Genomic DNA, 57,671 nt, shown 5'->3' with positions numbered 1-57,671 from the left:
GGCGTATAGCCGCAACTGGCGAGCAATTTCGGTTTCGCGGGCGCGGGCGGTCGCACGGCGGTCGTGCGTTTCGCGCGCCGCTGCTGCGATGCGGGTGCCGCGTGGCGTTGGGCCGCTTGATGCGTCACGCGCGAGCGACGACGCTTGACCGCTTTTTTCTTGCGATGGGGTGTCTTCTTGACGGCCTTCGTATGGGCATGCGGCTGCGCATGGGCGGCGCGATGCGGCTGCACGCGTTGCGCGGACGCATGCGCGGCGAATGCGAGCAGCAGGAACGACAGGGCGAGGATCAGGGTGGTCCGGGCGCGAGGCAGGCGCGCGATGAGGCCGGTCAAGCGAAAGTCTCCTTTTCACGCGCGATGCGGCTGCGCGGAATGCATGGGCGGTCAGCGGGTGCGGCAAATTATACGGTCGATCGCGGGACGATGACGATTGGATGACGCGCAATGACGCGTGATACGGGATGATTTCGGTCTTTTTTGCGCTGCCGGGCAAGCGGTGCGCGTCGCGTGAAAGGCGGGCAGATGCACGGTTCAGCGCGGCCAGTTCCGCCGCGACACGACCGCGAAACTGATCGCGATCGAACCGGTCACCGCGCGCGGCGGCACGTCTTCCAGCGCATCGCCGAAGCGAAAGCGGCGGCTGCGCCCGTCCGTGCGTTCAGCACGACGCTTCGGTGCGCGCGCAGCGGCGGCAGCAGCGCATTCGCTTGCATCTGCGACATCGGATGACGGCTCGGCCACGCAGTCGGCCGCTGGATCGACGGACATGAAAGTAAGTTCCGGGAAGGGCATGTCCGTATTGAACGCCATTGCATTCGATCGGTAAAATGAATCTTTCGATCGTTATGATTCCATTAAAGAATGGAACTGAAACTGCTACGCACGTTCCTGACGGTGACCGAGCTGTGCCATTTCAGCCGTGCGGCCGACGCGCTGCACATGAGCCAGCCCGCGCTCAGCAAGCAGATCGGCGCGCTGGAGGCGAGCCTTGGCGGCAAGCTGTTCGAGCGCGGCCGGCATGGCGCGGAACTGACGCCGTTCGGCGAACGCTTCCTGCCCGACGCGCAGGCGCTCGTGCGAGATGCCGACGAAATCCTGGCGCGTGCGCGGGAAGCGACGAGCGGTCAGCGCGGGCACTTGCGGCTCGGCATCTGCCTGTCCGTGCTCACGCTCGTGCCGAAACTGATCGCCGAATTTCGTCGTCGCAATCCGGGTGTCGCGGTGACGCTGAGCGACCTGTCGTCGTCCGAACAGACGCGCCGGCTGCACGCCGGCAAGCTCGACGCCGGTTTCCTGCGCCTGCCCGCCGACGAAGGCTTGTCGTCGTTCAAGGTGACCAACGAAGCGCTCGCGCTCGCGGTGCCGCCGCATCTCGGCTTCAAGCGCGTGCCGGCCAATCTTGATGTGCTCAACGAGATCGGCTTCATCGCGCTGCAGCGCGCGCGCGGCCCGGGGCTGGCCGCGCAGATCGATCGGTGGTGCGTCGAGCGCCGCTTCGTGCCGCACGTGATGCAGCAGGCGGAGGACGTGCAGTCGGTGCTGACGTCGGTCGCGGCCGGCGTCGGCGTCGCATTCATTCCGTCGAGCGCGCAGTACCTGCTGCGCGACGCGACGGTGCTGCCGCTCGACGGCCGGGACGCGAAGTGGCGCGTGGGGCTCGCGTGGCGGGCCGAGCGCGACGATCCCGTCACCACGCGTTTCGTGTCGTTCATGCGCGCCGCGCTCAAGGGCGCGTGACGCGGCGTATAGTGCTCGCGATGGTTGTCTCCATGCATGCCGGCCCGACGCCGGCCGACCAACCCGAACCGATGACTTCAGAATCCGACGAATCCCCGCTCGATCCCGCACTCGTCGCCACGCTCGCGACGCTGAACGAAGTCGCGAGCGATCCGGCCGGCAAGCCGTGGTCGCTGCCGAAGATCGCAAAGCGTGCGCAACTGCCGATGAGCACGCTGCGCCGTGTGCTGACGCAGCTCGACGCCGCCGGCCTGAGCGCGACGACGCTGAACGAGGACGGTACCGGCAGCGCTGCGCTGACCGACGAAGGGCGCGCGGTGTGCGCGCAATTGTTCGGCGCGAACGATGCGCAATGATTGAAAAACGGGCCGCTGATACGGCCCGAGGCATACGGATGGCTCGACGCGGACGTCGCGCCGGCCCGTTCGTCGCTCGCGAGCACGGGCCGGCACGTCGTCATCGGCGCGACATCAGAACCACTGCTTGTAGCGACGCACGTAGATCGTCTTGACGATTTGCGCGAGCACGATGTAGCCGACCATCGTCGCGGCGAGCCAGAGCCAGTAGGTGCCCGGCAGGTGCATGAAGCCGATCGCGTCCGCGAACGGCGAGAACGGCAGCCAGCAGCCGATCGCGATCGCGGTGACGGTCGACAGCAGCACCGGCAGCGACGCGGTGCTCTGCAGGAACGGGATCTTCTGCGTGCGCAGCAGGTGCACGACGAGCGTCTGCGATACGAGGCTCTCGATGAACCAGCCCGAATTCATCACGATCTGGCCGCTCGCGCCGCCGTTCAGGTGATACAGCGCGCCCGCCCCGAACACGGTCCACATCAGGATGTACGTCGTGATGTCGAATACCGACGACGTCGGCCCGACCCACAGCATGAAGCGGCCGATGTTGCCGGCTTCCCACTTGCGCGGCTTCTTCAGGAACTCGGGATCCATCTTGTCCCACGGCAGCAGCATCTGCGACGTGTCGTAGATCAGGTTCAGCACGAGCAGCTGCGTCGCGAGCATCGGCTCCCACGGCAGGAACGCGCTGGCGACGAGCACCGAGAACACGTTGCCGAAGTTCGAGCTGGCGGTCATGTTCAGGTACTTCAGGATGTTGCCGAACGTCTCGCGGCCCTTGATCACGCCTTCCTCCAGCACCATCAGGCTCTTTTCGAGCAGGATGATGTCGGCGGTTTCCTTTGCGATATCGGCGCCGCTGTCGACCGAGATGCCGACGTCCGCGTCGCGCAGCGCGGGCGCGTCGTTGATGCCGTCGCCGAGGAAGCCGACCGTGTGGCCGTTCGCCTGCAGCGCCTTGACGATGCGCGCCTTCTGCAGCGGCGTGAGCTTCGCGAACACGGTCGTGCGTTCGACCGCCTGCGCAAGTGTTGCATCGTCGAGCGCTTCGATCTCGGTGCCGAGCATCGGCTTGGCCGGCTCGAGGCCGACCTGGCGGCACACCTTCATCGTGACGGTCGGGTTGTCGCCCGTCAGCACCTTCACCGCGACGCCGTTCTCGCGCAGCGCGGCGAGCGCCGGCGCGGCCGATTCCTTCGGCGGATCGAGGAAGGTCAGGAAGCCGCGCACGACGAGGTCGCGCTCGTCGGCGGTGCGGTATTGCGCGCGTTCGTCGCCGCGCGGGATCGTGCGCGTCGCGAGCACGAGCACGCGGAAGCCGTCCTCGTTGTACGCGGTGGCCTGTTCGAGCAGCCGCTTGCGGGCGACGAAGTCGAGCGGGCGCACGCCGTCTTCATCCTGCACGTGCGTGGACACCGCCAGCATTTCCTCGACCGCGCCCTTGCAGATCAGCAGATGCGTGCCGTGCGTATCCTCGACGACGACCGACAGGCGCCGCCGCACGAAATCGAACGGCAGTTCGTCGATTTTCTTGTAACCCCGCGGCTTCACGCGGTCGCCGATCTCGTCGGCGCGCGCGACGACCGCGATGTCGATCAGGTTCTTCTGGCCGCTCTGGTGGAAGCTGTTCAGCCAGCCGAGCCGCAGGATGTCCTCGTTCTTGTGGCCGGACAGGTCGAGGTGGTGTTCGAGGATGATCTTGTCCTGCGTGAGCGTGCCGGTCTTGTCGGTGCACAGCACGTCCATCGCGCCGAAGTTCTGCACCGAGTTCAGCCGCTTGACGACGACCTTGCGGCGCGCCATCGCGACCGCGCCGCGCGCGAGGTTCGCGCTGACGATCATCGGCAGCATCTCGGGCGTGAGGCCGACGGCCACCGCGAGCGCGAACGTGAGGGCGCTCAGCCAGTCGCCCTTGGTCAGGCCGTTGATCATGAATACGATCGGCACCATCACGAACATGAACTTGATCAGCAGCCAGCTCACGCTCGCGACGCCGCGGTCGAAGCTCGTCTCGATGCGCTTGTGGCTCACGACGTTGCGCGCGAGCGAGCCGAAGTACGTATCTTCGCCGGTCGCGACGACGACGGCCGTCGCCGTGCCGCTGACGACGTTGGTGCCCATGAAGCAGACGTTCTCGAGATCGAGCAGCGATGCCGGTGCGTCGTTCGCCGCGCCGGCTGCATGCGTGCTCGCGGATTTGCCGGCCACCGCGCCGAGCGTGTCGTACTTCTCGACGGGCAGCGCCTCGCCGGTCAGCACGGCCTGGCTGATGAACAGGTCGCGCGACGCGAGCAGCCGCACGTCGGCGGGGATCATGTCGCCGGCGGAAAGATGCACGATGTCGCCCGTCACCACTTCGCGCATCGGCACCTCGCGGCGCGCCGGCTCCGACGTGTCGGTCACCGCGCGCTGCACGGTCGCCGTCGTGCGGACCATCGCCTTGAGCTTCTCGGCCGCGCGCAGCGAACGGAATTCCTGCACGAAGCGCAGCAGCGCGCTGATCGTGACCATCGTCAGCAGGATGGTCATGCCGACGTAATCGCGATCGTCGGGCGCCGCAAAGTAGACGTCGGTGCAGAAGCTGATGGCGGCCAGCACCAGCAGCACGTAGACGAACGGGTTGTGGAACGAGAGCAGCAACTGGCGGGTCCAGTGCGGCGGTTTGTCGTGCGCGATTTCGTTCGGGCCGTAGCGTTGCAGGCGGTCGGCGGCCTGGTCGTAGGTCAGGCCGCGTGTGCTGGTGCGCAGCGACTTCAGCGTGTCTTCGAGCGGGCGGGCCGCTTCCTGCGCGGCGCGCATGATGCGCGGGTCGTTCTGCTGGCCTGCGCCGGCCTTGATGAAGCCGCGCTGTTTCTTGTGCGAGGTGTTGTGTCGTGTCGTCATGAGTCGCTCCTTGCGCACGAGGCGGCGGGCGGGGAGCGGCCGTGACGTTATCGACGCACGAGCGCTCCCCGCCGCGTCGCGTCAGGCGCGATCGGCTGTGGGTCGGTAAAGGCGGGAACGCTCGCCGGCGCGCAGCATGCGGACGGCGTGTCGATGCGCAGCGTTGCACCGGCGAGCGGTAATCGACTACTGTCGTCTGAGTTCATCTGCACTCCTGTCGGTTGCGGATAGTCGGCACGGGCGATCGGCAGCGGCGCGCGCAACGAGGCGCGCGGCCGGACGGCACGCGAACGGCGGGCGCACGCGGCTGGCGCCGCGCGCAACGCGAACGCACGCGCACGACGGCGCGTCGCGTGCATTCGACAACATCGAAAATTCGGGCGGGAGATCTGGCCGATAGTCAGGCCGGAAGGGCGCCGCATCCTGCTTCCCGGGATGCGGCAGAAGACGAGGCTCTGCGCGTTTTCCTCAGGCAGCAGTCAAGTTGGTGATGCACCAACTACAACTCGCATCGGTGTTCACAGAACACTCCATGTAACTAGACGGGGGCGATGGTAATGGCTCGCTGTGCGAAGCGTCAACCCTTTTGTCAGGCGTTATTTCGAGATAATCGATCGCGCCAGTGCGCGTTCGCAGGCGTGTGCGACAGCCCGTCACGAAACAGCCGCGCGCATCCCATGTCGGCATGCGCGCGGCCGTGTCGAACGAGGCGCCGGTTACTGGTTCGCAGTCGCGACGGCGGCCCCTGCATCGAGGATGCCCGAGCCTGCGGGCAGCGCGGTGCACGACGTGCCGGCCGCGAGCTTCGCCGCGCGCGTGCCGCCTTGCAGCTTCTGCAGGATCTGCGCGGGCGTGAGGTTGCCGTTCACCGACAGCATCAGCGCGGCGACCCCCGTCACCTGCGGCGCCGCGAGGCTGGTGCCGTTCGCGGGGCCATAGGTGTCCGAGCCCGGCGTCGTCGTGCCGGTGTTCGACGTCGACAGGATGTTGACGCCCGGCGCGCTCAGCGCGACGTCGGCGCCGAAGTTGCTGAACGACGCGCGGCGGCCCGTCGCGTCGGTCGCGGCGACGGTGATCACGCCGCGGCAGTTCGCGGGCTGGTCGAGCCCGGTCGACAGGCCGTCGTTGCCGGCCGCGACGACCACGGTCACGCCCTTCGCGGTCACGTCGTCGATCGCCTGCTGGAACGTCGTGCTGCAGGCGCCGACCCCGCCGAGGCTCAGGTTGATGATCTTCGCCGGCCGCGGGTTCGTCGGTACGCCGACGACGTTGATGCCGGCTGCCCAGCGCATGCCGTCCGCGATGTCGCTCGTCACGCCGCCGCACTTGCCGAGTACGCGCACGGGCAGGATCTGGCCGAGCCACGATACGCCGGCGACGCCGGTGCCGTTGTTGGCGGTCGCGCCGATCACGCCCATCACGCGCGTGCCGTGCCAGCTGCTGTTGCTCGGCTGGCTTGCGCAGTGATAGTACGGGCCGTTGACGTTGTCGATTTCCTGCTGCGTGACCCAGTCGCCCGGATCGGTTGCGTCCGGGCCGCGCGTCAAGCCGTTGTTGCTGGTGTTGACGTTGCTGATGAAGCTGTAGCCGGACAGCAGGTTGCCGACGAGATCGCCGTGCGGCCGATAGCCGGTATCGAGCACGGCCGTGACGACGGTCGGCGAACCCTTGGTCACGTTCCACGCCGGTGGCAGGTCGATGCCGGCGGCCGGGTCGGACAGGTACCACTGCTGGTTGTAGAGCGGATCGCTCGGCGTGTCGCGGATCTGCATCGGGTGATCCGGCTCCGCGTAGTCGACATCGCTGTCGGCCGCGAACGCCTGGGCGAGCGCGGCGGCATCGGCGGCGGCCATGCGCTGACCGAGCGACAGCACGGCCGCGCCGCTCGAGATCGTTCGTTCGACCTGCACGTTCACCGGCGTTTGCCCGACCGTGCTCGCGTACGCGCGTGCGTTGCCGGTCACGGGCGCCGTCCAGCGCGTCATTGCACGCTGGATCACCGCATCGAGTCGCGAGCCGTTGTCGATGGTCGCCATCGCGCGCGTGGCCGTCAGCGTTTTCAGCTTGACGATGAGGTGATCGACCGGCGGCTCGACCGGTGCGGTCTGCGCGGCCATCTGTACGGCGGCCTGCTGCGACGTGCACGCATTGCCGCCGGACGATGTGGGCGGGGCGGTCGGGGTGGGTGCGGGAGCGGGCGTCGGAGCGGGGGCCGGTGTCGGTGCGGGGGACGCGTTGGACGAAGAAGGGTTGCTGCCGTCGCCGCCGCCTCCGCCGCAACCGGCGAGGGGCAGGAGAGCGGCGGCGGACAGCATACCGGCGAGCATGCGCGCATGGGCGGGGCGCGCCAGCGCGAAATTGAAGCGTTTGGCTTTCATGTTGAAAGTCGATCCTCGAAGATAACCGTCGTGCCGGCGGTGGTGCCTGGTCCGGCGCACACCGGACCTTGTTTTTGTTCGGCGCACGCAGCGCTGCTGCGACGCGCCATGCATTGGGTAACGGCTGATGAGGCGGCTTCTTGAATATGTTTTGTGTGAAAAAGGGGCGAGACGCAAACGATTGCGATGCTGTCTTGCAGCATGAACGCGCGTTTGGAACGAGTGATCTGTTCATCGGGTGCAAGATTGCAGGCGGTCGACCCGGCGAAACGTTCGGCACAGGCGCTTTTGCGCGCCGCGGAAACGATTTTCTCGGTGAGGCCGCGACAGCGGCCGCTTGACGCTTTCCCCGATGCGGCGCGAATTTTGTTGGGCGTACGATCGCGATTCGATCAACGTTTCGTCAGGAGAAAAGCATGGATCGCCGCTTTCGTTGGCTGGCCGTTGCGCTCGCGTGCGCGCTGGCGGGCACCGCGCACGCGCAGGCTCTCACCGGTACGCTGAAGAAGATCAAGGACACGGGCGTCGTGTCGCTGGGTATCCGCGAATCGTCGGTGCCGTTCTCGTATTCGGACAACCAGCAGAAGAACATCGGCTATTCGCGCGACATCGCGTCGCGCATCATCGACCGGTTGAAGACCGATCTGAACCTGCCGAACCTCGCGGTGAAGGAAATCCCGATCACGTCGCAGAACCGGATTCCGCTGCTGCAGAACGGGACGATCGACTTCGAATGCGGATCGACGACGAATACGCTCGAACGGCAAAGGCAGGCCGCGTTCTCGAACAGCATCTTTCTGTACGGCATCCGTTTCAGCACGCGCAAGGATTCGGGCGTGAAGGACTTCGCGGACCTGGCCGGCAAGACGGTCGCGACGACGGCCGGCACGTCGGACGAGCGTCTGCTGCGCAAGCTCAACGAAGAGAAGGCGATGAACATGACGATCATCAGCGCGAAGGATCATGCCGAAGCGTTCATGAACGTCACGACCGGGCGCGCGGTCGCGTTCGTGATGGACGAACCGCTGCTGTACGGCGAGATCGCGAAGGACCGCAATCCGGGTGCGTATACGGTCGCGGGCACGCCGCTCGTCCACGAAAATTACGCGTGCATGATGCGCAGGGACGATCCGGCGTTCAAGCAAGTGGTCGACGGCGTGATCGCGAAGATGCAAACCTCGGGCGCGGCCGAGAAGCTGTACGACCAGTGGTTCATGCAGCCGATTCCGCCGAAGGGCGTGAGCCTCAACTATCCGCTGTCGGCGGAGATGAAGCAGCTGTTCAGGAATCCGACGGATCAGGCGCAGTACTGATTCGGCCGTCGCAACGAAAAACCGCCGGCAGGTGCCGGCGGTTCGAGCGCAGAGCGCCGAGCGGCGCGAAGCGCGTCAGGCCTTGATCTCCGGGCCGCGCGCGGCGGGTGCGGCCGGTGCCGCCGACGGCATCGGCGGCCGTGCCGGGGCGATGACGAGCACCGGTTGGGGAGCGGCCCACGCCGGTATCGCGAACCCGACGGGCTGCGGCATCGGCATCGCGAACGCGTTGGCGAGTGCAATGTGCTGCAGCGCCATCATCTGCTGCTGCATCGCGACCATCTGCGCCTGCGCCGCCTGCATCCGGTACTGCGCGGCCTGTATTTGCCGCAACGCCGCCGCGGGCGGCACGCCGCCCGACGACGACGTCTGCATCTCGAAGCTCGCGCCGCCTTGCGGGCTACGCCAGCGCCACGTGCTGACCTTCATCGGGCCGACGGCCGTCTGGACGACGCGCGTTTCGGCTTTCACGGGCACGGCCTGCCCGTCGACATTGACGAGCATCGGTTGGGCGGCCGCCGCCGCGCCGGCCTGCCCGGCCAGCGCGAACGCGGGCACCAGCGCCAGCGCGCCCGCCGCCATATACGAACGGAATCGCATCTTCGTATCTCCATCAAACGAGACTGAATCAACAATGACGTACGGCTCACGGAATGAGCCATCCGAGACAATGCGACCGTCGGCTTAAATCAACATTAAAACTGCCGTCGGTCGGCCCGATCCGCGCATTCCATGATGCGCCGCCATCGGCATTCAACCTCGCCCGCGCCAGGGTAATCCTGTCGCCCGGTGCAACAACGGGCACAATACGGAATTCGCCACCACCGCACGCATGTTCGACATCCGAACACTGCGGTGCGGCACTGCTGCCCGACCTCCTTCCCGGTCCTCATGAACGCCACGCCCACTCCCGCGCGCGAGTCGAATTCGCCGCGCTTCCTGCTGTTCCTGATCTGCCTGTTCGCGTCCGCCGGCCAGCTCGCGATCGATATCTACGTGCCCGCGCTGCCCGACATGGCCCGTTCGTTCGCGACCACGCCGCAGGCGATCCAGTCGAGCGTGTCCGGCTACATGGCGGCCTACGCGCTCGGCCAGTTGATCTTCGGGCCGATCGCGGACGCCTACGGACGCAAGCGCGTGCTTGCGTTCGGGCTCGTGATCTACACGATCGGCTGTCTGCTGTCGCTGGGCGCGTCGAACCTCGAGACGTTCATACTCGCGCGCTGCCTGCAGGGCTTCGGAATCGCGACCACCAACCTGCTGGCGAAGGCGATCATCACCGATTCGTTCTCCGGCCAGGCGTTGATGCACGCGTTCACCTACATGTCGATCGCGTGGGGGCTCGCGCCGATCATCGCGCCGGTGATCGGCGCGCACCTGCAGGAATGGTTCGGCTGGCGCGCATGCCTTGTGTTCCTGCTGGTCTACTCGCTGGCGATGTGGGCGCTGCTGTGGCGCTACCGCGAAACCTTGCCGAGGCCCGTGCATCTCGAGCCGCGCACGTTGATGGCGAACACGGGCAAGGTGCTGACGAGCCCGGTGTTCCAGAGCTGTTTCCTCGCCCAGGGGCTGTGCTACAGCATCCTGCTGGTGTTCAACATCGTCGGGCCGTTCATGGTGCAGACCACGCTGCACAAGCCGCCGACCTTCTTCGGGTATCTCGCGCTCGGCATCGGCCTCATGTATTTCCTCGGCGGCCTGTCGAACCGGATTCACGGCCGCGGGCTGCCGAGCGCCGAGCAACGGCTGCGTATCGGCGCGCGCGTGATGGCGGGCGCGTCGATCGCGATGCTGGTGCTGGCGCTGACCGTCGGCCTGCGCGTGTGGACGCTCGCGACGCCGGTGCTCGTGATGGGCTTCTGCGCGGGCGCGATGTATCCGACGCTGATGGCCAAGGGCAATTCGCTGTTTCCGCATATCGCCGGCCTGACGAGCGCGATTCTCGGCTGTGCGCTGCTGCTCGTGTCGTCCGCGATGATGGGTCTGGCCGGTTTCGTGTCGATTCACGTGCTGACGCCGCTCGCGGTGTTCTTCGTCGCGTTGTCGTTCATCGTCGTGTGGATGGTGACGAAGCTGCTGCGGTATCTGTCGCAGCAGCAGGCGGCGCCGGTGGTGTGCGGGCGCGGGGAGGCGGCGTAAGCGCGGATGGTGATCGACTCATGAACCGGATCCTGCTGAATCGCGTCGCCCGGTCCGACGCCGCCGATCTGATCGCCGGCAACCGCGCGAACCGGAGCCATCATCTGCCGTGGGTCGATTCGTTCATCGACCAGGCCGGGTTCGATCAATGGTTCGCCCGCTGCCTGACGGGGCCGAACGTCGGATTGGTCGCGCGCGAGCGGGCGTCGGGCGCGGTGGTCGGCGTGGTGAATCTCAACGAGATCGTCGGCGGGGTGTTTCAGAGCGCTTATCTTGCGTACTACGGAATGGCGGATTTCAGCCGCAAGGGGCTGATGACGGACGCGTTGCGCGCGGCGATCGACGTCGCGTTCGGCGAACTTGGGCTGCACCGGCTCGAAGCGAACATCCAGCCCGGCAACCATGCGTCGATCGCGCTGGTTCGACGGCTCGGTTTCCGGCAAGAGGGATTTTCGCCGCGCTATCTGCGCATCGGCGGCGAATGGCGCGACCACGAGCGTTGGGCGTTGCTGGCCGACGACGCGCACGAAGCCGGCGCCTGACGGTCGATTCTCGTCCCCCTCGCATCGCTTACAGCGGATGGGCGGCCCCGGCCTGCTGCAACAGCGACACGGCCACCGGATCCGGCAGTCCGTTCGAATCGATCGCCCCGGCTTTGCCCAGCGCGACGAGATCGCTGTCGACGCCCGGTTGCCCGACCACGAACGACGTGGTCAGGAACGCCGGCGCGGCGAGCGTGACCGCATAGCGCTGCTGCAGGTTCGTCACCACGGCCGATTGCGCGGCCTGCACGGTGTCCGGGCTGTTCATCGCCCGCTGGTAGCGCAGGGTGCCCTGGAAATTGCCGATCAGCCCGGCCGTGTTCGTCCCGAGTTGCGCCGCGAGATAGACGAGCATCAGCTCGGTCTCGGGCGCCGTGTTGAAGGTGCCGCCCGCATAGGCGAGCGAATGCAGGCTCGCGCCGCCCGACGCCACGGTGATCACGCATGGCAGCGCCGCGTTGAGCGTCACATGGTAGTTGCCGCCGCCGTCCGTCAGCGTCGTTGCCGAGCCCGCCGCGCAGTTGACCGTGACTTGCGCGCTCGCGAGCGCGTCGCCCGTCGCGGCCGTGCCCGACAGCGAGACGGTTTGCGTGTTGTCGTTGAAGCACGCGTCGACGCCGAAGCAGGCCTCGCCGTTGCAGGCGGGGAGGGCGGCGAGCGTTGCGACGCACAAAACGCCCAGCGCGGGGCGGGTGAAGCGCGTAAGGCGAATGTTCATGGTCGCGGGCAATCCGAGAGAATGAGGCAACCGGTGCGCGTGGGGGAATGCGGCGCTGTTGTCATTCTATGTCGTGATCCGGGGAAAGCGAATACGGCCGGCCGATAAGACCGCCTCACCGCCTCACCGCCTCAGCGCTTGCGCGCACCCGGCTTCGCGAACGCGCCGCGCACCTCGAAGCCGATCGCGTCGGCGACGTTGCCGCGCGCATCGACGAGTTCGAGCCGGTGTCGGCCCGGCCACGGCAGCCACGCGACGCGATCGGCATGGCCGATCACCTTGTCGTCGAGCCGCCACGCGAACTTCGTCGCGTGCCCGGCCGATCGCTCGAACCAGATCCGCTGGTTCTTCGGCGGAATGTCGGGGTCGATCGCGAAGATCGTGCCGTCGGTCGGCGCGCCGATCGTCAGCGGCGCACGCGCACCGTCCTTGCCTGGCGCGACGGGCGCCGCGAGCCGGATCGTGTCGACCGCCGTGCCCGCGATGAACCATTCGTTGCGGGCCGGCTCGATGTCGCGCTCGAACGCGATGCGGCGCGTCTCGACGCCGGCCGGCGCACGCGGCGCACGGCTCGGCAGGTCGCGATGCAGGTAGCCGACGACGGCCGACCACACGGGCGACGCGCCCGTGACGCCCGACACGTCCCACATCGGCGAGCCGTCCGCATTGCCGACCCACACGCCGACCGTATAGCGCGACGTGAAACCGATCGTCCAGTTGTCGCGCATGTCCTTGCTCGTGCCGGTCTTGACCGCCGAGAAGAAGCGCGTCGCGAGCGGGTTGTCGAAGCCGAACGTGCGCACGCGTGCGTTGTTGTCGGACAGGATGTCGGTGACGACGAAGCTGGCCGCGTCGCTGAACACGCGCGTGCCGGCGTCCATCCGCGCGGGCGCCGAGGCGCCGGATGCGCCGGATGCCGGCGTCGGCGCCGTGGCGGGCAGGTCGACGACCTTGCGCGCGACGCCGCCGTTCGCGAGCGCGCGGTATGCATTGGTCAGCGACAGCAGCGTGACGTCCGCACTCCCGAGCGCCAGGCTGAAGCCGTAGTAATCGCCTTCCTGCGCGAGCGGCAGGCCGAGCGCGGTCAGCGTGCGCGCGAAGCGGTGCGGCGTGACGAGCACCAGCGTGCGCACGGCCGGCACGTTCAGCGAGCCGCCGAGCGCGCTGCGCACGCTCACCCAGCCCTTGAAATCCTTGTCGTAGTTCTGCGGAATGTAGAGGCCGCCGCCGGCGGCGAGGTTGATCGGCGCGTCGTCGAGCAGCGACGCGGCAGTCAGCCGCTTCTCGTCGATCGCCTGCGCATAGAGGAACGGCTTGAGCGTCGAGCCGGCCTGGCGCGGCGCGAGCACGGCATCGACGTCGCGCGCGCTCGACAGCGCCCCCGACGAGCCAACCCACGCGCGGATCTCGCCGGTCGCGTTGTCGATCACGACGACCGCGCCGTCCTGCACGTTGCGCCGATGCGCGGGTGCGTTCAGTTCGGTCAGCGCGCGCATCAGCGTGTCGCGCGCGAAGCGCTGCAGCGGCGCATCGAGCGTCGTGCGGATCTGCGCGCCGGCCGCCGGCTTGACCTCGGCCGCGATGCGTCGCGCGAAATGCGGGGCGAGGGCGGCGCCGTCGTCGCGTACGGCGTTGGCCGGGCGCGCGGTGACGAGCTGCACGTAGCCGTCGAGCGATGCGCACGCCTGCGCGGCCTGCATGTCGCGCAGGATCCGGCACGCGCGTTCGGCGATCTTCGCGGGCGCCGCGTTGGGCGCACGCACGAGTGCGGCGGCGATCGCGGCCTCGCGCGCGTCGAGGCCCGACGGCGCCTTGCCGAACAGCACCTGCGACAGCGCGCCGAGCCCGATCGTCTCGCCGCGAAACGGCACCAGGTTCAGGTACGCCTCGAGGATCTGGTCCTTGCGCCAGCTGCGTTCGAGCCACAGCGCGTTCACGGCCTGCGTGGCCTTTTGCGGCAGCGAGCGCTGGCCCGAGCGGCGCGGCGAATCGCTGAGCAGGCCCGCGAGCTGCATCGTCACGGTCGACGCGCCGCGCGTGCGCTCGTTCCACAGGTTGCCCCATGCCGCGCCGGCAATCCCGCGCCAGTCGACGCCGCTGTGTTCGTAGAAGCGCTTGTCCTCGGACACGACGATCGCCTCGCGGAACGCGGGCGATACGTCGGCGAGCGACACCCAGTCGCCGCGCCGTTCGGTGCGGTCGATGCGCGTACGCTGCAGCGGCGTGCCGTCGCGCGCGAGCAGCACCCAGTCGGAGCTGCGCCAGTTGCGGCGCACGTCGTCGTAGCCGGGCAGCGCATGCGCGACGAGCGGCGCGGCCAGCACGACGGCGACGAATACGCGGCCGGCGAAACGCGCCGGCCGCGGCAAAGCCAGATCGATCATCGCTTGCCCGGTTACTTGCCCGCGTCGGCCGGCTTCACGGTCATCGGCGGGTTCGGCCACAAACCGTACACGGACGGCGCATACAGCGCCTCGACGCGCGTCGGCGGCAATCCGAACGTGCCGACGTTGTTCAGCCGCACCGTGTACTCGACCGAGAATTTGCCCTTCGGCAAATAGTCGTAGTACGCGCGATAGCCGTCGAAGTCGCGCTCGATGAACGCCGGCCACGCGCCGTCGGGGGTTTTCTCGCCCTGCGTCGCGGCTTCGGAATCGCGGCCGAGGCCCGACCCGAGGATCGTCGCGCCGGCCGGAATCGGATCGTTGACGGCGACCCACGTCATGTCGCTCTGCGCGTCGATGTCGAGATGGACGCGCACGACGTCGCCGCGCGTGAGCACACCCTTGACGGCTGGCGACACGGGCGTGACGGTTTTCGTGATCCGGTAGCCGGCCGCGAACGGCGCGCGCAGCGGCACCGCCGCGAGGCTTTCGACCGTGGCCCACGGGCGGCCCGTGCCGTCCTGCGTGACCGACAGCGTGGCCGGCCCCTGCGACGCACGCGGCCACGGCATCAGCACGCTGCGCGCGGCGGCCGCGCGGGTCGCCGGCGTGGCCGACGCAGGCGCATCGGCGGGCGCGGCCGATGCCGCTTGCGACCACGAGATCGAACGCTCGTCGCCGCCCAGCGCCACCTTCGTCGCGCCGGCGACCGGCGTGCTCTCGTAGGTCCGCGAGAAGCGCTCGACTGCGAGCAGGCCGAGTGCGTTCGACGTCGTCGTCTGCCATGCGCCTTGACGTTGCAGCGCGAGCAGGCCGGCGGTCACGCGCGGCATTTCGTCCTTCCATGCCGGGTCGCCCGCGAATTCCAGCGCGAGGCGCGCGGCGTTGGTCTCGTTGCTGGTCATCAGCCACCACAGGTCGTCGTCGCGCGCGGTCGAGAACACGAGTTGCGTGCCCTGGTAAGTCAGGCGCGCCCGCAGGATCTGGTCGACCTGCGCGCGTTTCTCGTCGCGTTGCGGGATGTCCTTCACGCGCGTGAGGATCGCGTGATAGTCGATCACCGCCGAGGTCGGCCACTGGTTCGGCGCGATCTCGATCGAACCGAGCATGCGGCCCTGCGCGGCGCCGTAGCGCGACAGCGCCTCGATCGCGGCGAGCTTGCGCAGGTCGCGATCCTGGCGCGGCGCCCACGCGTTGCGCTCGAGGCGGCCGTCGACGAAGCGCGCGAGCCCGGCCTCGAGCTGCGTGCGCAGGTCTTCCGGCAGCGCGAAGCGCGGATCGAGGCGGCTGGCTTCGTCGGACACCACGAGAAGATACGACGACAGCGTCGGGCTGCCATGATGCGAATCGTCGGACGACGGCGGGAAGTAGCTCGCCAGCCCGTCGCTGTCGAGATAGACGGGCATGCGCGCGATCAGCGCCTGCCATTGCGCGGGGTCGCGCAGCCCGATCGCACGCGACGTCTGCTGTTCGAGGCAGCGATACGGATAGCGTTCGAACCAGCGCCGCACGCCGGGCAGGCCGTCGGCGAGCTTCGACTGCAGCGACACGGCGATGCCGCCGCGCGGCACGCCTTGTGCGTTGCTCACAGCGCCGGCCGGGGCCGCGACGGGCACCGTCAGCGTGCCGTCGACCTGCGCGAGCGTCGCCTGCTGCACGGTCACCGGCAGCGCGGGCACGACCTTCTGCGCGACGGCCAGCGCGTCGGACGCGCGCTTGCCGCCTTGCTCGGCCGCCTCGATGCGCCAGTTCAGCGCACCGGCCGCATCGAGCGCCTGTTCGGGCACGGTGATCGTCCACGCGACCTCGGTCGCCGCATTCGCGGCCAGCGACACGGTTTGCGGTGCGACGTCGAGGCCTGTCACGCGCGGCGTCACGACGACCTGCATCGCGCGGTCGGTCGTGTTGCGCAGCGTGACCTGCGCACGGAACGCGTCGCCTTCGCGCACGAGCGGCGGCAGGCCGGAGATCAGTTGCAGATCCTGCGTGCTGCGGATCGACGTGCTGCCCGTGCCGAAACGGTCGGGGCCGACCGCCGCGATCGCGACGATCCGGAAGCGCGTGAGCGCGTCGTTCAGCGGCACCTCGACGGTTGCGCTGCCGTTCGCGTCGAGCGTCACGCGCGGGTTCCACAGCAGCAGCGTGTCGAACAGCTCGCGGGTCGGTGCGCTGCCGCCCCCGCCGCCGGCCGGCACGGCTTTGCGGCCGAAGTGGCGGCGGCCGACGATTTCCATCTGCGCGGTGGCCGTCTCGACGCCGTACGCGCGCCGGCGCAGCATCGCGTCGAGCAGGTCCCAGCTGTTGTTCGGCATCAGTTCGAGCAGCGCCTCGTCGACGGCCGCGATCGCAATCTGCGTGCCGGCCGGTGCCGGCTGACCGTTCGGCAGCGTGACCTTCACGTGCGCCTGCGCCTTGCTGCGTACCGTGTAGCGGGTCGCGTCGGTCGTCACGGTCACGCCGAGGCGATGAACGCCCGTGCCGACCTTGATCTCGCTGAGGCCATAGCGGAACGCGGGCTTCGACAGGTCGACGAACGCGGTCGGCGCCTCATAGTGGCGGCCTTCGCGCCAGAACGCGCGCGCCCATTCGACCGGCGCCTTCCAGCCCCACGTGAAGAACGAGTACCACGGCACCTCGCGAATCCGCCCGCGCAGCGCGAGTACCGACACGTAGACGTTCGGCCCCCACGATTCGCCGACCTTCAGGTCGACGGTCGGGTTCTTGCCGTTCAGCTCGACGATGTGCGTTTCCATCACGCCGCCGCGCTCGACCGCGACGAGCGCGGTCGCGTAGCGGAACGGCATGCGCACCTGGAAGCGGGCCGTTTCGCCCGGTTCGTACGACGTTTTCTCGGGGATCACGTCGATCCGGTCGGTGTTGTCGCCGCCGAACCAGAGCTCGTCCTCGCGCGTGACCCATACCGACGTCGACGCATTCGACGTTCGGCCGTCGCCGTCCTTCGCGACCGCGATCAGTTGCACGTTGCCGGCCTGCTCGAGCGTCGCGTCGCAGGCCATGCGGCCCTTGTCGTCGGTCTTGCCCGAGCACAGCACGCCGAGGTCGCGCGTATCGCTCTTGTTGTCGTACGCATAGAAGCCGCCGACCATCCGCTTGCGCGACGACGTCGTGATGCGCGCGACGCCCTTGATCTCGATCGGCACCGACGCGCGCGGCTTGCCCTGCAGGTCGACCGCCAGCGCCTGCACCGGCACGCGCTGGCCGACCGACACCCAGCGGCCGGCCTTGATGCCGGCCACCACCGCGGCCGGCCACAGGATCGTGTCGCCGCGGATCGTCTGCACTTCGCCGTTCGGGTCCGCGAACGTCGCCTCCAGCGCGATACGCTTCGGTGCGTCGACGTCGGGCAGGCCCTTGAGCGTGACCGAGCCCGCGCCGTTGCGGTCGAGCGTCAGCGGCAGCTTGTCGGCGATCAGCTTCGTCGCGTCGGGATCGTTGCTCGACGCCGCCGCCGACGCGTTGTCGCCGTCCTGCGCATCGTCGTCGGCATTGCCGTCGCTCGTGTCGGGGCGATACGGCGTGAAGCTGAAATCCTCGAAACGATCCGCGAACGGCGGCGATGCCCACTTCATCAGCGCCGACACCTGCACGGGCAGGTTCGATGCGCCGCCGCCCGACACGTAGTCGATCTGCACCGCGAGCGGCGCTTCCTTCACGGCGACGAGCGGGCTCTTCTGCGCGTCGCGCGCGCCGATCGAGCCTTTCAGCACCGGCAGGCGGAACGCCTCGACGCGGAAGCTGCCGCTGTAGTAGGTGGCGCTCGGCGCATCGTCCGGGCCGCCTTCGAGCTCGACGCTGTATTCGCCGAGCTTCGCGGCGGCCGGCAGCGTGAACTGCGAATCCGCGCTGTGGTCGGCCGCCCACGTGAGCGGCAGTTTGTACGTCTGGCCGGTGCCGAGATGGCGGATCGTCACGCGCGTCGGGTATTGCGACGGGAACGCGAGGCTCTGCAGCGTCTCGGTGCGGATGAAATGCTTCATCGACACGGTTTCGCCGGCGCGCAGCAGCGTGCGGTCGAACACCGTATGCGCGCGCACGGTCGGCGCGCTGTCGGTGTCGGTCGGCACGTTGAAGCGCCACGATTCGATCCCGCGGTTCCAGCCCGAGCTGACGAACGCCATGTCGGGGCCCGTCTTCGGATCGTCGACGCGCGCCGACACGAAGTAGTCGCTAAAGCGCTGTTCCGACGAGCTGCATTCGCGCTTCGGCTCGAACGGTCCGTCGATCTTCAGCAGGCCCTGCGCGTCGGTCTTGCCGGCCGCGATTTCGTCGCCGTTGCAGTCCGACACGCGGATCTGCGCATTCGGCACCGGCTTGCCCTTGTCGAGCGTCGTGACCCACACGAGGTTGTTTTCGCGGCCCTGTTTCAGGTGCACGCCGAGGTTCGTGACGAGCACGGCGGTGCGCACGTACATGCTCGACGGCTTCGCGAGCAGCGAGCGGCCGAGCGCGGGCGACGCGAGTTCGAGCACGTAGAAGCCAGGTTTCTCGATCGGCACGCCGACCACTTCGAACGGGCGCAGCGCTTTCGGATCGGCCTTCGGCAGCGTCAGCACCTGCGCGCCGGGCTCGCCCGCGAGCAGCGACAGCGAGCGCACGTCGATACGGCGGTTCTTCGGCGCGGGCTGCTTTTCGCCGGCCTCGAGCGGCACGTAGACCGGGCGTTGCCCCTTGCGCTCCAGCAGGCCGGGAATCTGGTCGTCGACCGAGCCGGCCGTCATCGACCAGTTGTCGAAGCGATCGACGGTGCGCATCCATTGGCGGATCGCGGTGTCGTTCTCGACCTTCAGGTTCGCGAATTGCGCGCCGCCCGCGTTGAGGCCCGCGATATGCAGGTCGGCCTCGACGTTGCGCAGCGTGACGGGCACCAGCGCGGGCGTGCCGGGCTCGGCGAAGCGCTCGACGATTCCGAAGGTGCCCGACGAGAATTTCGCGAGCGGCGGCATCGGCGCGGTGCGCGTCGCGAGCGGGAACAGGTCCGCGTTGGACAGCGGCCGGTCGGTCACGTCGTGCAGGCCCGACGGCAGCTCGACGGTGAGAGCCGCCTGCGCGGGCAGCGGCGGGTTGAACGTGACGGTCGTCACTTCCTCGCTGTGATCGTCGGCCGCGAAGGTCGGCGACAGCGAACCGTCGGGGCCGCGCAGCTTGATCGCTTCGGCCTGCTTGCGCGCGATCGGCGCGTTGAACGACAGCGTGAGCGGGCGCAGCGGCGTGCAGGGCGCCTTCGCGTTCTCGCGTTCGCACGAGAAGCTCGCCGCGAACGGTGCGCGCACGGTGAAATCGAAGCGTCGTTCGGTTTCGTTCGCGATGCCGCTCGGGCTCGCGACGCCCTTGCCGTACACGAGCTGCATCTTCGCGCTCGCCGGCAGCGCCTGCGAGCACGACAGCGTCAGCACGCGCGCGGCCTCCTTCTTCAGCCCGAAATGATCGAGCAGCGCGTTGCGCGTCTCGTCGTCGGCCGCCGTGACGGGAATGCGGTTGCCGATGCCGGCCGCTTCGCACCAGATGTTCGCGAGCGCCGAACGCGGCTCGGCCGGGCCGTTCAGCTTCATCACGAAGACCTGCCGCTCCTCGATCTCGCGGGAGCCGGGGCGCACCGACACCGGGAACGGGCCGCCCGTCTGGAACGTGAAGCGACGCGGGCCGCTGACCGCATTGCCGGCGACCGAGCGCAGCGTGTCGTTGAGCGCGACCGAGCAGCGTACGCCGGGCGGCAGGTCGCTTTCGAAATCGTAAACCCAGGTCTTGTCGTCGAGCCAGTGGCCCGAGCCGCGCGCGGCCGTCGAATCGTTGCAGGTCACGCGCGCCGGATTCGGCGCAGAGGCCGAGCCGAACGCGACCATCGGTTCGTCGAACTTCACGACGCTCTGCCGGACTTCGGTGACGGTGCCTTGCGGCGACACGCTCACCGTGCGCGCCGCGCCAGCATGCAGCGACAGCGCGGCGGCGCCGCCGAGCGCCGCGACGGCGCCGATGCGCCAGAGCAGCCGGGTCGTGTGGTGGGTGTGGTTCGTTTCTTTGTTGTGCTTGTCGTGCTGCTTCATCGCTCGATTGCCCTCGGAGGGAAGCTTTCTGTTTGATTGCACGGGATTCTAACCGACCGCCGCGCGCGCGCAGCACGGCGTGCAGGTGCAGTGTGTGGTCGGCGCGCGACACGGGCGTGCCCGCGGCAGATTTGTCGCGCCGACGACACAAAATTGCAGCGAAATATCGATTGTCGCGGATTGCGGAACATTTAATGGACTATAAAAAGATTGTTCGATCCGATTTGTGCGCGTACATTTCAGGGCCGCGCCAATGTTTGAGAAATATCAAGCGTGGTTTTCCCGAATCCGGTGTTCGAGAGAAGGAAACATGCACAACGACAACACCCCCCAATCGCGTCGTGACAACGACGCAGCCGTAACCGGCATCACGCGGCGTCAATGGCTGCAGGGCGCACTGGCGCTGACGGCGGCGGGCCTCACCGGCTCGCTGGCGTTGCGGGCCCTGGCCGACGATCCGGCCACCGCGCCGCTCGATACGTTCATGACGCTTTCCGAAGCATTGACCGGCAAGAAAGGGCTGAGCCGCGTCACCGGCGAGCGCTATCTGCAGGCGCTGCAGAAGGGCTCGTTCAAGACGGCCGACAGCCTGTCGCAACTCGCCGGTGCGCTCGCATCCGGCTCGCTGAATCCCGACCAGGAATCGCTCGCATTGACGATTCTCGGCGCGTGGTATCTCGGCATCGTCGACAACGTCGTGATTACTTACGAAGAAGCATTAATGTTCAGCGTGGTGTCCGATACCCTCGTAATCCCTTCGTATTGCCCCAACAAACCCGGCTTCTGGGCCGAAAAACCGATCGAGAGGCAAGCCTGATGGCCGATACCGATACGCAAAAAGCCGACATCGTCGTCGTCGGATCGGGTGTCGCCGGCGCGATCGTTGCACACCAGCTCGCGATGGCGGGCAAGTCCGTGATCCTGCTGGAAGCCGGCCCGCGCATGCCGCGCTGGGAAATCGTCGAGCGTTTTCGCAACCAGCCCGACAAGACCGATTTCATGGCGCCGTACCCGTCGAGCCCGTGGGCGCCGCATCCGGAATACGGCCCGCCGAACGACTACCTGATCCTGAAGGGCGAGCACAAGTTCAACTCGCAGTACATCCGCGCGGTGGGCGGCACGACGTGGCACTGGGCCGCGTCGGCGTGGCGCTTCATCCCGAACGACTTCAAGATGAAGACCGTGTACGGCGTCGGCCGCGACTGGCCGATCCAGTACGACGACCTCGAGCATTACTACCAGCGCGCCGAGGAAGAGCTCGGCGTGTGGGGCCCGGGCCCCGAGGAAGATCTGTACTCGCCGCGCAAGCAGGCATACCCGATGCCGCCGCTGCCGTTGTCGTTCAACGAGCAGACCATCAAGAGCGCGCTGAACGGCTATGACCCGAAGTTCCACGTGGTGACCGAGCCCGTCGCGCGCAACAGCCGCCCGTACGACGGCCGGCCGACTTGTTGCGGGAACAACAACTGCATGCCGATCTGCCCGATCGGTGCGATGTACAACGGCATCGTCCACGTCGAGAAGGCCGAGCAGGCCGGCGCGAAGCTGATCGACAGCGCGGTCGTCTACAAGCTCGAGACTGGGCCGGACAAGCGCATCGTCGCCGCGATATACAAGGACAAGACGGGCGCCGACCATCGCGTCGAGGGCAAGTATTTCGTGCTCGCCGCCAACGGCATCGAGACGCCGAAGATCCTGCTGATGTCCGCGAACCGCGATTTCCCGAACGGCGTCGCGAACAGTTCCGACATGGTCGGCCGCAACCTGATGGACCATCCGGGCACCGGCGTGTCGTTCTACGCGAACGAGAAGCTGTGGCCGGGCCGCGGCCCGCAGGAGATGACGTCGCTGATCGGTTTCCGCGACGGCCCGTTCCGTGCGACCGAAGCCGCGAAGAAGATCCACCTGTCGAACATGTCGCGCATCAACCAGGAGACGCAGAAGATCTTCAAGGCCGGCAAGCTGATGAAGCACGAGGAGCTCGACGCGCAGATCCGCGACCGTTCCGCGCGCTACGTGCAGTTCGACTGCTTCCACGAAATCCTGCCGCAGCCCGAGAACCGCATCGTGCCGAGCAAGACGGCCACCGACGCGGTCGGCATCCCGCGCCCCGAGATCACGTATGCGATCGACGATTACGTGAAGCGCGGCGCCGTGCACACGCGCGAGGTCTACGCGACGGCCGCGAAGGTGCTCGGCGGCACCGACGTCGTCTTCAACGACGAGTTCGCGCCGAACAACCACATCACCGGCGCGACGATCATGGGCGCGGATGCGCGCGACTCGGTCGTCGACAAGGACTGCCGCACGTTCGACCATCCGAACCTGTTCATCTCGAGCAGCTCGACGATGCCGACCGTCGGTACGGTGAACGTGACGCTGACGATCGCGGCGCTCGCGCTGCGGATGTCGGACACGCTGAAGAAGGAAGTCTGACCGTGCGGAAATCTACTCTCACCTTCCTCCTCGCCGGCTGCCTCGCGCTGCCGGGCCTCGCACGCGCGGCCGATTCGGCCGATCCGGCGCAAGTCAAGCGCGGCGAATACCTCGCGGTCGCGGGCGACTGCATGGCGTGCCACACCGCGAAGGGCGGCAAGCCGTTCGCGGGCGGCCTCGGCATGCCGGTGCCGATGCTCGGCAAGATCTATACGAGCAACATCACGCCCGACCCGGACACAGGCATCGGCAACTGGACGTTCGACGACTTCGAGCGCGCGGTGCGGCACGGCGTGTCGAAGAACGGCGCCAACCTGTATCCGGCGATGCCGTACGTGTCGTACGCGAAGATCAACGACGACGACGTGCAGGCGCTGTACGCGTACTTCATGCACGGCGTCGAACCGGTCAAGCAGGCGCCGCCGAAGAACGAGATCCCCGCGCTGCTGAGCATGCGCTGGCCGCTGAAGATCTGGAACTGGCTGTTCCTGAAGGACGGCGTCTACCAGCCGAAGCCGGCGCAGAGCGCCGAGTGGAACCGCGGCGCGTATCTCGTGCAGGGCCTCGCGCATTGCAGCACGTGCCACACGCCGCGCGGCATCGCGATGCAGGAGAAGTCGCTCGACGAAACGGGCGGCAGCTTCCTGTCGGGCTCGGTGCTCGCGGGCTGGGACGGCTACAACATCACGTCCGACCCGAATGCGGGGATCGGCGGCTGGACACAGCAGCAGCTCGTCCAGTACCTGCGCACCGGCAGCGTGCCGGGCCTTGCGCAGGCGGCCGGCCCGATGGCCGAGGCTGTCGAGCACAGCTTCTCGAAGATGACCGAAGCCGACATCGGCGCGATCGCGACGTACATCCGGACGGTGCCGGCGGTGGCCAACGGCGACGCGAAGCAATCGCGCTCGTCGTGGGGCAAGCCGGCCGAGGACGGCCTGAAGCTGCGCGGCGTCGCGCTCGCGTCGTCTGGCATCGATCCGGCGCGGCTGTATCTCGGCAACTGCGCGACCTGCCACCAGATGCAAGGCAAGGGCACGCCGGACGGTTACTACCCGCCGCTGTTCCACAACTCGACGGTCGGCGCACCGAATCCGACCAACCTCGTGCAGGTGATCCTGAACGGCGTGCAGCGCAAGGCCGGCAGCGAGGACGTCGGGATGCCGGCATTCCGCCACGAGCTGTCGGATGCGCAGATCGCCGCGCTGACGAACTACGTGACCGGGCAGTTCGGCAATCCGGCCGCGAAGGTGACCGAGCAGGACGTCGCGAAGCTGCGCTGACGCGGCATGCGACGAAGCAGGGCGACAACGTAAAAGAGGAGGAGCACAGCACATCGGGCGGGCCCCGATGCCGGTTGTTGCAGAGCGGGGCGGGCGGCGCGATTGGCCGCTCGCTCCGGTTCACAGGCAATCCGGTGCGTGCGGTTGCGCGCGCATCGTTTTCGTTGATCACACCATGACACCGAATCAACCGTTTCTCGCGTCCCAGCGCGATGTGCTGCTGCTGCTGTCCCGAATCCTGCTCGTGATCCTGTTCGTGATGTTCGGCTGGAAGAAGATTATCGACTTCTCCGGTACGATCGCGTTCATGGGCAGCGAGGGCGCGCCGGCTCCGATCATCTCGGCGGCGATCTCCGTCGTGATGGAGCTGTTCGTCGGGATCGCGATCCTCGTCGGCTTCCAGACGCGGCCGCTCGCGCTGCTGCTTGCGCTGTATACGATCGGCACCGGCATCATCGGCCACCACTACTGGACGATGACGGGCGGCGAGCAGATCAACAACATGATTCATTTCTACAAGAACATCGCGATCTCGGGCGGCTTGCTTGCGCTCTGCGCGGCCGGCCCCGGACGTTTTTCGATCGATCGCGGATAAGCGACCGGAGGCGCGTGCATGGGGCGCGCGACGGACGGTCGAGACTTCGAGGGGGCATCATTTTGCGACTCAAATACTTTGCATGGCTGATCGCGGCCGCCACGCCGGCGGCTGCGTTTGCGCAGACGAGCGTCACGCTGTACGGCCGGATCGACGGCGGCATCGAATACCTGAACCACATCGCGAAGCCGAACGGCGGCAGCGGGACGCGCTGGAGCGCGGAAAGCGGCGACTGGGGCACCAGCATGTTCGGGCTGAAAGGTGTCGAGGATCTCGGCGGCGGGATGTCGACCGTCTTCAACCTGGAAACCGCGTTCCAGGTGATGAACGGCCAGACGGGCGGCGGGCGCATGTGGTCGCGGCGCGCGTACGTCGGGTTGAAGAGCAACACGTGGGGTCAACTGCAGGCCGGCCGCAACCTGTTCATCGACAGCGACGGCGTGTGGGAATTCGATCCGTTCGTGCAGCAGGCGTTTTCGTCGGCGTCGCTTGTGCGCGGCCGCAACTGGCAGCAGAGCAGCAACAACATCGAATATCACAGCCCGGTGATCGGCGGCTTCGACGTGCAGGCGCAATATGCGTTCGGCAACCAGTCGCGCGGCTTCAACTACGGCGCGGCCGACGATTTCGGCCGCTCGGACGGGATCATGATCTCGTACCACTCGCCGGTGCTCGACGTGCGCGGCATCTATGACGAGCTGCGCGACAACAACGGCAAGTTCAGCAACATCTTCACGGCGTCGCGCGAGTACTTCGTCGGCGCGAACGTGAAGGTGTCGAAGTTCAAGATCCAGGGTGCGTATACGCACTATCAGGCGCCGGATAGCCCGGCTGGTGTCGCCGATCGTGCGGATCATTACTGGCTTGGTGCGACCTACTCGGCGACGCCGCAGTGGGCGGTGACGGGCGGCGGGTATTACGTGAAGGTGGGTGATGGCGGTGGAGACGCGTCGCACGATCCGTCGGGGCATGCGATCATGTACGTGCTCGGCACGACGTACAACCTGTCGAAACGGACGTTCCTGTATGGCACGGTCGCGTATGCCCGCAACGGCGGGAATTCGAACTTCTCGCTGATTGCGTCGCCGCGGGATGCGACGTCGGGGACGAGCCCGATGACGGGCGAGTCGCAGACGGGCGCGTATGTGGGGATGATGCATACGTTCTGAGTGTAGGCAACGCCAGATACGCAAAAGGCACGGGTGATGAACCCGTGCCTTTTGCGTTTACAGCGCTTGCGAAGCGTTCTGGCAAGCGTGCTGATGTCGGTCGGCGGAATCAGAGGCATCGTATCGGTTATGTGGCCGCGACATGTCGCTCTGCCATCGGTTCGCCGGCTCGGGCGTGGCTTACATACGTATCGCGTTGCGGGTGCAGTACACGCGCGATTGCGTCACACTTTCTAACGTTTGTGGACCGGAAACTTCAAGGCAAACGTCGGTTGCCCGATTTATCGCCGTCTGACTGATGCCAGCTACGGCGGGCACTTTCGCTGCAGACGTCGAATGCATCCCCCGACGGGCCGCGTGCCTATACTGCCCCGCGACATCGTTGTACTCGAAAGCATCACGTAAGCTCCCGTATCGATGAGATACCAATCGGCCGCCCGGCACCGCCCGGCGGCCGTTTTTGTTACTACACGGTACGGGGTAGCTTGATGGTTTCCGATCTCCTGAACAAGGCGCTGCGCACGCAATACGTGCAACACGGACGCATTGTCCGCCTCGATACGCCGCTTGGCGAAGACGGGTTGGTCCCGCTGTACGTCCGTGGGCGCGCGTGTCTCGGGAGAGACTTCGAATTCACGATCGACGCAACGTCGACGCGACTCGAAACGATTCAGGCGAAGGCGCTGATCCGGCAATCCGTGACGCTGTGGATTCGGCAAATGGACGGCAGCGAAATGCCAATTCACGGCTATGTGACTGCATTCAGTCGCCTGGGCGGGGACGGAGCCAATACCTACTACCAGCTCCGCTTCAATTCGTTCCTCGCGCTGCTGCGGCTCGGCAGTGACCGGCGCGACTGGATCGAGACTCCCGCGCAGCAAACCGTGTCCGATGTGCTTGGGAAGTATCCGCAGGCGGCCGGCAACTTTACTTGGCAACTGCGTCAATCGTTGCGCTCGTATTCTCAGCGGATGCAATGGGAATCCGACTGGAACTACGTCCATCGTACATTCGAAGAGCTTGGTCTTTTTCCGCGTTTCGATATCGCGCAGGACGGCAAGTCGCACAAGGTCGTCATCATGGACGATCTTTTCTCGGTTCCCGAATTGAAGCAAAAGACCATTTTGTTCAGCCGCTCGGTGCAGAACGAAGAATTCGATGGTCTGAGCGAGTGGATCGATTCGCAGGAAATTCAGTCGGCCGAACTCGACACAGGCACGTTCGACTACAAGCGCCCGGATCTTTCGAAGCACGTCACGATGCCTGCGTTCGATCTTGACGATGTACCGGGGCTGGGTGAGCAGTACGAATACACCGGGTCGCATACGTGGTCCGATCGCGACATGGGCGAGGCTCAGGCAAACGTTGTCACCGAGGAATGGCGCTCACGCGCGCAACGCTTCTACGGTGTGGGCGCATTGCGTTGCGCATGGCCTGGCCGCTATGGGGTGCTGAACGGGCACCCGGTGCACGATGCGCAGCCGGATCAGGATCGCGAAATGGCAATTCTCTCGGTGAACTGGCTCATTCAGAATAACGTGCCGGGACTCGAGAACCTGATGCGTTTTCGCAGGAGCCTGCGCGCTGAAGTCGAGCAAGCGCGCGCGAGCGGTGCGGGTTCGTCCGTACGCCATGACGACGGCGGCGTGGGATTCTTCCACGTCGAAATCGAGGCGCAACGGCGCCGCGTCGCGTTTCGTAGTCCGTTCGAACACAAGAAGCCGATCATGCAGCTTCAGACGGGCATCGTCGGCGGTCCCGAGGACGAAGAGATTTATACGGATGCGATGCTGCGTGCGAAGGTGCGGCTGACGTCCAATCGACTCAATGACGGCGACCAGAACGTGTCGGCGTGGATACGTGCGGCGATGCCCGATGCGGGCCACAAGCGCGGCGGCATGTTCCCGCTGCGCAAGAACGACGAAGTCTTGATTGGCTTCATCAACGGCAATTGCGATCGTCCCGTGATCCTGTCCAGAATGCACGGCGGCGAAAGCATGCCCGAATGGCACACGCACGGGCTGACTTCGGGCTTGCTGTCGCGCGAGTACGGCGGTGAAGGTTATAACCAACTGATGATGGACGACGCCAGTGGGCAGAACCGCGTGCATTTGTACTCGACGAGCTATAGCTCGCATTTGCACCTGGGCTATCTGATCCAGCACTCGGGCAACACGCGCGGCGCGTTCATCGGGCAGGGTTTTGACCTCAAGTCATTGAGCTATGGTGCGGTGCGGGCCGAGCAAGGGCTCTACGTTTCGACGCAACCTGCCACGACCCAACCGCTGAGTGTGACGGCAGCGTCCGAACAGCTTACCCGCGCCGAAGCGATGCTGGCGACGACGTCGAAGGCGAGCCAGACGAATCGCGCGCAGAGTCAACAAGACGGCCACGATGCACTAAAAACTTTCACGGACGCAACGCAGCATCCGGTGGCCGGCACGACCAAGGGCGGTCGCACGGCCGGCGGCGGCACGGGTAACGCGAACGGCTTTGCGAAGCCGATCATGCTGTTGTCCAGTCCGGAAGGCATTGCTGCATCGACGCAAGGGTCGGCGCATATCACGGCAAACAAGCAAACCAACGTGGTTGCCGGGGAAGACATCAACCTTGCAGCCGGTCGGGCGTTGCTCGCCAGTGTGTTGGAGCAAATCAGCCTGTTTGCGGAAAAACTCGGTGTCAAGGTCTACGCGGCGAGCGGCCCGATAGATCTCCAGGCCCAGAACGATTCGATGAGTTTGGCCGCCTCGCAAGATGTGAAGATTACGGCGGGCAAGAAGATGTATCTGTCGGCCGATGAGATCTGGATCGGCGCGAATGGCTCGTATATCAAGCTGACGGCGAACATGATCGAGAATGCAACGTCGGGCCAGATTGTAGAAAAGTGCGCGAATTGGGAGAAAGCAGGAGCGGCAAGCGGCACCTTGCAAAACCCGCTGCATTCGTCGCCGGTATCGGTCGACGGCGGGCGTTTTACGCTGTTCTCCGGTTGAGTCGCGCGGCCGGTATAGCGGCAACATAAGAAATTCTGAAAACCGAATCCGAGTCGGGAATCATGACCAAAACGACCCATAGGAAGAAGCACCCTCCAGCAGCCGCGCCGCAATCGGCCCCGAAACCAACGGAACCTGCGGATACGCCGCTGAGCTGGGCGTATCCATTCACGCCGGTAGGTAAGGCCGACGCGGCCGACCCGATGACGTATTTCAAGGCGCTGGCGAAGTGCGAGAACGGTTTTTATCCGCTAGGCGTCAGCGGCATGTGGCACGGGGGCGTGCACTTCGCCGACGGCAGCGCCGAAATGTTGAAGCAGGACAGCGGCGTGCGTGCCATCGCGGACGGCAAAATTGTCGCGTATCGGCTGAACACGCAATACGAGGAAACGACGTACCCGAACAACCTGGGTCTGGCGCACTACTCGACCGGCTTCGTATTGGTTCGACATGAGCTGAAATTACCGCCGAAACCGGCACCGAAGGACCCTGCGAAACCGGCTCCGGCTTCGGCTCCCGCGCCGGCATCGACTAGTGCTGCGCCTCCTGCACCCGCTCCAGCCGATAACGCGCCGTCCAACACCAAACCGGCGAACGACAAACCACTCGTGTTTTTCAGCCTGTACATGCATACGATGGATTGGGCGACCTATCAGAAGGCGATTGAGCAGGCCAAGGCGAACCCGAAGCCCGATCCAGAGCTTCCCACGCCGATGTCGTACTGGGAAGGCGATCGCTATTATCGAGTCGGCGATAAGGCGAAGGACCAACAATCGGTGCCGAAGGCGCCTGTGCAGTCTCCCGCTACGCGTGCCGATGGGGCAGACAATCTGCCGATCAACAACACCAGCCCGAACGAACCGATACCGACCGATAGCGATCAAGATGTGGCCCTACCGGCTCCCCAGACGGGATTGCGCATTCGGGAATTGTCAAACGGGAAGTGCAAGATTCTCGGGATACTGCCGACTGGGGCCGAAGTGATTGCCGGTGACGGCGATCCCGCACACACGGATTGGATCAAGATCAAGGCCATCAAATCGGGCACGATATTGCCTGCCGAAGTGGGCAAGCCGGTATCCCCCCAAGCGCCTTGGGGCTACGTGTTCAAAGGGGAACTGGATGCCGTTGTCGATCCGAAGCCGCTCGACACGGTTGTGATCCTGAAGGTGCCGCAGCGCATCAAGGCAGGCGAAGTCGTCGCGCATGTCGGCCAGTATCAATGGCCCATGAAGGCGAGTCCGATACCGCCGAAGCCGAACTACCCAATGTTGCATCTCGAAGTATTCGCGGGCGCGGATTTCAAAGATTTCATGGACCGAAGCCGCGCGCGTGCCAAAGAACTGAACGATAAAAACAAGCCGCTTCTGGAAATAGAGCCGGGGGCCAAGCTGGTCACCGAAATTCCCGCGCCCGATCAGAAACTGACGCAGGCGGGACTGAAGCTTGTACCGCTGGCCGATGCAAAGGGTTCGCGCTGGGTCAAGGTGCAGCCCAAGAGCGTGACAAATGTGCCCGCGAAGGGCAAGCAGAAGGCCACGCAGAATTTAGCAAACGTCGGGAACCCGATATGGGTAGAGAGCAGTCTTGCGAACACGATCAGTACCGCGAATGTGTCAGGCTGGCAGAACTTTCCGCTAGACGTTTCCAAGGCAAGCGGGCCGGGGGCGGATTTCCGGGACGTGCTTCGTCGTGCTGAACTCGACAAGCTTGGCGAGGGTAACGTTGCAATCGACGACAAGGGCCATCATTGGTGGAACATCACGATTGGTTCGAAGGATGGCTCCGAACTGAAAGGCTGGGTGTGCGACACTGGCCACCTTAACGTACAGTTTCGTAGTCCTTGGGAATGGCCGGGTTTCGAATTGGCCGATAACGGTAGTGTTGGCCCTGCCGACATGTTCAAACGCCACATCCATACGACTGAGCAATATCTGGCGGACGAGGACGGCACGGAGTTTATGGGGGAAGCGGCGAAGGTTAACGCTGGCGAACTCATCACGAAGATCGAAAAGGCGATCGATACGAATCACGACGGGACGGTGTCGGCGCAGGAACTGAAGCACGCACTGGATACGCGCTGGATGGCCGAAGCGGTCTCGCACCTTATAGTGCGCAATGAAACCGAATGGGGCGGTGGCCTCGGCAAGTGGGAAGATCTCTCCCCGCTCATGAAGACGCAGAAGGAGATGTGGAAGACGGAACTTGACCGACTCGCGAAGCTTCAGTGGTGGGAGGAAATCAAGGGGATTGACGGTTTCCCCACAGACCTTTCGCCTTGGCACTTTCATCCGATTGGATTGATCGGGAATTTTCTGGTAAGCGGAGGATGCGATTGTGCTGGTTCTCGACTTGAGCTATCAAGCATGCGGAAAATTGCGACAACCTGTGGTGACGCAAAAATTAACGAGTACCTTGATTCTATAAATCAGGCATTTGTCGATTACAAGATCAATACATGCATGCAGCGCGCTTATTTCATATCTCAAATACTTACGGAAAGTGGCGAGTTTAAATATACCCGGGAGCTGTCAAAGAATAATGCTCCGCTTGAGTATGACCCGTGGCGAGGTCGAGGGTTGATTCAACTCACGCACAAGGAGAATTACCAAGCCTATCAAGATTATTCTGGCGAAGACGTAACATCCGGGATGCCGGAGATTGAGAAGGTCGAGAAGGCGCCGCATTCGGTTTTATCGGCAGCTTGGTTTTTTGCTATTCATGTAAATTTGCTTAAACCTAGCGAGGAAGATGATTTAATTTGGGCTTCTCGAATTATTAATGGTGGATTTAATGGGTATGATCATCGATTGAGCTATCTCAATCTGGCTATCAAGGCTCTTGGGCTAGAGGCTTGCACGAAGCTGAATCGGGCAGGTATATATAAATTTGAGGAGAGTCGTGCCTATAACGAGAAGCGTGCGTCATTTGGTTGGGGTCATTGGCACGATCCCGGTTCGGCAGTCTCGGGTACGTCAAAGGATAAGGACGAGGCCATTAAGGGATTTAGGCGATACCTTGATCTTGATGATGCGGCAGGTAAGCCGGTGGATAAGCACGGCAAGCCAAAGGATCAGAATTGGTATCACATTGCCGTTGTGCGCCCACATGCTGAAGCGAGACTTTTAGCACTGATGGCATCCTAATTAAAGGTTGGGTCATGAAGCAAAAAAACGTATTTAGTATACTATTTGTCTGTGCGTTGACTATGTGTGCCCACTCTTCTTTGGCGCTATCTGGTGAGAATAAAATAGTTGGCGACTTTGAAGGAATCGGAAAACCCGGAATTTTCACATCCGAAGCTGCGCATAATGGGTTGAATATTCAATACTACTCGCCTTCTTTGGGGCGATCGCTTTCGTATAGGGTTGAGAGTTTTGATGAATGCAGCATGATGGGTATATATATAATTCCGCATACAAACCTATTGGCTGTTGATGGAAGTTGCTCTAGTCAAGGAGGGCAGATATATCGCTACATCTACAAGTGGAGTGCCAGCGAAAAAAATTGGTGCTTGATCCGGCAAGTCAATGGTGAAAAATCTGATATTACGTCTGGAATGGTGGTGCCAGTAGAGGATGTTTTGCGGGTAAATGGATGTGCGACTATAGGAAAAAACGACTCGCTGACGTACAAATCGAAGGATCAAGTGCGGAGCGAAATTCGCAGTGAATTGGATGATTTTAAGAAGGCTGCCCAGCAACAGTCGTCGCTAGAGAAGTATATCGCCGAAATGCCGGATTTTCGTGTGGCTGAGCTTGGGTCATATATCGATGCTGACAATGTTGAAGACATCAATAATTTGGCATTTTATTTGGGGAAATATAAGAGAAGTGGTGATGCGGTGGAGGTATTGCAGTTTTTGGTGAAAAAATTCCCAAGCCGAACCGTGGCTAGATTGAATTTGGCTGATGCATATTGGGATATTGACGCCAAAGAGTTGGCGGCTCTGGAGTATCGTGAGTATAGGCGGCAAATGAATGAAAAAGGGATTTCCGCAAAAATCCCCCCTCGGGTCCTAGATAGGATGAAGTAATTTATTTTTCAACACTTTAAAAATGTGATGAATCTAATTCGAGTTGGTGACGGCACCGACCACGGCGGTAAGGTTGAAACTGGATCATCGACCATGAAATTCGATGGCCGTTACGTCGCTCGTAAAGGCGATCGCGTGTCGTGTCCGCAGCATCCCAACGTGTCACCGAACCTCATCGAGGAAGGCGATGAATCGATGAAGGACAACGGCATTCCGATTGCGCGACACGGCCACCGAGCGACGTGCGGCTGCCACCTGATTTCGAGTCTCGCGTAGCGCTATAGCAGCGGCACGATGCTAGTCCGCATCGGACAGCGCACGATCACGGAGCCGTCGTTCTTCGACAGGACGACGAGCTGGGTGAAGCTGTTGGCGGGCGCGTAGCGCGACAGGTACAGGTCGAGCAGCAGAATCAGCGTGCCCATGCTGTTTTCAATGAACGCGCTCTCATCTGCCGCCATCACAATTTCGAAGCCTCTCATTAGGGCCGAATGCGGCTTGATCGCCAGTAGTCTCTCGACGACGTTTCGCTTGACGAACGAAATCGCCCCGACGTGTTCGGCGCGTCGGTCGCTCGGTGCAAGCTGGCGCATGAGTTTCACGAAGTCCGGCCATCCCTCGCGTGTCAACTGCGCCAGGTTGGCTGTCGTCAGTGCGAGCACGCGCCACTGCGCTTCCGACTCACGGGACGCGCTATACGTCGGTGTCGGCTGTTTCAGCAGCGTAATCCTGCAAGGCACGTGATCGTTTTCGTTTTTCAGATCGCCCTTGAGGGAGCCGATCCGCATCCGCGAAGGCCAGTCGCGATTCGTGCAGGTGAGGTCGGCATTCAATTGCAGCGGCGTTTTCGCCACCGCTGTCCCGTCCGCGCGTAGCAGTACGAGCGACGTTTCACGTCCGGGATGATGGATTGCCGCGTAGGGATCGTGGCGCGTGATCCAGAATCGTTCGCCGGCCCCGACGCCCCATGCATTCAGCGACGGAATAGTGGTCCCGTCTGACGGATCGCGAACCGCATCAACCGAATAGATGCCGCGTATGTCTGGTCGGCTCGGTTTCGGCACGACGGGATAATCCGCGGCGATTTCGCCACGCGACGACTTGACACCCATATGCTTGAACAGGTTCACGATTGGCGTACAGAACAATCCGATGTTGTCCGCCGATAGCGGGGTGAGCGCTTGCGCGATGCGTGAATCGGCGTGCATGCCTTCGATCGCCAGATGCAGTGTTACGCGCCGCGCGCGGTTCATTTGGAGAGGTTTGAGACATCGGCGTAAATGAATGTCGACAAAATCGAACTTGTCCGGAAATCCGACGTATTCCAGCAGCGGTTGAACCAGCGGCGAATTGTGCGACGGCGGCAGCAGCATATCGTCCGGGCCGAACCCGACCGGAGTGACCGGTATCCCCGCAATTGGCATCCACCGTCCGCTGTCGTCCGCTTCGACAAATGCGCCACGGACGCGCAGCAGGACCGTATCCAGCAGCGCGACGACGGTCTGGCGTTCTCCAGCGAAATGGACGCGCAGCGTGTTGGGCGAAATCGCGCCGAGAGGCGAGGCGGCTACCGTCGGCTCAATCGTGATGGAAATGAAGCTGGTTGTGTTCGGCGGCAATGCGACTTGTGCCGGTGCGACGGTGCTGCGCGAGAATCGAGCGTTTGCGATGTGGAGCGGCGCAAGCGTTACGTCATAAGCGGTTCGAAAGCGAACTTCCCCGCCGCGCGACGTGAGCTCCATGCCACGCGGCAAGACGACCGGCTTGCCCGGTAATTCCTTGATCGGATCGAAGCGAGCGATCGAACATGCAGGGAACGGTCGCAAGTAGTGCGGGTGCAAGACATGGAGCAGCGCTTCGGTGAACTTCGGTGCGCCGTCGTCCAGGTTGGCCCGGATTTCGGCTGCAATCAACGCGAACGCCTGCATCATCCGCTGGATGTGTGGGTCTTCCGTCTGTCCGCCTGTAAAGCTCAGGCGGGCGGCAATTCGTGGATACTCGTTGGAGAAGGTTGCGAACTGATCCTCCAGTTTCGTCAGTTCCTGTTCATAGTAGCCGCGCAGCTTGTCGTGCATATCCAACGTCGTCAGGCCTCTGCAGGTCACGACGTGCGTCGTATTGTCCAACGGTCATCGTAGTCGAATCTTCATCCTCCGAGTTTCTGCAGTCCGATAGTCCGAGGCCAAAATATGAGTCTGACGAGATTACGGAAACGGCACGACGGCGGGACAAACCGCCTGCGTTCGCATGCGATTGATATTCAGTAACCGATATTGACGGGTTTTGGCATCAGCCGTGGTTCCTTCAATCTCGGCGTGAATATGTTTCGCAATGTGAACTTCGAGAGGCGGCTCGTCGAGATAAAGCCGGGACGGCAGTCGCCGACGTGGGACAAGATCAGCGGGTTGATGTCGGCGGCGGGATGCCGACGGTCTTTAATCTGGAAACCGCGTTCCAGGTGATGAATGGTCAGACGGGGGTACTACGCGAAGGTAGGCGACGGCGGCGATGCGTCGTACGATCCTCGGGGCGCGCGATGATGTACGTGCTCGACATGACGTACAACCTGTCGGAGCGCGTGTTTCTGTACGGGACTGTTGCGTACGTGCGCAACGGCGGCAATTCGAATTTCTCGCTGCTCGCGACGCCGCGTGGCGCGACGTCGAGTACGAACCCGATGACGGGCGAGTCGCAGACGGGCGCGTATGTGGGGATGATGCATACGTTCTGAGTGTAGGCGCAGTGCACGCAAGGCACGGGCGAGGGCAGCCCGTGCCTTGTTGCGTTTGCGGCTTTGCCGAATCATTGTGACGTGCACATCAGCGCCGGCGCGCAGATTGAGGTGCGCCGGGCCTGCCTGCGGGCCGCTATATGGCTCCCGCGCATCGCTTGTTCATCTTTTCGCCGCGAGTCTTATAGCTGGCGTTACGCGTCGTGCTACCGATAACGTAGCTGGAGGGATTCACATTTTCTGACGTTTATGGGCTGAAAATTCTGCGACGGCTTGGCTGTCCCGGAGGATGGAAGTGGTTTTGGCTGAAAACACTATCGTGCAAATCAAGAACAAGGTACTGGTCTATGTTACGTGGCGAGACCGACTGCTCACGTTTACCCAACCGAAGTTCCCGGAAGCCGGGAGGCAAGTGGTTGCCGGCACGATGAACCACGGCGAAGTGCCAATAGCCGCCGCGCTACGCGAGCTACGCGAGCTACGCGAGCTTCGCGAGGAGAGCGGTATCAGCGACGCTCAAGTCGTGCGTGTCCTCGGCGATTACTTCTGTTCGATGAAGAAATTCGGAAGAAGTGAGATTCAGCATCGGCATGTCGTGCATGTCATGGTGAGTGATGCCATTGCAATGAAGGCGCACCGGACGCATTTCGAGGTCGACTCAAGTCCCGGTGGTGAGCCTATTGAATTCCGCTTCCAGTGGTTTCTCCTTTTTGGAGAGGTATTCACGCTGATCGGTGGGCACGATTTCTTCTTACCCATGCTGAAACACTTCATGCGCGAGCATCAACATGCGCGGTTGAACAGAACTGAAACATGAAGGTTTGCATCGTAGGCCCGTCGGGTGCGGGGAAAACGACTATCGCTCGGGAGTTGGCTCGGAGGTTCGATACTGACGCGTATGAATTCGACAACGTCTATTGGGACAAGAGCGGTGAAGAGTATGTGAAGAACTCGGATCAGGCGATGGCTGACGCTATCGCGACGATCATCGCCGAAGCCGGCTGGTTCGTCGAAGGCGCGTACGACAAGCGGATGTATCCGCTGCTCGCCGAGTGTTCGCTGATCCTGAAGGTCGAAGTCCCGTTCCGTGTGCGAGTGATACGCCTGATCAAGCGCTTCATCGGGGCGACGGTGACCGGAAAGTTGCCTAGGGAGATCTTCAGGAACACCATCGGATTGGTCAAGTTTTCGTTCCGCTTCGATAAGCAGCTCAGCGATTTCCTGTCCGCGGACGTAGTGCTTTCGACGAAGGTCGTTTCAGTCCGCGACACATCATCGAGCATTGAAGCAATGCGTATGGCGGGTCTCTGCTGACGCTATTGCAGGCCTGCGCTGATCCACCGCAGTCCGATCGGCGCCGTGCATCAGAACACGCACGCCTCGGTCTTCGTCAGCACCGCAAACGGGCCCGCCAGCGTCGCATTGTGATGCGCGACGATCCGCTCGGCCGGCAACGCAGGTGTATCCATGCAGGTATGCGCATCGGCAACGAGCACCGCGCGAAAGCCGAGATCGCCGGCCGCGCGGCACGCCGTGTCGACGCAGTACTGCGTCTTCATCCCCGCGATCACGATCTCGCCGATACCGGCCGCATGCAACCACTCGGCGAGCCGCGTGCCCGCGAAGCAACTTGGGCGAGTCTTGTCGAACACGATGTCGCGTGCGGTATCGATCGCAAGCTCCGGCAGCAACGCGGCCAGCGGCGCGTCGGGCGCGATCGGCGAGCCGGCCGGGCCGGTGTGACGCACGGCGAACACGGGCGCGCGGGCTTCATGCGCGCGACGAATCAGCTGGTTGACGTTGGCCAGCACGCGTTCACCGTCATACGGACGATCTGGACCATGAAACAACCCGACCTGCATGTCGATGACGAGCAGTGCGCGTTTCGGGAAAGGGACTTCGGACATTGCGTTTCTCCTGAGTGGCCGATGCAGACGGAGAAACGGAAAGACCCCGTCCGGAACCGGCGGGGCCTGTGGGAATCGGTGACGCTACGATCTTGCGCGCACTCGCCGCACGGACCCGCCGAAGGCGGTCGTGCGCGTGGTCGTCGAAAGGGTGATCGTGGCGTTGTGCATTGAATGATCATGCCCGATGCGCGGGCGCGGCGTCAATGACGTACGTCACGCACCCACGCATCGGCCACCGCTCAATCCAGCGCCTTCCCGGCCTTCTCGTCCATGCAACGAATCGCGAGCAGCGTGAACACGCCACACCCGATCGCATACCACGCCGGCGCATTCGGATTCCCGGTCGCCGCGATCAGCCACGTGACGAAGAATTGCGCGAAGCCGCCGAAGATTGCGACGCCGACGCTATACACGAGCGCACCGCCCGTCGCACGCACCGCACGCGGAAACAACTCGCCGAGCATGGCCCCCGTCGCACCGATGTTGATCGCATGCACGATCGACAGCGCGGCGATGATCGACAGCAGCGACGCGGCGCCCGGCCAGCGGTTCAGCGCGATGAACGCCGGGTAGATCGCGGCCATCAACACGATGCGCGTCCACCAGACGATCCGGTTGCGCCCATACACGTCGGACAGGTGGCCGCCGATCGGCGTCACGAGCATCAGGATCGCGCCAGCGACGCAGCCGGCCGTCATCGACAGCCACGTCGGCAGGTGCAGCACCTGCACGCCGTAGATCGCCATGTAGAACACGATGATGTAGTGGATCGACGTGCCGCCGATCGTTACGCCGAGCCCCGCGAACACGGCTTTGCCGTGATGGCGCAGCACGTCGGCGAGCGGCAGCGACGCAACGGGTTCGTCGTGCGCGGCGGCGGGCGAGGGTGCCGCCGCCGGCACTTCCTCGACGGTGCGGCGTAGCCAGTAACCGAGCGGCACGAACAGCGTGCCGATGATGAACGGCACACGCCAGCCCCAGCTTTCGAGTTGCGCGGCGCTCAGCGTCGACGTCAGCGCGACGCCGGTGAGCGCGCCCGCGAGCGCGGCGAGCCCCTGGCTCGAGAACTGGAACGACGCATAGAAACCGCGACGATGCTGCGGTGCCTGTTCGAGTAGCAATGTCGTCGAGGCGCCGACTTCGCCGCCCGATGCGAACCCTTGCAGCAGCCGCGCGAGCACGAGCAGCAGCGGCGCGGCGATGCCGATCTGCGCGAAGGTCGGTGCGACCGCGATCGTCGCGGTGCCGAGCGCCATCAGCAGCAGCGTGAGGATCATCGCCTTCTTGCGGCCGGCGCGGTCCGCATACATGCCGATCACGAGCCCGCCGAGCGGACGCGTGACGAAGCCGACGCCGAAGCTCGCGACCGCGAGCATCAGTTGTCCGAACGACGAATGCACGGGAAAGAACAGCTTGCCGATCAGGATTGCGAAGAAGCTATAGACCGTGAAGTCGTAGAACTCGAGCGCATTGCCGACGGCGGCGGCCGCGATCAGCCGGCGTTTCTTCGCGGCGGCGCGGGCGTCGACCGGCGTGCCGGCGAACGGAAGGGCGGACGTTTCCATGGGGTTCCCCCGGGTAGGCACGAAACTGCGTGGTGAAGGATCGTCAGGCCGCGAGCCAGGCTTCGGCGACGCGGACCCAGTAGCTCGCGCCGATCGCGAGGATGTCGTCGTTGAAGTCGTAGCCGGGGTTGTGCACCATGCAGCCGCCCTTGCTGCCGATCCCGTTGCCGATGAACGCGTAGCAGCCGGGGCGTGCTTCGAGCATGAACGCGAAATCCTCGCTGCCCATCAGCGGCGCGGCGTCGGTTTCGACGCGTTCGGCGCCGAGCATCTGGCGCGCGATGTCGGCCGCGAACGCGGTCGGTTCCGCGTGATTGACGAGCACCGGATAGCCGTAGTCGTAGTCGACTTCCGCGGTGACGCCGAAGCTCTCCGCCTGGCCTTTCGCGAGCGCTTCGATACGGCGCGCGAGCAGCGCGCGCACGTCGGCGTTCAGCGCGCGCACCGACAGTTTCATCACGACGGTTTCGGGAATGATGTTGAACGCCTCGCCGGCCTGCACGCTGCCGACGGTGATCACGGCCGCATGCTGTGCATCGACCTCGCGCGCGACGATCGTCTGCAGCGCGACCATGATGCTGCCCGCGGCCGACATCGGATCGCGCGCGAAATGCGGCATCGCGCCGTGGCCGCCGACGCCGCGCAGCGTGATCGTCACGCGGTCGGCCGACGCCATCGCGGCGCCGGTGCGGAACGCCATGTCGCCGGCCGCGCGGCCCGGCATGTTGTGGATCGCGAAGATCGCGTCGCACGGGAAACGGTCGAACAGGCCGTCGTCCATCATCGCCTTCGCGCCACCGAAGTTTTCCTCGGCGGGCTGGAAGATCAGGTTCAGCGTGCCGGAGAACCGGCGCGTGGCCGCGAGGTGGCGCGCCGCGCACAGCAGCATCGCGGTGTGGCCGTCATGGCCGCATGCATGCATCTTGTTCGCGTGGCGGCTTGCGTACGGCAGGCCGGTGGTTTCCGCGAGCGGCAACGCGTCCATGTCGGCGCGCAGGCCGACCGTGCGCGCGCCTTGCCCTTCGCGCAGCACGCCTACCACGCCGGTCTTGCCGATACCGCGATGTACGTCGTAGCCCCAGCCGGTGAGCAACTCGGCGACGAGATCGCTCGTGAGCGTTTCTTCGAATGCGAGTTCGGGATGGGCGTGGATGCGGCGGCGCACCTCGACGAGTTCGGGGGCGATCGCGGCGATGCCGGGGATGACGGGGTTCACGGCTGGCAGCATGGTCTCTCCAGTGGGGCGGGTGGGGCGTTTGACGCGCATATGACGACCAAGCATATAAATTTCTTTTGCGTACCAGAAGCTGCTAAATTGCTTTGGTGCACACCGTCGGTTGTCGCTCGGGAATACCCTGAACCCCTGCGCGGCACGGCGCACAGGGTTTCCACGGATCACGCATTGCCCCATGAAATACCATCAGCTGAAAGCGTTCGTCACCGCCGCGGAGGAAGGCAGCATTCGTGCGGCCGCGCGGCGCCTGAACGTGTCGCCGGCCGCGCTGACGAAGGCGGTCAAGGAGCTGGAGATCGCGCTCGGCGTATCGCTCGTCGTGCGCACCGCGCGCGGCGTGCAGCTCACCGCGTTCGGCCAGCAACTGCAGGTGCGCGCGCGGCTGATCGTCGCGGAAATGCAGCGCGCCCGCGACGACATCGAGCAGGCGCAGGGCGCGATGACGGGCTCCGTCGCGGCGGCGATCACGCCGGCGGCGGCGGTGACGATCCTGCCCGACGCATTCCGTGCATTCCGGCGCCGCTTTCCGGTGGCGCGCGTCAATCTGGTCGAAGGGTTTCCCGGCGTTGCGCTACCGCGCCTGCACGACGGTTCGCTCGATTTCGCGGTGGCCGTCGTCGTGCCGGAGCTGCTGGCGGCCGAGTTCGATCATGCGGAGCTCTATGCGAGCCGCTCGCTGATCGTCGCGCGCAAAGGGCATCCGCTCGCGTCGGCCACGTCGCTCGCCGATCTCGTCGAGGCCGACTGGCTGATGAATCCGTCGCCGGAAAGCTCCACGCAGGTACTGTTCAACTCGTTCGTCGCGTACGGATTGCCGGTGCCGGCGCGTGTCGTCGAGTGCCCGAGCTTCGGTCTCGCGCACAGCCTGATGACCGGTTGCGACCTGATCGCGTCGATGCCCGAGCAATTGCTGCAAGGCGAGTGGGCACGCGATCAGCTCGCGGTGCTGCCGATCCGCGAGCGCTTGCCGGGCGTATCGGTGCAGGTCGTCACGCGCCGCGACAGCCCGCTGACGCCGGCCGCGGCGATGCTGCTCGATTGCCTGCGCGATTCCGCGCGACGCAAGGGATTAAGGTGAGCGCGCGCCCGCAAGGATCACGTAGTGATCCTGACGATCATGGGCCCGGCATGTGCCGGCCGCGCGCCATTCGGGCGCACCTTGCGCGAGCCGGTATCATAGCGGCCGGCCCGCCGCTCCGGCCGGCCGCCAACCACACCGCCATCCGGCATCCAGCAATCAGAGGCATCCCATGACCAGTGCAACCCAATTCGACAACGTATCGGTCGTCAAGCGCGCGAACGTCTATTTCGACGGCAAGTGCGTGTCGCATACCGTGCTCTTCCCGGACGGCACGCGCAAGACGCTCGGCGTGATCCTGCCGTGCGCACTCAACTTCGGCACGGATGCACCCGAATTGATGGAAGTGCAGGCCGGCAAGTGCCGCGTGAAGCTCGACGGCAGCAGCGAATGGCAGACCTACGGCGCCGGCGAATCGTTCTCGGTCCCGGGCAAGAGCCGCTTCGACATCGAAGTGCTCGAGACGCTCGATTACGTCTGCAGCTACCTGTAAGGCGCTTCCCGCGCGGCAAAGAAAAAGCCCCGCCGAAGCGGGGCTGGTCGCAAGCGGATGGCGCAAGGCCATCCGAAGCGCCTGTTCTCGTTACTGCGTTACAGGCAGGCGTTGATGTCGCCGGCGGACGCTGCGTCGCCACGCACGCCGACCCACGTTTTCGCACCCGGCTTCCACGACGGACGAACCATCGCGGCGGCGCCGTTCGGCGGCTGCTGGCCCGGTGCATACACGTCGGTCGCGAGGCCATTGGCCAGCACGTTCTGCGAGATCACCTGTTGTTGCGACTTGTCGGCCCAGGTCTTGGCGATGCACGCCGACACCTCGGGCGCGTCTTTCTGGCTTTGTCCCACGTTCTGCACGGCAGGTTCGGCGGCATGAGCAGAAATTGCCACGGTCAATGCGATGAGCGGTAAGTATTTCACGTTCACGTTATCTCCCTCGAGTCGTGATTGATTGAGTGGGATGCGCAGCAATGCTGCGTGCAAGTGAGATTCCATCCTGCAAGCACGGTTCCGGCCATTCCGAAACAAGTTGTTAACGCGCTTGCCAAATGGCGGCTCGGATGCTGCGCATGTTGCTGCGGCGCGGCATGCGTCGTGTACGGTTCGACGTCATGCGTGGCGCGGTCCGCGCGCTGCCCGATCGTGGTGTGGTGAAGTGACGGCCGCGGCTGGCGGGATGTCTGTGCATCCCGCGCCGCGACGCTTTATCTGATGACGAAGTGGAATGGCTGATGGATGGCCCCGTCGCATGAGCACCATGATGACAAACTTTCGTCTGCCGAATTGTTAACCAACTTTAAACGCGGGAAGGCGGCGGGGAAGCGATGCGCGGCCGGGCGAACGCCCCGCATGCGGTTTGTGTCAGCTGGCCTTGCGCGAGCCGACGTCGCGCAGGTTGACCGGAACGACCGGACGGAAGCGCTCGCGCTTCTGTTCGTCGTCGAAGTGCTGGAGCGCCGGCTTGATCAGGTCGCTGCGCGACACGATGCCCGTGACGCGCAGCGATTGTTCGTCGGCGACCACCGGCAGGCGTTCGAGGCCGAGCATCGCGAGGCGAGACGCGACGACGCGGCACGTTTCGTGCGCCAGCGCGACGGCCGGTGCGCGGTTGGCGAACGCGTCCGAGATCGGCGTGTCTGCGCCGGTTTGCGCGCGCTGCGCATCGAGCATCGCGCGATCGACGAGGCCGAGCAGTCGCCCGTGCTGCACGACCGGATACGCGCGGTGCGTCTGCTTCGCGCCGAAGTATTGCGCTTCGACGGTATCGAGCGTCGTTGCGCCGTCGATCGCGACGAGCCGATCGGCCGACGTCATCACTTCGCCGATGTCATGCCGTTCGAGCGGATCGACGCCGTATTCGCGATAGATGTGATAGCCGCGACGTGCGATTTTCTCCGTCATGATCGAGCGCTTCATCACGATGGTCGCGAAGCCGTGCGCGACGAGCGTCGCCGCAAGCAGCGGCAGCAGCGCGTTGGCGTCGTGCGTGAGGCCGAACGCGAACACGATCGCGGTGAGCGGGGCGCCGAGCGTCGCGCCGAGCGTCGCGGCCATGCACACGAGCGGCCACAACGCCGGATCGCCGCCCGGCAACACCGGCGACAGCACGGTGCCGAGACCGGCGCCGAGCATCAGCAGCGGGGCAAGCACACCGCCCGACGTGCCCGAGCCGAGCGCGATCACCCACATCACGGCCTTCACGATCAGCAGCGCGAGCGCGATCTTCAGCGCGATGTGCTGGTGCAGCAGGTCGCCGATCACGTCGTAGCCGACGCCGAGCGCGCGCGGCTCGAGCCAGCCGCCGACGCCGATCACGATCGCGCCGAGCGCCGGCCACCACATCCAGTGCACGGGCAGCTTCGCGAATGCGTCTTCGACGCGATAGAGCGCCGCCGACAGGCCGCACGCGAGCATGCCCGACAGCAGGCCCGCGACGATGCACGACAGCAGCGCGACGGGCGTCGGCGCGGCCGTCGTCAGCGGAAACAGCGGATCGACGCCGAAGAACACCGCGCGTGCGAAGCCGGCCACCGCGCATGCGAGCGCGACCGGCAGGAAACTGCGCGGACGCCATTCGAACAGCAGCAGTTCGACCGCGAGCAGCACGGCGGCCACCGGCGTGCCGAACACGGCCGTCATGCCGGCGGCCGCACCGGCGACGAGCAGCGTCTTGCGCTCGGCGGCGGTCACGTGCACGCATTGCGCGATCAGCGAGCCGAGCGCGCCGCCCGTCATGATGATCGGGCCTTCGGCGCCGAACGGGCCGCCGCTGCCGATCACGACGCCGGACGACAGCGGCTTGAGGATCGCGACCTTCGGCGACATCCGGCTCTTGCCGAACAGGATCGCCTCGATCGCTTCGGGAATGCCGTGGCCGCGGATCTTCTCCGAACCGAAACGCGCCATCAAGCCGACGATCAGCCCGCCGATCACCGGGACCGCGATCACCCAGGCGCCGAGCGTGTTGTTCGCGGGCGAATGGTCGGCGAACGACAGTTGCTGGAAGAAGAACAGGTTCGTGAACAGGCGGATCAGGCTCAACAGCACGAATGCGGCGAGCGTGCTGAGCAGGCCGATCCCGGCGGCGAGCAACGCGATCCTGGGCAGGCGTTCGTTGGTCGAGAAATCGCGTTTGTGTGGTGCGTTCATCGGAGTGGCAAGGGTCAGTAATCGATCTGGGGAACCAGGAACGTGCCCTTGAGCGACTTCAGCTCGGCACGATGCATGGCCGCGAGACGGGCAAGCAGCGTTTCGCCGGCCGGCTCGAGGTGGACTTCGACCTGGCGGCGGTCGGCTTCGCTCGGCTTGCGCTTCACGAGCCCGAGTGCTTCGCAGCGCGTCACCAGCGCGACGACGCCGTGGTGCTGCGCCTGCAGGCGTTCCGCGAGTTCGCCGATGGTCGCCCATTCGCGATGCGGATAACCCTTGATGTGCAGCAGCAGCAGGTATTGCAGCGGCGTCACGCCTTCGCTTTGCGCGGCGCGTTCGGAGAAGCGCTCGAAGCGGCGCATCTGGTAGCGGAACTCGGACAGTTGCTGGAAATCGCTTTTCGTCAGTGCGCGTCGGGTATCGGTCATCGAGGTCATTCGGGCAGTCGGTTGCGGTGACGATTAATATATCACAATGTGATATAAATGGCCGAAATCGGTCGGATTGGCTGCATTCCGCGTTCCGCCGGCGGCTACATGTGGTGCGCGCTACGCGGCTTCGAGCATTTGGGTCTGCTGATAAAGGCCCGTGACGAGATCCGTCTGCGTAATGATGCCGACGAGCCGGCGCGATGCATCGACGACCGGAATATGGTGGTGGCCCGAATGCGTGAACAGCGGCACGAGCGCGGTGATCGGCATCGTTTCCGGCACCGACGCGACGTCGCGCGTCATTACCGACGCGACGCTCGCGGGCTGGCCGCCGAACGATTGCGGCAGCCGCGCGGACAGGCGCTGCCACAGCGGGGCCGGATGGCGCAACTGGCGCGTGAGGTCGGCGCGCGTGACGATGCCGATGAGGCGGCCTTCGCCGTCGACCACGGGCAGCGCCTTCACGCGGTGGCGGTCGAGCAGCGTGAGCGCGGCCGTGACCGACGTCGACGGCGCGACCTCGATCGCATGCTTCGTCATCAGGTCGGCGCACTTCAACTGGCCGAACGTGCGCGTATAAGCCTGCATTTCCGTTTCGCGCAGCAGCGTTTCGAGATCGTCCGGATCGACGTCGAGCCATTCGCTGCGGCGCTTCAGTACCGCATCGAGGTCGTCGCGCGTGAAGCCGCCGCGCGCCGGTGCGGCGCCCGCCTGCGGTTTCGCTTCGGGGCGCACGCCGCCGTGCGGGTAGCGGTGCCCGGTCAGCGCGTGGTAGAGGAGCGCGGCCGACAGCAGGATCGCCGATTGCAGCGCGATCGGCTGCAGCACGAAGCCGAAGCCGAGCGAATGAATCGCCGGGCCGCCGACCACCGCGGTGAGCGCGACGGCGCCCGACGGCGGGTGCACGCAGCGCAGCGCGAACATGCCGCCGATCGCGCAGGCAATGGCGACCGCGGCGGCCGTGATCGGATCGGCGATCCATTGCGCGCACGCGACGCCGACGGTCGCCGCGACGAGATTGCCGCCGACGATCGACCAAGGCTGCGCGAGCGGGCTCGCCGGCACCGCGAACAGCAGCACGGCCGACGCACCCATCGGCGCGACGAGCAGCGGCACGAGGCCCGGCGCGCCGGGCAGCAGCCGCATCGTGACGCCGACCGTCGCAATGCCCACGAGCGCGCCGGCGCACGCGCGCAGGCGCTCGCGCCAGCCGAGGGTCATCGGATGGGGAATGAAACTGTGCAGCCATTGCCGCAACGTGCGGCGCGACGGGGAGGAGCCTGACGACATGGATGGTGAGCGGTAAAAGGACGGCGCTGGGGCGCGGTGACAAGCGTCGAATTATATCGTGTTGTGATATAAATTGCCGCGCCGCATCACGCCGTTGCACGCGCACGACGTACAAGTCTTGCAAAATCCTTTCATCGCATGAGAGCTTGCGCGCGCATCACCGCGCAAATTTGTCTGCAGCGGCGTACAATTCGGCGCAGTCAATTCCCCCGTCATGCCAGAACCCTGTCCTCGATGCCCGCTCTCCCGCCTTCTCCCCGGCACGGTGATCGATTCGACGCGGTTCGCGGCCGCGTTCCGTTGCCCCTCTGACGCGAGCGCCGCCGACGCCTCCCCACCGACTCTCCCCAAGCCAATTCAATGGACATGCTCGAAAACATGCGCCTGTTCGTGCGCGTTGTCGAAGCCGGCAGTTTTACTGCGGTCGCGAAGGAAATCGACGCGACCACCGCGCAGGTGTCGCGCGCGGTCTCGAACCTCGAAGCCCACGTACAGACGCGTCTGCTGCATCGCACGACCCGCCACCTCGGCCTGACCGAAAGCGGCGAACGCTATTTCGAGCGCGCGAAATCGATCCTCGCGGAACTCGACTACGCGAACGCGGAGGCACGCAACGCGCTGCTGCGGCCGAGCGGCAAGATGCGCATCCATGCGATGACGGGGCTCGGGCAGAGTCATGTCGTGTCGTCGATCGTGCGCTACCAGGCGGACAACCCCGACGTGTCGGTCGAGCTGACGCTCGCGCAGCGGATGCCGAATCTGGTCGAGGAGGGCTATGACGTGTCGATCGTGACCGCGTCGCAGTTGCCCGATTCCGGCTATGTCGCGCAGACCTGCGGCACGAGCTGCAGCGTGCTGGTCGCGTCGCGCGAATACCTGGCGCGGCACGGCACGCCGCAGACGCCCGACGAGCTGCCGAACCACGTATGTCTGCGCCTCGACACGCCCGCGTCGCCGGCCGGCGAATGGCGGCTCGAACGCAGCGACGGCGAGGAGACCGTCTACGCGCTGCAGCCGGCGCCATTCCAGGTCAACGTGCCGGATGCGCTGTGCGTCGCGGTGCGTGCCGGACGCGGGATCGCGTGCGTGGCGCTGTATACGGTGCTCGACGATATCCGCGAAGGGCGCCTGATCCGCGTGCTGCCCGAATACCGGCTGCAGACGGTGAGCGTCTATGCCGTCTATGCGACGCGCCGTTATCTCGATGCGAAGATCCGCACCTTCCTCGATCACCTGCGCACGACGCTCACGCCCGCGCTGGAGAACGATCTGCGCGAACTCGACCGGCTGACGACCGAGCACGCGCCAGCCGGCCGTCAGCGCGCGTAACGGTGCGCCGTCGCACGGCCGCGACGTTCATGCGGCCGGCGCGATGCGGATCCGCTCGAAGCGGCCCGCGAGCCACGTGTACGCGGCAATGCCGATCAGCCCGTGCGCGGCGACGAACCACAACGCGCCGGCGAACGAACCCGTGCTCGCGACGAAGTAGCCGATCACGAGCGGCGTGACGATCCCGGCGATGTTGCCGAGACCATTGAAGACACCGCCGCTCAGCCCGACCATGCCTTCCGGCGCCGTGTCGGCGAGCACGGCCCAGCCGACCGCCGCGAGTCCCTTGCCGAAGAACGCGATCGTCATCAGCGCGATCACGACCGCGTTCGACGATGCGCCGTTCGCGAGCACGAGCAGCGTCGCCATCGCCATCCCCGCGACGAACGGCGTCTTGCGCGCCCGCGACGGATGCATGCCGCGCCGGATCAGCCAGTCCGACAGCAGGCCGCCGAGCACGCCGCCCGTGAACCCGCAGATCGCCGGCAGCGCGGCGACCCAGCCGGCTTCCATGATCGTCATCCCGCGCCCCTTGATCAGATAGATCGGGAACCACGTGATGAAGAAGTAGGTGAGGGCCGTGATGCAGTACTGGCCGATGTAGATCGTCCACAGGTTCCGGTGGCGGAACAGTTGCGACACGTCGCGCCACGACGCGCGCGGCCGCTCGCGCACGCGGTTCGCCTCGAGATCGACGAGCGCGCCGTGGGCGCGCAGGTAGTCGCGCTCCGCGTCGGTCATGCGCGGGTGGCCGTGCGGTTCGCGATACCACGCGAACCACAGTGCGGCGAGCGCGATGCCGAGCAGCCCCATCCACAGGAATACGTGTTCCCAGCCGAGCGCATGCGTGAGCCACGCCATCGCCGGCGTGAACAGCACGACGGCCATGTATTGCGCGGAATTGAACAGCGCGGACGCGGTGCCGCGCTCGGCCGTCGGGAACCAGCAGGCGACGATCCGCGAATTGGCCGGGAACGCCGGCGATTCGACCAGGCCGAGCATGAAGCGCATCACGAACAGCGCGAGCGTCGCGGCCGCGCCCTGCACGGCGAACCCGCCGACCGTGCCCTGCAGCATCGTGAATATCGACCACAGCAACAGGCTCAGGCCGTACACGCGCCGCGCGCCGAAGCGATCGAGCAGCCAGCCGCCCGGAATCTGGCCGATCGCATAGGCCCACGCGAACGCCGAAAAGACGATGCCGAGCTGGACGGGCGTGAGTCCGAGGTCGTGCGCGACGCCGGTGCCGGCGATCGACATCGTCGCGCGGTCCGCATAATTGATGACGGTGACCGCGAAAATCAGCGCGAGGACCGCATAACGGACGCGGCCGATCGTGCGCGACGCGGCGGACGATGCGGCGAGCGCAGCGCCGCTGGATCGATTGGACATGCGTGTCTCCTGGCCTTCGTCGTGCGAAGGCATCGGTGTTGTAACGGGAAGGGGCGTGCCGCGCTCAGCGCGTGACGCTGGTCGGCGGGCGCTGGCCCGCGAAGCACGCGGCGAGGTTCGCGAGCACGATGCGGCCCATTGCCTCGCGCGTTTCGTGCGTGGCGCTCGCGCGGTGCGGCTGCACGACCACGCGATCGAGTTCGAGCAGCGCGGCCGGCACGTGCGGTTCGTTCGCGAATACGTCCAGCCCGGCGCCGGCGATCGTGCCGTCGGCCAACGCGCGCACGAGCGCGGCCTCGTCGACCAGCTTGCCGCGCGCGACATTGATCAGGAATCCTTTGGGGCCGAGCGCGGCGAGCACGTCGGCCGTCACGATCACGTTGCCGTGATCGGCCGACGCCGCGATCACGAGCACGTCGCTGTCGCGCGCGAGCGCGGCGAGGTCGGGCACGAAGCGATAGCCGCTGTCGCGATGCTCGCGCGGGCCGAAGTAACTGACGGGCATCCGGAACGCCTGCGCGCGCTGTGCGATCGCGCGCCCGACGCGACCGAGCCCGACGATGCCGAGCCGCTTGCCCGTGACCTGCGTCGCGAGCGGCTGGGCCGTCTTGCCCCAGCGGCCGGTGCGCACGATCCGCTCGCCGGCGCCGAGGTCGCGCAGCGTCATCAGGATCAGCCCGAGCGCCATGTCGGCGACGTCGTCGGTCAGCACGTCCGGGGTGGTCGTCACGTGGATGCCGCGCGCCCGCGCGCGGTCGAGATCGACCGCGTCGGTGCCGATGCCGCTGATCGCGACGATCTCGAGCGCGGCGAGCCGGTCCATCAGTGCGGCGGACAGGCCGTTCGCGCCGCCGGTCACGACGCCGCGAATGCGCGGCGCCACGCGATCGAGCAGCGCGTCCGGTTGCTCGGCCGCATACAGTCGATGCACGGTGTAACGGGCGGACAGTTCGGCGTCGATGGTGTCGGGGAGCGGCTGCGTCAGCAGGATGTCGATGGTCATGAAAGTCTCGGTCGTCGTGCGCGACGTAGGCCGCGCATCAGGTGGAACCGAGTATAGAAATCGCATCGATATCGGTCTAACATCAAAAGACTATCGATTGATTCAAGATTTGAATGATTGAACTACACCAGCTTCGCTGCTTCGTCGCGGTTGCCGAGGAACTGCATTTCGGCCGGGCGGCCAGGCGGCTCTTCATGACCCAGCCGCCGCTCAGCCGGCAAATCCAGTTGCTCGAGCACGCGCTCGGCATTGCGCTGCTCGAGCGCAGCAGCCGGCAGGTCAGCCTGACCGCGGCCGGCGAGCGCTTCCTGCGCGACGCGCGGCACATCCTCGAATTCTCCGCGCGCGCCGAGCAGGCCGCGCAGCGCGTCGCGCACGGCGGGGCCGGGCGCATCACGCTCGGTTTCACGGCCGTCAGTGCGTACCGGATGATCCCGGTGCTGCTCGCGCATGCCGCGCATGCGTTGCCGGACGTCGACGTCGAATTGCGCGAGATGGTGTCGACCGTGCAGATCGACGCGCTCGCGTCGCGGATGCTCGACGCGGGTTTCGTCCGCCAGCGCGCCGCGCGCCAGCCGCTCGAATACCGGCTCGTGCAGCGCGAACCGATGCTCGTCGCGGTCGCGGAAGGCGCGCCGCTCGCGGCCTACGCGCAACTCGGCCCCGACGAGCTCGACCGACAGCCGTTCATCGCGTATTCGCCGAACGAGGGCAAGTATTTCCACGACATGATCTCGGGGATGTTCGCAGGCGCCGGGCGGTTGCCGAACTACCTGCACTACGTCGGCCAGACGCATACGATCCTCGGCCTCGTGCGCGCGGGGCTCGGCGCGGCGCTGGTGCCGGCGTCGGCGCGCGAGCTTCATGTGGACGGCGTGGTGTTCCGGCCGCTCGCGGGCGCGAACGTGGCGGCCGAGTTGTATCTCGCATGGCGCACGGACAACGACAATCCGGCGCTGCCGTTGTTCAACGCGATGGTCGAGCGGTTTCTGACCGGCTGCCCGGACGACGCGGGCGTTTAGCGGCGCCCGCTCGCATGAGCGGGGCGTCCTTCCGCCTTCAAAAGTCTGTCGTCTGATGATTCGGTCCGTAGGTTCGAATTATTTCGGCGACGTCTGAAACGCACGAGAAACGGCGATCTTTCATCCAAAATTGCGCCGGAACCCACCCGCATACCACCCATCATTTCACCCCGGACAGGGGAAACCCTCATTTTTCTCTCATCGGTCGTCGTATTACTGTATCGATACACTAAATCGATACAGTTGCGTCGCGAGACGCACTCGCAAAGGAGACGGCTCATGAGTACCTATACCCGGCGGCGCTTTCTGCAGACGGTGTCCGCCGCCACGCTCGCGGCCGCGGGCAGCTTGCCGGAGACCGTGCGCGCGCAGCAGCCGGCGGTCACGCTGCGCTGCTCGTCGTCGATGCCGGCCGACCAGAACGCCGCGCACTACGTGTGGTACCAGCGTCTCGCCGCGAACCTGAAGGCGAGCGTCGGCGATGCGATTCGGGTCGACTACTTTCCGAACAGCCAGCTCGGCAAGGAAAGCGACGTCGTGCAGCAGGTCAAGATCGGCGCGATCGACATGATGATCGCGGGTTCGTCGATCTGGGCCACGATCGCACCGGAGCTCGGGATGCTCGATCTCGGCTACCTGTTCGACAGCTACGCGCACGTCGCGAAGGCGCTCGACGGCCCGGTCGGCACGAGCCTGAACGCGCTGCTGCAAAAGCGCGCGGGTTGCTCGGTGCTGACCTGGGGCTCGCATTTCGGCGGACGCTGCGTATTCACGAAGCAGCCGGTGACGGCGCTGCCCGGGCTGAAGGGGACGAAGCTGCGCGTGCTGCCGACGCCCGCGTTCATGGATACCTTCAAGGCGATGGGCGCGGTGCCGACGCCGATCCCGTTCGGCGAGCTGTACATGGCTGTGCAGACGGGCGTCGTCGACGGCCTCGAACACGATCCCGCCACGGTGCTCGCGAGCCGTTTCGACGAGATCGTGAAGTCGTGCTGGCAATCGCACCACGTATTCGCGGCGATGACCGTCGTGATGGGGCGACGTGCGCTCGACCGGATTCCGGCCAACCTGCGGCCGGCGTTCGACCGCGCGGTGGCCGATGCGACCGTGCAGCAGCGCGCGATTGCTGCGCAGAAGGCCGCGCAGGCGGAGCAGGCGCTGAAGCAGCGCGGCATGGCGTTTCACCCGCTGGCCGAGGGCGAGCACGCGGCGCTGCGGCAGACGATGCAAGACCGCCTGTATGTGGCGTTCGCGAAGCAGTATCCGGCCACTGCGCCGCTCTTTCCGGCGATCGCCGCCGCGCGGGGTTGAGCGATGGACATGCATTCCGTCTCGGGCGCCGCGCCGGCGCCCGCCGCAGGCCGCCCGGCGCATCGCGCCGCCCGCGTGCTGGATGCGGTGCTGCGCTGGATCGAGATCCTGTCGGCCGCGGTGCTCGCCGTCGACGTGCTCGTCGTGTTCGTGTCGGTCGTGTTCCGCTATTTCCTGCACGACCCGGTCGACTGGGCCGAAGAAGTGGCGAGCGCGCTGATGATCGTGCTGGTGTTCTTCGGCGCGGCGACGGTGCTCGGGCGCAGCCAGCATGTCGGCATCGACGTGTTTCGCGGCCTGCTGCCCGCACGCTGGCAGGGCGCGTTGACCCAGGCCGGCCACTGGATCGTGGCGGCCGTTGCGCTGAACCTGCTGGTGTCGTCGAGCCAGTTGCTCGCGGATTCGTACGACCAGATGACGACGGGCGGCTTGCCGGGCTGGATCAACGGGTATCCGATGATGTTCGGCGCGCTGTTCATGACGGTATTCGCGCTCGCCAATGCGCTGAACGCGCCGCGCCGCCGGGTGATCGGCACGTTCGCGTGCTGTGCGGCGCTCGCGGCCGCCGTCTACGGCTGGAACGCGCTGTGGCCCGCGCATGCGGTCGCGCCCGGCACGCTGCTCGTCGCGGGCTTCGTCGGCGGGCTGGTGCTCGGCGTGCCGATCGGATTCGTGCTGGCGTTTTCGGCGCTGCTGTATTTCCTCGCGGATCCGACGCTGCCGCTGCTCGTCTACTCGCAACAGGTGATGGCGGGGGCCGATCACTTCGTGCTGCTCGCGGTGCCGTTCTTCGTGCTGGCGGGGCTGCTGATGGAGTCCAACGGGATGTCGGCGCGGCTCGTCGAATTGCTGCTGCGGATGTTCGGACGCGTGCGGGGCGGGCTCGGCCTGATCGTGATCTTCGCGACGGCCTGCTTTTCCGGCGTGTCGGGCTCGAAGCTGGCCGATATCGCGGCGGTGGGCGGCGTCGTGATGCCGGCCGTGCGCCGCGCGCGGCAGGACCCGAACGAAACCGCCGCGCTGCTCGCATGCAGCGCGGTGATGGCCGAGACGATTCCGCCGTGCGTGAACATGATCATCATGGGCTTCGTCGCGAACATCTCGATCGCCGGGCTGTTCGTCGCGGGGATCGTGCCGGCGGCCGTGCTCGCCGCGTCGCTCGCGGTCGTGACGGTGATCACCGGACGCAAGATCGACGTGGCCGAGGTATTCGGCGAGCGTCGCGCGTGGCTGCCGCTCGCGGGCGGCGCGCTCGTCGCGCTGGTCATGGTTGCGATGATCGGCAAGGGCGTGACGTCGGGGATCGCGACGTCGACCGAAGTGTCCGCGTTCGCGGTGGTCTATGCGCTCGTCGTGGGCTGGCTCGCGTTCCGCGAACTGACGTGGCGCTCGGTCGGCCGCGTATTCGTGCGCGCCGCGTCGATGGCGAGCGGCATCCTGTTCATCGTCGCGGCGGCGTCGAGCGTGTCGTTCGCGCTGTCGATCGAGCAGATTCCGGCCCTCGTCTCGGGCACAATGACGGCGTTTGCCCATCAGTACGGCGCGACGATGTTCCTGCTGCTGTCGGCGCTGCTGATGATCGTGTTCGGCGCCGTGCTCGAAGGCGCGCCCGCGCTGATCATCTTCGGGCCGCTGCTCGCGCCGATCGCGCTGCAGCTCGGCATCCATCCGCTGCATTTCGGCACGGTCGTGGTGGTGGCGATGGGGTTCGGGCTGTTCGCGCCGCCGGTCGGGCTCGGGCTGTTCACGACGTGCGCGATCACGGGCACCGAGGTCGGCCGCGTGGCCCGGCCGATGGTGAAATACCTGCTGGTGCTGTTCGCCGCCCTCGTGGCGCTGATCTTCGCTCCGGCGTTTTCGTTGTGGCTGCCGGCCCATTTCGGCCTGTAGCCCGTTCCATGCAAGACGACATGAGTACGATTCAGGACGTGGCCCGTCATGCGGCCGTTTCGGTCAGCACGGTTTCGAACGTGCTCAACGGACGCACCGACCAGATGAAGCCGGCAACGCTCGAGCGCGTGAAGGCGGCGATGGATGCGCTGCAGTACCGGCCGAGCACGCTCGCGCGCCAGCTCAAGACGGGGCAGACGCCGCTCGTCGGGCTGCTGGTGCCGTCGATGGCGAACCCGATGTACGGCTACATCGCACGCGAAGTCGAGGCCTGCGCGCAGGAACGGTATGGTCATCGCGTGCTGATCGGCAACACGTACCGCGATGCGCGCAAGGAGGCGTCGTTCTTCGACGATCTCTACGCGCATGGCGTGCGGCGCGTGATCGTGATCTCGTCGCTCGCCGACGAAAGCCACCTCGAGCGCGCGGCCGAACGCGGGATGACGGTCGTCAGCTACGACCGTCGCGCGACGCCCGGCGAGCAATCGAAGGTCGATCACGTGACGGCCGACAACGAGGCGGCCGCGCGGCTCGCGACGCGCCGCCTCGTCGACGCGGGTCATACGCGGCTCGCGTTCGCGACCGTGGCCGGCATCACCGTGAGCCGCAGCGACAAGATCCGCGGGTTTTTCGCCGCGGCAAGCGAGGCGGGCGGCGCCATGCAGGCCCGCGTGCTCGACGGCGGCCCCGCGAACGAATACGGCGACTCGGTGATCGTCGATGTCGGGCGTGCGCTCGGCGCCGAGCTCGCGGCCGATCCGGCGCGGCCGACCGGTATCGTCGCGGTCAACGACCTGTTCGCGCTCGGTCTGATGGCCGGGCTGCGCGACGGCGGGCTGCGGGTGCCGGACGACGTGTCCGTCATCGGGATGGACGGTCATTTCCTGTCGGCGATCTCGTGGCCGGCGCTGACCACGGTGCAACTGCCGGTCACCGAAATGGCCGGCGAGATGGTGCGGCGCGTGATGCGGCAGGAGGGCGACGCGCCGTCCGCACCGGGGCAATGCGTGTTCGCGGACGTGACGCTCGTCGAGCGCGCATCGGTCGCGCCGCCGCCGCCGGATGCGGCCGGTACGAGCGGAGGTCAAGCATGACGCGCGTCTACGTCACGCATCCGACCGGGATGATCGACCACTACTTCGGCGCCAAGGCGTTGCGCGCGCTGGGCGCGCTCGCGGACGTCACCTGCAACCCGCACGATCGCGAACTCGGTACGGACGAACTGATTGCCGCCGCGCAGGGATGCGACGCGATCATCGCGTACCGGCAGACCCCCGCGCCTCGCGAACTGTTCGCGGGGCTGCCCGCACTCGCCGCGTTCCTGCGTTGCGCGGTCGACATCCGCACGATCGACGTCGCCGCGGCGAGCGCGTTCGGCGTGCTGGTCACGCAGGCGAGCCCCGGCTTCGGGCCGGCCGTCGCCGAGTGGGTCGTCGGCGCGATGATCGACCTCGCGCGCGGAATCGGCGGTTACGCGGATGCCTACCATCGTGGTGCACCGCCGGTGCCGAGGATGGGGCGCGAACTGCGCGGCAGCACGCTTGGCCTGATCGGCTACGGGCAGATCGCGCGTCATCTCGCACCGATCGCGACGGCGCTCGGGATGCGTGTGCTCGTCAGCGATCCTTACGTGCGGATCGACTCGCCGCCGCTTGAACAGGTCGATTTCGCAACGTTGCTGCGCGACGCGGATTACGTCGTCTGCCTTGCGCCGGCCACGCCGGCCACCGCGAACCTGATCGATGCGGCGGCATTCGCCGCGATGAAGCCGGGCGCGTATTTCATCAATGCGTCGCGCGGCGAACTCGTCGACGAGCAGGCGCTTGCGGACGCGCTCGACGGCGGCCGGCTCGCCGGCTGCGCGCTGGACGTCGGCCGCGCGGCGGACCAGATGCCGCCTCCCGCGCTTGCCGCGCATCCGCGCGTCATCGCGACCCCGCACATCGGCGGACTGACGCTGCCGGCGATCGAACACCAGGCGCTGGAGACGGTCGACCAGCTTGCCGCGCTGCTCGATGGACGGGTGCCGAACGGCGCGGTCAACGCCATGCAGGCGACGCGGCTCGCGCGCTGGCGCAGGTCGAGCGCATCCGTCGGCCAGGGGCTGCAATGACGCGCGACGGGGCAGACGGCATGCGGTTCCCGGATGCGTGCGATTGCCATATCCATATCTACGACGATGCGTATCCGCTCGCGCCGACGGCGACGTTTCGGCCGCCCCATGCGCCGGTGGATGCATATCGGCGCATGCAGCGGGCGCTCGGCCTCACGCGTGTGGTCGTCGTGCAGCCGACCGGCTATGGCTTCGACAACCGCTGCACGCTCGACGCATTGGCCGCGTTCGGTTCGCGCTCGCGTGGCGTCGCGACGTTGCCGGTCGACGTGCCGGACGCCGAGCTGGAACGTCTGCATGCCGCCGGCATGCGCGGCGTGCGGTTCATGATGCTGGCGGGCGGCACTGCGCAATGGGGCGATCTGGAGCGGATGGCCGCACGGATCGCGCCGCTCGACTGGCATATCGATCTGCAGTTCGACGGTCGCACGCTGTGCGATATCGAACACGCGCTATCGCGGCTGCCGGCGCGCGTGGTGATCGATCACACGGGCAAATTCCTGACGCCCGTCGCACCGGATGCGCCGTCCTTCCTCGCACTGCGCCGCCTGCTCGATCGCGGCCACGCATGGGTGAAGCTGTCCGCGCCGTACGAGACGTCGCGATCCGGCGCGCCGGGCTACGACGACGTCGCGCGTCTTGCCGCCGTGCTCGCGCGCGGCCATTCGGCGCGCTGCGTGTGGGGCAGCAACTGGCCGCACCCGAACGCATCGCCGGTGCCCGACGATGCGCGCCTGCTCGGCTGGCTGCGCGATTGCGCGGCCGACGACGCGACGGCTCGCGCAATCCTGGTGGACAACGCGGCTGCGCTCTACGGATTCCACGCCGATACGCGGCGCGATGACGCGACGTAACGCGCTGTCGATCCGGACGCATTGTGCGATTGCGACCCGGTGACGGCGGCGTGAAGCGAAGGAGGGCGGAAGGGACGGGAAGACGTGCACGCGGCCCGGCGAAGAGGATTCGCCGGGCCGCGCGCATCGGGACGTCAGTGCGTGAACGACAGGAACAGATAAGCGGCGAACAGCGCGACGTGCACGACGCCGTGCAGCACCGTCGTGCGTCCCTGGCTCAGCGTGAGCGTGCTGACCAGCAGCGTGAGCGCCAGCAGGACCGTTTCCATCGCGCCGATCCCGAGCGTGAGCGGCTGGCCGACCCAGATGAATACGGCGGCGACGGTCGGGATCGTGAGCCCGATGCTCGCG

45 protein-coding genes and 1 pseudogene (2 of these 46 only partly in view) are annotated in these 57,671 nt (G+C 65.6%); 26 read left to right on the top strand and 20 right to left on the bottom strand.

Features of this window, described 5'->3' with window-relative positions:
• Nucleotides 1-335, bottom strand: the beginning of a protein-coding gene (locus tag GJG85_RS19760) for a serine hydrolase (RefSeq protein WP_089489438.1). It extends 748 nt beyond the left edge of the window; 335 of the gene's 1,083 nt are visible here — the first part of the coding sequence; its start codon is at nucleotides 333-335; the stop codon falls past the left edge of the window.
• Between the two features lie 198 nt (nucleotides 336-533).
• Nucleotides 534-812 carry a hypothetical protein gene (locus GJG85_RS19755; protein ID WP_050012802.1) on the bottom strand — a complete coding sequence of 93 codons (279 nt, stop codon included), beginning with the start codon at nucleotides 810-812 and terminating at the stop codon, nucleotides 534-536.
• A gap of 51 nt (nucleotides 813-863) precedes the next feature.
• On the opposite strand from GJG85_RS19755, the gene GJG85_RS19750 reads away from it, so the two are divergent.
• Together GJG85_RS19750 and GJG85_RS19745 are read left to right on the top strand one after the other, a co-directional pair.
• Complete coding sequence (locus tag GJG85_RS19750; RefSeq protein WP_204384294.1) at nucleotides 864-1,739, top strand: LysR family transcriptional regulator; 876 nt, start codon at nucleotides 864-866, stop codon at nucleotides 1,737-1,739.
• Between the two features lie 71 nt (nucleotides 1,740-1,810).
• On the top strand, nucleotides 1,811-2,095 hold the full coding sequence (locus GJG85_RS19745) for a transcriptional regulator (RefSeq protein WP_124631070.1): 285 nt from the start codon (nucleotides 1,811-1,813) through the stop codon (nucleotides 2,093-2,095).
• A 114-nt stretch (nucleotides 2,096-2,209) separates the two neighbouring features.
• Here GJG85_RS19745 and mgtA read toward each other — a convergent pair whose 3' ends face one another.
• From mgtA to GJG85_RS19730, 3 genes are all read right to left on the bottom strand, one after another.
• A complete protein-coding gene (mgtA, locus tag GJG85_RS19740) occupies nucleotides 2,210-4,975 on the bottom strand; it encodes a magnesium-translocating P-type ATPase (RefSeq protein ID WP_089489756.1) in 2,766 nt (921 codons plus the stop codon).
• A gap of 716 nt (nucleotides 4,976-5,691) precedes the next feature.
• On the bottom strand, nucleotides 5,692-7,353 hold the full coding sequence (locus tag GJG85_RS19735) for a S8 family peptidase (RefSeq protein ID WP_124653196.1): 1,662 nt from the start codon (nucleotides 7,351-7,353) through the stop codon (nucleotides 5,692-5,694).
• Nucleotides 7,350-7,556 carry a hypothetical protein gene (locus GJG85_RS19730; RefSeq protein WP_124631073.1) on the bottom strand — a complete coding sequence of 69 codons (207 nt, stop codon included), beginning with the start codon at nucleotides 7,554-7,556 and terminating at the stop codon, nucleotides 7,350-7,352. Before GJG85_RS19730 ends, GJG85_RS19735 begins: the two co-directional genes overlap by 4 nt.
• Nucleotides 7,557-7,769: 213 nt before the next feature.
• Between GJG85_RS19730 and GJG85_RS19725 the strand changes: the two genes are divergently transcribed.
• Nucleotides 7,770-8,666, top strand: a complete 897-nt coding sequence (locus GJG85_RS19725) for a glutamate/aspartate ABC transporter substrate-binding protein (RefSeq protein WP_089489435.1) — start codon at nucleotides 7,770-7,772, stop codon at nucleotides 8,664-8,666.
• 75 nt (nucleotides 8,667-8,741) lie between these two features.
• On the opposite strand, the gene GJG85_RS19720 is transcribed toward GJG85_RS19725, so the two are convergent.
• On the bottom strand, nucleotides 8,742-9,266 hold the full coding sequence (locus GJG85_RS19720; RefSeq protein ID WP_050012798.1) for a hypothetical protein: 525 nt from the start codon (nucleotides 9,264-9,266) through the stop codon (nucleotides 8,742-8,744).
• Between the two features lie 291 nt (nucleotides 9,267-9,557).
• On the opposite strand from GJG85_RS19720, the gene GJG85_RS19715 reads away from it, so the two are divergent.
• Nucleotides 9,558-10,805, top strand: a complete 1,248-nt coding sequence (locus tag GJG85_RS19715; RefSeq protein ID WP_124631075.1) for a multidrug effflux MFS transporter — start codon at nucleotides 9,558-9,560, stop codon at nucleotides 10,803-10,805.
• A gap of 20 nt (nucleotides 10,806-10,825) precedes the next feature.
• Nucleotides 10,826-11,347 carry a GNAT family protein gene (locus GJG85_RS19710; RefSeq protein WP_089489434.1) on the top strand — a complete coding sequence of 174 codons (522 nt, stop codon included), beginning with the start codon at nucleotides 10,826-10,828 and terminating at the stop codon, nucleotides 11,345-11,347.
• Nucleotides 11,348-11,375: 28 nt separating this feature from the next.
• Here GJG85_RS19710 and GJG85_RS19705 read toward each other — a convergent pair whose 3' ends face one another.
• The 3 genes from GJG85_RS19705 to GJG85_RS19695 all read right to left on the bottom strand — a co-directional run bounded on the left by GJG85_RS19705 (nucleotide 11,376) and on the right by GJG85_RS19695 (nucleotide 20,511).
• Nucleotides 11,376-12,065 carry a hypothetical protein gene (locus GJG85_RS19705; RefSeq protein WP_050012795.1) on the bottom strand — a complete coding sequence of 230 codons (690 nt, stop codon included), beginning with the start codon at nucleotides 12,063-12,065 and terminating at the stop codon, nucleotides 11,376-11,378.
• Between the two features lie 131 nt (nucleotides 12,066-12,196).
• Entirely contained in the window at nucleotides 12,197-14,449 is a 2,253-nt protein-coding gene (pbpC, locus tag GJG85_RS19700; protein WP_050012794.1) for a penicillin-binding protein 1C, read from the bottom strand.
• Between the two features lie 11 nt (nucleotides 14,450-14,460).
• Complete coding sequence (locus GJG85_RS19695; protein WP_050012793.1) at nucleotides 14,461-20,511, bottom strand: MG2 domain-containing protein; 6,051 nt, start codon at nucleotides 20,509-20,511, stop codon at nucleotides 14,461-14,463.
• Nucleotides 20,512-20,821: 310 nt separating this feature from the next.
• On the opposite strand from GJG85_RS19695, the gene GJG85_RS19690 reads away from it, so the two are divergent.
• The 9 genes from GJG85_RS19690 (at nucleotide 20,822) to GJG85_RS19650 (ending at nucleotide 33,296) form a co-directional block, all read left to right on the top strand.
• Nucleotides 20,822-21,328 (top strand): sugar dehydrogenase complex small subunit, encoded by a 507-nt coding sequence (locus GJG85_RS19690; RefSeq protein WP_050012792.1) that lies wholly within the window; start codon nucleotides 20,822-20,824, stop codon nucleotides 21,326-21,328.
• Nucleotides 21,328-22,947 (top strand): GMC family oxidoreductase, encoded by a 1,620-nt coding sequence (locus tag GJG85_RS19685; protein ID WP_089489433.1) that lies wholly within the window; start codon nucleotides 21,328-21,330, stop codon nucleotides 22,945-22,947. The genes GJG85_RS19690 and GJG85_RS19685 overlap by 1 nt, the downstream gene beginning before the upstream one ends.
• 2 nt (nucleotides 22,948-22,949) lie before the next feature.
• Nucleotides 22,950-24,227, top strand: a complete 1,278-nt coding sequence (locus GJG85_RS19680) for a cytochrome c (protein ID WP_124554946.1) — start codon at nucleotides 22,950-22,952, stop codon at nucleotides 24,225-24,227.
• Between the two features lie 67 nt (nucleotides 24,228-24,294).
• The gene (locus GJG85_RS19675; RefSeq protein WP_306427012.1) at nucleotides 24,295-24,822 is read left to right on the top strand and encodes a DoxX family protein; all 528 of its coding nucleotides are present in this window, start codon (nucleotides 24,295-24,297) and stop codon (nucleotides 24,820-24,822) included.
• A 62-nt stretch (nucleotides 24,823-24,884) separates the two neighbouring features.
• Nucleotides 24,885-25,991, top strand: a complete 1,107-nt coding sequence (locus GJG85_RS19670; protein WP_089489432.1) for a porin — start codon at nucleotides 24,885-24,887, stop codon at nucleotides 25,989-25,991.
• A gap of 488 nt (nucleotides 25,992-26,479) precedes the next feature.
• Nucleotides 26,480-28,984, top strand: a complete 2,505-nt coding sequence (locus GJG85_RS19665; RefSeq protein ID WP_050012787.1) for a type VI secretion system Vgr family protein — start codon at nucleotides 26,480-26,482, stop codon at nucleotides 28,982-28,984.
• A 62-nt stretch (nucleotides 28,985-29,046) separates the two neighbouring features.
• Nucleotides 29,047-32,130 (top strand): lytic transglycosylase domain-containing protein, encoded by a 3,084-nt coding sequence (locus tag GJG85_RS19660; RefSeq protein WP_239468976.1) that lies wholly within the window; start codon nucleotides 29,047-29,049, stop codon nucleotides 32,128-32,130.
• 14 nt (nucleotides 32,131-32,144) lie between these two features.
• Complete coding sequence (locus GJG85_RS19655; RefSeq protein WP_143328903.1) at nucleotides 32,145-33,020, top strand: tetratricopeptide repeat protein; 876 nt, start codon at nucleotides 32,145-32,147, stop codon at nucleotides 33,018-33,020.
• A 24-nt stretch (nucleotides 33,021-33,044) separates the two neighbouring features.
• The gene (locus tag GJG85_RS19650; RefSeq protein ID WP_050012786.1) at nucleotides 33,045-33,296 is read left to right on the top strand and encodes a PAAR domain-containing protein; all 252 of its coding nucleotides are present in this window, start codon (nucleotides 33,045-33,047) and stop codon (nucleotides 33,294-33,296) included.
• Nucleotides 33,297-33,298: 2 nt separating this feature from the next.
• Here GJG85_RS19650 and tssF read toward each other — a convergent pair whose 3' ends face one another.
• Nucleotides 33,299-35,095 carry a type VI secretion system baseplate subunit TssF gene (gene tssF, locus GJG85_RS19645; protein WP_204384293.1) on the bottom strand — a complete coding sequence of 599 codons (1,797 nt, stop codon included), beginning with the start codon at nucleotides 35,093-35,095 and terminating at the stop codon, nucleotides 33,299-33,301.
• Nucleotides 35,096-35,497: 402 nt separating this feature from the next.
• Here tssF and GJG85_RS19640 point away from each other — a divergent pair.
• The 3 genes and pseudogenes from GJG85_RS19640 to GJG85_RS19630 all read left to right on the top strand — a co-directional run.
• Nucleotides 35,498-35,751: pseudogene (locus GJG85_RS19640) on the top strand (porin); the annotation flags it as partial.
• Nucleotides 35,752-36,046: 295 nt separating this feature from the next.
• Nucleotides 36,047-36,568: a hypothetical protein gene (locus tag GJG85_RS19635; protein ID WP_204384290.1), complete on the top strand. Its 522-nt coding sequence runs from the start codon at nucleotides 36,047-36,049 to the stop codon at nucleotides 36,566-36,568.
• Nucleotides 36,565-37,065, top strand: a complete 501-nt coding sequence (locus GJG85_RS19630; protein WP_050012782.1) for an AAA family ATPase — start codon at nucleotides 36,565-36,567, stop codon at nucleotides 37,063-37,065. The genes GJG85_RS19635 and GJG85_RS19630 overlap by 4 nt, the downstream gene beginning before the upstream one ends.
• Nucleotides 37,066-37,115: 50 nt before the next feature.
• Here the strand turns inward: GJG85_RS19630 and GJG85_RS19625 are convergent, their stop codons facing one another.
• From GJG85_RS19625 to GJG85_RS19615, 3 genes are all read right to left on the bottom strand, one after another.
• Nucleotides 37,116-37,658 (bottom strand): cysteine hydrolase family protein, encoded by a 543-nt coding sequence (locus GJG85_RS19625; RefSeq protein ID WP_050012781.1) that lies wholly within the window; start codon nucleotides 37,656-37,658, stop codon nucleotides 37,116-37,118.
• A 242-nt stretch (nucleotides 37,659-37,900) separates the two neighbouring features.
• Nucleotides 37,901-39,226 carry an MFS transporter gene (locus GJG85_RS19620; RefSeq protein ID WP_050012780.1) on the bottom strand — a complete coding sequence of 442 codons (1,326 nt, stop codon included), beginning with the start codon at nucleotides 39,224-39,226 and terminating at the stop codon, nucleotides 37,901-37,903.
• Nucleotides 39,227-39,269: 43 nt separating this feature from the next.
• On the bottom strand, nucleotides 39,270-40,454 hold the full coding sequence (locus GJG85_RS19615; RefSeq protein WP_176015767.1) for a M20 aminoacylase family protein: 1,185 nt from the start codon (nucleotides 40,452-40,454) through the stop codon (nucleotides 39,270-39,272).
• Nucleotides 40,455-40,635: 181 nt separating this feature from the next.
• Here GJG85_RS19615 and GJG85_RS19610 point away from each other — a divergent pair, with 181 nt between their 5' ends.
• Nucleotides 40,636-41,538 carry a LysR substrate-binding domain-containing protein gene (locus GJG85_RS19610; RefSeq protein WP_050012778.1) on the top strand — a complete coding sequence of 301 codons (903 nt, stop codon included), beginning with the start codon at nucleotides 40,636-40,638 and terminating at the stop codon, nucleotides 41,536-41,538.
• 172 nt (nucleotides 41,539-41,710) lie between these two features.
• Nucleotides 41,711-42,031, top strand: a complete 321-nt coding sequence (locus GJG85_RS19605) for a pyrimidine/purine nucleoside phosphorylase (RefSeq protein ID WP_006478890.1) — start codon at nucleotides 41,711-41,713, stop codon at nucleotides 42,029-42,031.
• Between the two features lie 98 nt (nucleotides 42,032-42,129).
• Here GJG85_RS19605 and GJG85_RS19600 read toward each other — a convergent pair whose 3' ends face one another.
• The 4 genes from GJG85_RS19600 to GJG85_RS19585 all read right to left on the bottom strand — a co-directional run bounded on the left by GJG85_RS19600 (nucleotide 42,130) and on the right by GJG85_RS19585 (nucleotide 46,406).
• Entirely contained in the window at nucleotides 42,130-42,462 is a 333-nt protein-coding gene (locus tag GJG85_RS19600) for a hypothetical protein (RefSeq protein ID WP_171984430.1), read from the bottom strand.
• Nucleotides 42,463-42,897: 435 nt separating this feature from the next.
• The gene (locus tag GJG85_RS19595) at nucleotides 42,898-44,685 is read right to left on the bottom strand and encodes a chloride channel protein (RefSeq protein ID WP_089489428.1); all 1,788 of its coding nucleotides are present in this window, start codon (nucleotides 44,683-44,685) and stop codon (nucleotides 42,898-42,900) included.
• Nucleotides 44,686-44,699: 14 nt separating this feature from the next.
• A complete protein-coding gene (locus GJG85_RS19590) occupies nucleotides 44,700-45,113 on the bottom strand; it encodes a helix-turn-helix domain-containing protein (RefSeq protein WP_050012872.1) in 414 nt (137 codons plus the stop codon).
• Between the two features lie 120 nt (nucleotides 45,114-45,233).
• On the bottom strand, nucleotides 45,234-46,406 hold the full coding sequence (locus GJG85_RS19585) for an HPP family protein (protein ID WP_089489427.1): 1,173 nt from the start codon (nucleotides 46,404-46,406) through the stop codon (nucleotides 45,234-45,236).
• A 360-nt stretch (nucleotides 46,407-46,766) separates the two neighbouring features.
• On the opposite strand from GJG85_RS19585, the gene GJG85_RS19580 reads away from it, so the two are divergent.
• Nucleotides 46,767-47,735: a LysR family transcriptional regulator gene (locus GJG85_RS19580; RefSeq protein ID WP_050012775.1), complete on the top strand. Its 969-nt coding sequence runs from the start codon at nucleotides 46,767-46,769 to the stop codon at nucleotides 47,733-47,735.
• 27 nt (nucleotides 47,736-47,762) lie between these two features.
• Here GJG85_RS19580 and GJG85_RS19575 read toward each other — a convergent pair whose 3' ends face one another.
• A complete protein-coding gene (locus GJG85_RS19575; RefSeq protein WP_204384289.1) occupies nucleotides 47,763-49,127 on the bottom strand; it encodes an MFS transporter in 1,365 nt (454 codons plus the stop codon).
• A 64-nt stretch (nucleotides 49,128-49,191) separates the two neighbouring features.
• The gene (locus GJG85_RS19570; protein WP_089489426.1) at nucleotides 49,192-50,130 is read right to left on the bottom strand and encodes a 2-hydroxyacid dehydrogenase; all 939 of its coding nucleotides are present in this window, start codon (nucleotides 50,128-50,130) and stop codon (nucleotides 49,192-49,194) included.
• 113 nt (nucleotides 50,131-50,243) lie between these two features.
• On the opposite strand from GJG85_RS19570, the gene GJG85_RS19565 reads away from it, so the two are divergent.
• The 6 genes from GJG85_RS19565 to GJG85_RS19540 all read left to right on the top strand — a co-directional run bounded on the left by GJG85_RS19565 (nucleotide 50,244) and on the right by GJG85_RS19540 (nucleotide 57,320).
• The gene (locus GJG85_RS19565) at nucleotides 50,244-51,152 is read left to right on the top strand and encodes a LysR substrate-binding domain-containing protein (RefSeq protein ID WP_050012772.1); all 909 of its coding nucleotides are present in this window, start codon (nucleotides 50,244-50,246) and stop codon (nucleotides 51,150-51,152) included.
• 279 nt (nucleotides 51,153-51,431) lie between these two features.
• Nucleotides 51,432-52,463 carry a TRAP transporter substrate-binding protein gene (locus tag GJG85_RS19560; protein ID WP_050012771.1) on the top strand — a complete coding sequence of 344 codons (1,032 nt, stop codon included), beginning with the start codon at nucleotides 51,432-51,434 and terminating at the stop codon, nucleotides 52,461-52,463.
• A gap of 3 nt (nucleotides 52,464-52,466) precedes the next feature.
• Nucleotides 52,467-54,353: a TRAP transporter large permease subunit gene (locus GJG85_RS19555; protein ID WP_204384288.1), complete on the top strand. Its 1,887-nt coding sequence runs from the start codon at nucleotides 52,467-52,469 to the stop codon at nucleotides 54,351-54,353.
• An 8-nt stretch (nucleotides 54,354-54,361) separates the two neighbouring features.
• Nucleotides 54,362-55,447 (top strand): LacI family DNA-binding transcriptional regulator, encoded by a 1,086-nt coding sequence (locus GJG85_RS19550; protein ID WP_050012770.1) that lies wholly within the window; start codon nucleotides 54,362-54,364, stop codon nucleotides 55,445-55,447.
• The gene (locus GJG85_RS19545; RefSeq protein WP_089489424.1) at nucleotides 55,444-56,466 is read left to right on the top strand and encodes a hydroxyacid dehydrogenase; all 1,023 of its coding nucleotides are present in this window, start codon (nucleotides 55,444-55,446) and stop codon (nucleotides 56,464-56,466) included. The genes GJG85_RS19550 and GJG85_RS19545 overlap by 4 nt, the downstream gene beginning before the upstream one ends.
• Nucleotides 56,463-57,320, top strand: coding sequence for an amidohydrolase family protein (locus GJG85_RS19540; protein ID WP_050012768.1), 858 nt, complete (start codon nucleotides 56,463-56,465; stop codon nucleotides 57,318-57,320). Before GJG85_RS19545 ends, GJG85_RS19540 begins: the two co-directional genes overlap by 4 nt.
• 134 nt (nucleotides 57,321-57,454) lie before the next feature.
• Here GJG85_RS19540 and GJG85_RS19535 read toward each other — a convergent pair whose 3' ends face one another.
• Nucleotides 57,455-57,671, bottom strand: partial view of an ionic transporter y4hA gene (locus tag GJG85_RS19535; RefSeq protein ID WP_124631091.1) — the 3' portion only. 872 nt of this gene lie beyond the right edge of the window; 217 of the gene's 1,089 nt are visible here — the last part of the coding sequence; the start codon falls outside the window, past its right edge; its stop codon occupies nucleotides 57,455-57,457.

The sequence above is a fragment of the Burkholderia sp. MS389 genome (genome assembly GCF_016899425.1).
Classification (GTDB): domain Bacteria; phylum Pseudomonadota; class Gammaproteobacteria; order Burkholderiales; family Burkholderiaceae; genus Burkholderia; species Burkholderia sola.
Note: the sequence above shows the minus strand (reverse complement) of the source record. Positions and strands in the feature narration are given on the sequence as shown.

Coding starts and splice junctions, on each gene's coding strand:
- GJG85_RS19665 (WP_050012787.1), top strand. CDS start 26,480: ATGGTTTCCGATCTCCTGAACAAGGCGCTGCGCACGCAATACGTGCAA.
- GJG85_RS19705 (WP_050012795.1), bottom strand. CDS start 12,065: ATGAACATTCGCCTTACGCGCTTCACCCGCCCCGCGCTGGGCGTTTTG.
- GJG85_RS19630 (WP_050012782.1), top strand. CDS start 36,565: ATGAAGGTTTGCATCGTAGGCCCGTCGGGTGCGGGGAAAACGACTATC.
- GJG85_RS19620 (WP_050012780.1), bottom strand. CDS start 39,226: ATGGAAACGTCCGCCCTTCCGTTCGCCGGCACGCCGGTCGACGCCCGC.
- GJG85_RS19715 (WP_124631075.1), top strand. CDS start 9,558: ATGAACGCCACGCCCACTCCCGCGCGCGAGTCGAATTCGCCGCGCTTC.
- pbpC (WP_050012794.1), bottom strand. CDS start 14,449: ATGATCGATCTGGCTTTGCCGCGGCCGGCGCGTTTCGCCGGCCGCGTA.
- GJG85_RS19615 (WP_176015767.1), bottom strand. CDS start 40,454: ATGCTGCCAGCCGTGAACCCCGTCATCCCCGGCATCGCCGCGATCGCC.
- GJG85_RS19675 (WP_306427012.1), top strand. CDS start 24,295: ATGCCGGTTGTTGCAGAGCGGGGCGGGCGGCGCGATTGGCCGCTCGCT.
- GJG85_RS19605 (WP_006478890.1), top strand. CDS start 41,711: ATGACCAGTGCAACCCAATTCGACAACGTATCGGTCGTCAAGCGCGCG.
- GJG85_RS19730 (WP_124631073.1), bottom strand. CDS start 7,556: ATGCTGCAAGACAGCATCGCAATCGTTTGCGTCTCGCCCCTTTTTCAC.
- GJG85_RS19660 (WP_239468976.1), top strand. CDS start 29,047: ATGACCAAAACGACCCATAGGAAGAAGCACCCTCCAGCAGCCGCGCCG.
- GJG85_RS19695 (WP_050012793.1), bottom strand. CDS start 20,511: ATGAAGCAGCACGACAAGCACAACAAAGAAACGAACCACACCCACCAC.
- GJG85_RS19560 (WP_050012771.1), top strand. CDS start 51,432: ATGAGTACCTATACCCGGCGGCGCTTTCTGCAGACGGTGTCCGCCGCC.
- GJG85_RS19565 (WP_050012772.1), top strand. CDS start 50,244: ATGATTGAACTACACCAGCTTCGCTGCTTCGTCGCGGTTGCCGAGGAA.
- GJG85_RS19735 (WP_124653196.1), bottom strand. CDS start 7,353: ATGAAAGCCAAACGCTTCAATTTCGCGCTGGCGCGCCCCGCCCATGCG.
- GJG85_RS19745 (WP_124631070.1), top strand. CDS start 1,811: ATGACTTCAGAATCCGACGAATCCCCGCTCGATCCCGCACTCGTCGCC.
- GJG85_RS19590 (WP_050012872.1), bottom strand. CDS start 45,113: ATGACCGATACCCGACGCGCACTGACGAAAAGCGATTTCCAGCAACTG.
- GJG85_RS19570 (WP_089489426.1), bottom strand. CDS start 50,130: ATGACCATCGACATCCTGCTGACGCAGCCGCTCCCCGACACCATCGAC.
- GJG85_RS19550 (WP_050012770.1), top strand. CDS start 54,362: ATGCAAGACGACATGAGTACGATTCAGGACGTGGCCCGTCATGCGGCC.
- GJG85_RS19625 (WP_050012781.1), bottom strand. CDS start 37,658: ATGTCCGAAGTCCCTTTCCCGAAACGCGCACTGCTCGTCATCGACATG.
- GJG85_RS19585 (WP_089489427.1), bottom strand. CDS start 46,406: ATGTCGTCAGGCTCCTCCCCGTCGCGCCGCACGTTGCGGCAATGGCTG.
- GJG85_RS19725 (WP_089489435.1), top strand. CDS start 7,770: ATGGATCGCCGCTTTCGTTGGCTGGCCGTTGCGCTCGCGTGCGCGCTG.
- GJG85_RS19710 (WP_089489434.1), top strand. CDS start 10,826: ATGAACCGGATCCTGCTGAATCGCGTCGCCCGGTCCGACGCCGCCGAT.
- tssF (WP_204384293.1), bottom strand. CDS start 35,095: ATGCACGACAAGCTGCGCGGCTACTATGAACAGGAACTGACGAAACTG.
- GJG85_RS19575 (WP_204384289.1), bottom strand. CDS start 49,127: ATGTCCAATCGATCCAGCGGCGCTGCGCTCGCCGCATCGTCCGCCGCG.
- GJG85_RS19580 (WP_050012775.1), top strand. CDS start 46,767: ATGGACATGCTCGAAAACATGCGCCTGTTCGTGCGCGTTGTCGAAGCC.
- GJG85_RS19595 (WP_089489428.1), bottom strand. CDS start 44,685: ATGAACGCACCACACAAACGCGATTTCTCGACCAACGAACGCCTGCCC.
- GJG85_RS19655 (WP_143328903.1), top strand. CDS start 32,145: ATGAAGCAAAAAAACGTATTTAGTATACTATTTGTCTGTGCGTTGACT.
- GJG85_RS19690 (WP_050012792.1), top strand. CDS start 20,822: ATGCACAACGACAACACCCCCCAATCGCGTCGTGACAACGACGCAGCC.
- GJG85_RS19685 (WP_089489433.1), top strand. CDS start 21,328: ATGGCCGATACCGATACGCAAAAAGCCGACATCGTCGTCGTCGGATCG.
- GJG85_RS19555 (WP_204384288.1), top strand. CDS start 52,467: ATGGACATGCATTCCGTCTCGGGCGCCGCGCCGGCGCCCGCCGCAGGC.
- GJG85_RS19720 (WP_050012798.1), bottom strand. CDS start 9,266: ATGCGATTCCGTTCGTATATGGCGGCGGGCGCGCTGGCGCTGGTGCCC.
- GJG85_RS19545 (WP_089489424.1), top strand. CDS start 55,444: ATGACGCGCGTCTACGTCACGCATCCGACCGGGATGATCGACCACTAC.
- GJG85_RS19750 (WP_204384294.1), top strand. CDS start 864: ATGGAACTGAAACTGCTACGCACGTTCCTGACGGTGACCGAGCTGTGC.
- GJG85_RS19540 (WP_050012768.1), top strand. CDS start 56,463: ATGACGCGCGACGGGGCAGACGGCATGCGGTTCCCGGATGCGTGCGAT.
- GJG85_RS19755 (WP_050012802.1), bottom strand. CDS start 812: ATGGCGTTCAATACGGACATGCCCTTCCCGGAACTTACTTTCATGTCC.
- mgtA (WP_089489756.1), bottom strand. CDS start 4,975: ATGACGACACGACACAACACCTCGCACAAGAAACAGCGCGGCTTCATC.
- GJG85_RS19610 (WP_050012778.1), top strand. CDS start 40,636: ATGAAATACCATCAGCTGAAAGCGTTCGTCACCGCCGCGGAGGAAGGC.